Below are 56331 nucleotides of genomic sequence, written 5' to 3'. Positions count from 1 at the left end.
CACTGGCCCCTTGCTACTGACCGGTGGGTCTGATTTCGTACCGCGCTACGAGTGCGTGATCACGTGGACGTGAGGAGAGGCGGGCGGCGTGGAGCGAGGAACACGGACGAGAACGCTGGATTCCCTGCCGGAGGGACTCGGTCAGGCGATACGGCAGACAGCCGGTGAGATCGCCGCGCTCCTGGCCGGCGCGAGGGACACGACCGGTCCCGTACCGGGGCTGGAGTGGACCGTCGGTGAGACGGCCGCCCATCTGGCACTGGCCAACGGCCTGATGGCCGACATCGCGTCCGGCCAGGCACGCCCGTACGGAGACGGCACGCCTCAGGGTCTTGCCGCGGCGAACGCACAGAGTCTCGTCGCGTTCCCCGAACGCACGGCGGAACCGCTGGCCGCGATGATCGTGGAGCAGGCCGACAGGTTCCTGGACGCGGTGGGTCGGACCGTGGCCGGCGGGACCGGCACACAGACGTTCCTGACCCCGCTCGGTCCCATGGATCACGGCACGTTCGCCTCGTACTTGCTCACCCACATGCTGGGACACGGTTACGATCTCGCCCGCGGACTGCGCCGGCCGCACATGATCGACGCGCGCAGGGTCGAGTTGTGCCTGCCGTTCCTGAAGACGGCGATGCCGCGTGTGTCCGCCGCGTCCACACTGACGGCCCGGTACACCCTGCGCCTCCGGGGCGGCGCCACGTTCGGAGTCACGTTCACCGACGGCACGGTCGAGGTGCTTCCTCACGCGCCGGAGCGTTCGGACTGCACCATAGCCACCGAACCGGTCGCCTTCCTCCTCATGGCGCTGGGACGTATGGGCCCGTGGCAGGCCATGGCACGCGGCGACGTACTGGCCTGGGGCCGCAAACCCTGGCTGGCCCCCCGCTTTCCCGCACTGTTCCACGCCCCCTGACCATGACGTTCCGAGCCTGACCCTGAGCGCCGTCATGGTGGCCGGCCGAGCGCCCTGGGGTGCCGGGCGGTTCCCGTACGGAACCACCCACGTGAGTCGCGACGAGTCACGCCCGAGTGCGATCTGGGGCCGGCCGGCATGCCCTTGCACGCCGACTCGCTGGACGACTGGCCGATCAGCTCGGCCGGACGCACCGCCCGCGTCCACCACCCGGCCGGACGCCGACGGCGAGCGTGGCGCGCGTGAGGCACCGAACCGCCGGCCGAGGGCGTCGTACGGACGTCGCCCTCGGCCGGCGGTCCGTCAGGTCACTCGGCCGCGGCCGCCACGCGCTCCCTCGCCGGCTTCCGGCGCGCCACGGGGGCGTCCAGGTGGACGACGACCGTGGTGTAGAAGCGGTGCACGGCGTCGTCGACACTGCGGATGAAACCGGTCTCGGCGTTGCCGCGGCCACTTCCCATGCCCTTGAGGAGGGACAGCCGGAACCCGGTGATCCTGGTCGCGCCGTCCTTGGGGAGCAGGTCCGCCGGTTCGGGACGCAGCCGCTCCAGGGTGCCGCGCGGACCCGGCCCGGTGCTGTCGACGAGGGTCTCGACATGGAGGTCCGCCGGTGCGTCCGCCAGACGCCGGACGAGCCGCTTGGCCCAGCTCAGCGGGTAGCCCTGCTCGGGCGCGGGGACGTCGACGGCGGTGCGCAGCTTGCCGGTGCGCAGGTCCGCGCCGACGGTCAGGACACCGGGAGTGCCGTCGATCCGCAGTTCGGCCTGGAGGCGCCCGTCGAGGCACAGTTGGTCGGCGAGGCGGTCACGGCGTTCCTTCGGGTCCGTTCCGCGCGTGGCCCGCTGGACGGGCAGGACCTTCTGGCCGAGCTCGCCACCCAGCCTGAGACAGACCTGGCGGATGAGCCGTTCCCAGTTCTCGACGACCTCCAACGCCCGGCCGTCCCCCTGACAGAGGGTCTCGTCGTCGATGCCGTTGCGCACGGGGACCCAGGACGGGCCCATGTTCTGGAAGCCGTGGCAGCCGGAGTTCTCGTGCTGGAGGTAGTGCAGCAGTTCCTGCAGCAGCCAGGCGTGCGCGGCGTTGCCCACGCCCTCGTGCCTGATCAGCATCTGGGCCTGGTGGGCCACTTCCGCCCAGGACAGGTGCCACAGGGCGACCTTGTGCTTGCGCCGCCTGTCGATCTTGACGTCGACGAGCGGGCTGCCTTCCAGGGCGACGTCGTTCGTCAGCGTGATCACGGCTTCGTAGCCGCGGCGCGCGGCGATGTCCATGTACGCCTGCACCTGCTCGGCCTTGAGCGCGTTGCCGTTGGTCTTCGTCTCCACCAGGGCGGTCCACAGCTTCCCGGCCCGCTCCACGCGGATGACGCCGTCCGGGCGGCGCGGACTGTCGCCGTGAGGCAGGGTGACCTCCGTGAACGTCTCCATGCGGCCCGCCGGGGCACCGAACGCCGCGGTGAGCCGTCGGCTGAACTCCGGCACCTGCGCCATCACCGACAACAGCACGGAGGTGGCCCGCATCTCACGGTCCCGATCGCTCTTGAGCACCGACACCGGGAACAGCCTCGCGGCCCTCCACGAGTCGTTCTCCGCCAGGGTCTTCCTCACCGTCGCGGGAAGGGTGACTTTCTTCTTCGCGGTACGCGGCCGGGCGGCCGGCTTCTTGGCCTCGTCCGTCCGGACCGCGTCCGCCTGGCCCTTGCCCGACTGGTCGTCGGGCCGGCGGGGGACGGGAACGGCGTCCATCAGCGCCTGCCCGGCGGGCTCCGCGACGGGCACGGACGCCGGCACGCCCCGTTGCCCGCCGGCTCCGGCGCTTCCGCCGACGGCGTCGGGCATCGCTCCCGGCTCTTCTCCCGCCTCCGCCTCCGCCTCAGCGTTCGCTGCCGCCTCCGCGTGCGCCTGTGCTTCGGTGGCCGCGTCGTCCTCGATGTCCACGCCGAAGTCGGTGGCCAGCCCGGCGAGCCCGGTCGCGTATCCCTGCCCGACGGCGCGGAACTTCCACTCTTCGCCCCGCCGGTACAGCTCGCCGAAGATGACCGCCGTCACCGAGTCGGCGTCGTCGACGGCGAACCGCAGCAGACCCTCCCCGGCCGCGTCGGCCAGCGTGATTTTCACGTCCTCCAACTCACCGAAGCTGGCACTCTCGTACCGGCTCGCCGCGACGACGATCCGCTCGACCTCGCCCGGCACCGCGGTCAGGTCGAAGCTGATCCGGTCCTCGCTGCCGTCCGCCGTAGGCGTCTTCCCCAGAAGCTGCACGCTTCCGTCGTCGGCCACCGGATGGTTGTAGAAGTAGAAGTCGCTGTCGCTGCGCACCTTGCCGTTCGTGTCCAGCAGCAGCACCGACACGTCCGCGTCGCCCTCGCCGGTGGGGCTGGCCCAGCCCAGACTGACGATGACCGATCCGACGTCCTCGCTGAGGTCCGCCAGGGCCACGTTCGCACCCTTGACCATTTCCTGCATGAAGCCCCCCACTGCGCACCTCGGGCACACGGAATCAATCCGGCCCATCCATCCCTTGCGCGACAAGATGACCAGTCGCGCAGAGAAGACTGTAATCCGCACGCAACACCGGCCGTGGAGATTCCGTGAAGCTCGTTCCGTGGGGATCAGGGGGCCGGGGCCCGTCGTCGGGGCGTGCGATGCGGCCCGTATGCTGCCTCAGTCCTGGGAAACGCCGTGCTCGGAAAGGGAAAGCGCCCCCATCGTGTTTCAGCCCACCCCTGTCTATGACCGCCTCGTCGCCGAACGCGGGGACATCCCCGTCCAGGTCCGTGGAGAAGCCGACCGGATCCACCGTGACCTGGCCGAGGTCCTGCCCCAGCTGCCCTCGACCCCGCCCGCGTACGACACCGCCGCGGCGCCCCCGGGGCCTGCCGCCCCGCAGCGGCACCCGTGATCCGACCCACAGGTGGACGGCGTGCGGGGCGGCACCGCGGGGCGGCATCACGTCGATGACGCTCCCCGGCCGCGCCGCATGCCAACGGGACGTCGTCATCCGCAGTTGATACGGGCCCCGGTCTCCATGCTGTAGTTGGCCCACACCATCGCGTCCCGCGTGTTGGGGCCGTACTCTCCGTCAGCCTTCACGCCCACCTTCTTCTGCACGGCGACGACCGCGGACTCGGTGCGTTCCCCGTACACGCCGTCCGTCGCCAGCTTGTATCCGTAGCAGGAGTTCAGGTTCTTCTGCAGGGCGGTGACGGCCGAGTTGCTCATCCCCCGGTCCAGCCAGCAACTGCTCGTGTTGGTGGAGGCGTACGGCACGTACTTGTACGAGGTCGGATTGGTGACCTTGTTGTACACGGTCACCCCGCGGGCGCACGGGCCGGTCGCGGCGCTCGCGCCCGGGGCCGCGGCCAACCCGCCGCCGACAAGGCCCGACAGCAGAACCCCCACAGCGATGGCCGACCTGGCACGCATCTTCCGAGATCCATCAGACACTGCTCCACCTCTTACCCTTTGAGTCCGGTACGCGACGTCGTGCGTTGGTGCGGTGCGTGTCACAGTCGCGGCGGAACAGCGTGATCGCTGGTGGCCGCGACGCAGTGGCATCATGCCCCCTGCACCTGCGGAACGACGAAGGTTCTCCGGGGCGTTTCGGCCCGCGAGTTGCCCGGGTGGCGCCCCGAGGCGGGCCACGACGAGCGACTCCACTCCAGAAGGGACCGTGACATGCCCGGCGACCGTCTCATGCGCATCCACAGCGCCGAGTTCCAGGCCATGGCGGAGAGGGTGCTACGCGTCACCGAGCTGACGTCCCGCCTGAACGTCCTGCCGTTCGACGACGAGGAGGGCAAGGGGCGGCTGTTCGAGCAGATCCTCGGCAAGCCGCTGCCGCCGCGGGTCACGATCTATCCGCCCTTCTACACGGACCACGGCCTGAATCTCGACCTGGCCGAACGCGTCTTCATCAACCAGAACTGCACGTTCCTGGACTACGCGGGGATCCGGATCGCGGAGCGCGTGATGATCGGCCCGAAGGTCACGTTCATCACCAGCGGACACCCGGTCGACCCGGAGGAACGGCGGCTGTACCTCACCGGCGCGCCGATCGACGTGGCGGAGAACGTGTGGATCGGCGCCGGCGCCACGATCCTGCCCGGCGTCACCATCGGCCGTGACGCGGTCGTCGCCGCCGGCGCGGTCGTGGCCGAAGACGTGCCGCCGGCCAGCTTGGTGACCGGCGGCAAGGCAACCGTGCACCACCAGTGGTGACGGCGTCTGCGGATTCGTCTCGCACGGAGGATGGTCAGGCGGCGGTGTCAGGGCCGACCTCCCAGGGATCCCCCAACGGTCGCGTCAACTCGACCCCGTCCATCGACCGACGCGACGGCATGGTCTCGTCCAGCTCCCAGTGGTGCAGGCACTCCTCACACCGAACGCCGTCCACGAGGACGTCGGTTTCGCCGTTCGGGCAGGCCGTGCCATCTCCCCGGCCCGCGCACATGCGGTCTGCTGTGGTGTCCCCCATACGTCCGAGCCTGCGCAGCTCTCCCTAACCAGGGGAGGAGCTGTGAGGGGCGCACGGACGCGCAGGGGATCGCACGCCGCCCCAACCGTCAAGCAGCGCCACACAGCACCCGCCCATCGCCGGCAGGCGAGTACGCGGGGACGGCGGGTGCCGCCAAACCATGCCGGCCAAACAGGGCTGAGTGCCAAGGAGGGGCCGGACACGCGGCCCACCGGCTCGGACGGTCGCCGGCCGGGCTGCCGTGGCGTCGTCCGGCGACGATCACGAGATCACGTAAGGGGTGGTCACCGGGAGGAACGCATAGGGCGAAGGGCTCTCGCGGAGGCCCGCCCCCGTGCCGCGGGCCCGGCGCGCGCCCTCGTCGGCGCAGGGCTGCCGACACGTGCCGGCCGCGCCGCCTCCCGCGCCCGCCGTCGTCCCGTCGTGACGTACCACTGGAGGGCGAGTGCGAGGAGGACCTCGACCGCGTCGCCGCCGTAGTACATGAGCTGCGCCCCGGTCCGCAGGTCGGGCGGCGCGAAGGAGGTGCCCGGCGGGCCGGCCGCGTACAGGCTCTTCGCCAGCACCGCGTGGGCCGCCCCCGCCGCCAGCAGCGTCGCGGCCCGCAGCGGAAGCCCCCACCGTCGGCGGACGGGATCGACGGCGCAGACGGCCATGGCGAACAGCAGCCCCGCGAGCAGCATGTGCAGCTCCAGCAGGCCGCCCAGCACGGCGTGACGGTGGGCGGCGGACCACAGGTCCGTGCGGTACAGCGCCCACAGCCCGCCGATGTCGACGACCGCGGCGACCGGCGGGAACAGCAGCCACCCGGCGACAGGGGAGTGTGCCACCCGCAGCAGCCCCCGTCGGAGAGCGCCCGGGGGCAGGAGTCGCAGGACGAGAGTGAGCGGACGGGCCACCGCGAGCAGCGCGGGACCCGCCATGGCCACGAGCAGATGCCGGCCGGTGTGTGCGGTGAACGGCCCGCCCGGCACCGGTCCCGCCAGACCCCAGACGACCGCCGCGCAGCCGCCGGCGAAGACGCAGTCCCGCCACCACGGCCAGGCGTCGCCCCGCCGCCTCAGCCGGACGGCACCCGCCACGTACGCCGCACCCGCGAGGACACACCCGAGGACGGCCGGCGCGCCGAACGCCGTGGACACGGCGGGCGTCATGACGGACGTCGCCCTCCCCGCCCGGACGGCACATGTCCCGCCCGGGCACGTTGCGCCCGGACGAGAAGGGCGCACCCGGCCAGCAACAGCACGAGCCCCGCCGCGATCCACGCCCAGTCGTACGGGGTGACATCGACCCCGTAGCGGATCTGGTGCACGCGCAGCACCTTGTGGTCGACGACACCGTCGAAGACCTGGAACGCGCCCGCGCCCAGCAGGGCCCCGCTCCACGCGTGCGCCGCTGACAGAGCCCGGCGCCGCCGCAGGTCCGCGTAGAGGAAGAACCCGGCGACCAGCGCCAGCAGTTCCGCGGTGTGCAGCAGGCCGTCCGACAGCAGACCCACGCCCGACGTGGAGCGGTCGTAGAAGTGGTGCCAGTGCAGCACCTGGTGGAAGACGATCTCGTCCACGGCCGCCATGACGGCCGCGCCGATCAGCGCGCACACCAGCAACGACCGGCGGGGCTCCGGGCGTGGTGCGGTGTTCGCGTCGGCCCACGGGTCAGAGGTGCTCACGGTGCGGTCCGTCCTTCCGAACGATCGGCTGCCGCTCGCCGTCTACCCCGCACGGCGCCGGCCAGCCCCGCCGGCCGGCGCCCGTCGTGGGGGTTCAGCTCCCGCCCATGGCCTTGCGCACGGTGTCCTTGGTGCGGTCCATGAGGGCGGCCACCGGTCCCAGGGCCATGTTCTTCGCACCGGACTCGACGCCCGGATGGGGCCGGGTGGGTGCCATCGCCTCGGCCGCCTTGATGGCCCTGGCCATCGCGGCGAGATTGGTGACGTCGGAGCTGCGGCGGATGTGGTTGAACTCGTAGCGCTCCTCCGCCCGCGCGTGCGTCTGCACGTCGTGCCGCAGCTGGATCAACTGCGGGAGGAACCGCGGGTCGTCGGGGTTCATCTCGTCCAGGGACGCGAGCATCTCCTTGGCCTCGCGCTCCTCGGTGAGCCGGTCCTCGACGATCTGCTCGCCGCCCGCCACCGCCCGGCGGACGAAGGGGTGGACGACCTCCTCCTCCGCGGTCTCGTGCACCGCCAGCAGCCGTACCAGCCGCCGGAAGGCGTCCCGGCGTTCGTCGCCGGCGGTCGCCTCCACCTCGTCGAAGAGGTTGCGGATGTCGCCGTGCTGGCGCATCAGCAGCGCGACGACGTCGTCGTCCGGGGCGTGGTCGTCCCCGGCCTGCGGAGTCTGCAACTCGGACATCTGGGGCCCCTCCCTACTTCTCGCGCTGGGCAGGGTCGGGGTGCTCACCCTCGGTCTGCACGCGGTACTCGCGGCCGAACATGGCGTCGTGCTCGTGCATCACCCGGTCGCTCGGCGGGGCCTCACCGCCGTGGATCTGCTCCTGCATCTTCTCGAACCGCTCGTGCGCCTCACGCACGTAACCGGCCCCGAGCGTGGTCAGGTCCATCTGGGTGTCGAGCAGCTCGCGCAGGTAGGCCTTGTTCGGCTCGAAGGTGAGCACGTTGGGCAGCTCGGGGGCGAGCACCTCGGCGGGCTCACGCCCGTCGTGCTGACGCATCAGGTCGCAGGCCATGTGCAGGTGCTCCAGCTCCATGTTCAGGTGCAGCTCCCAGATGGCCTTGACCTTCGGGTCGCTCTCCTGCTCCATGAAGGAGTAGTACAGATAGCACTCGTTGTACTCGTGGTTGACGAGCTGCTCCCACCACGTCTCACCCGGGTCCACGAGGGACTCGTAGTGGGTGACGTGCTCCTCCTCGATCAGCCCGATCTCCTGGTACAGCTGACGGGCGATCGGCTCCATGTAGGTGGGGCCGGTGTTCATGTAGAAGTTCATGGTCTGCTGCTCCGTCGACATGATCGTCAACGCGTGCAGCTTGGACAGCGGGCTGGCCTGGTCCTTCGCGTAGGGGTCGCGGACGTTGTCGACCGGGTTGCGGTGGTGGTACCGCGTGGGCCGGCCCGGCATGACCTCCGTGAGGTTGTCGACGATGGACTCCGCCTTGCGGTGCTCGATCATCTCGTACAGGTTGGCGTACCGGTACAGGTGGTCGAAGTCCTCCAGCACGCCGAATTCGTAGGCCTGCTTCAGATAGGGGTCCGGCTCCATACGGGCCACCCAGGCGGTCAGGTCGACGGCCACCTGCTCGTACGCGATGGTCGTCTCCAGCACCGAGGACAGGCCGGGCAGCAGCCAGTTCACCACCTTCTGCTGCTGCGCCTCGATGTACCTGGTGCGGGCCAGCTGCCGTTTGATCTCCGGGTCGGGGGTGTGACGGGCGAGCTGGTGGCTGAACAGGATCGCCTCCACCTCGATCCCGTTCATGGTGATGATCCGGCACCGCGTGTACGGGTCGCACCGGTCCGGGTCGATCGGTTCCACGTTCAGCTCGCGCCAGTTGCGCAGCTGGCGGTCCAGCGGGATACCACGCTGTTCCAGGGGGTTGAAGGTCACGGGCACACTCCTCGTCGAGGGGCCGAGCGGACGGAGTACCCCACGACAGCGGAGGGGGTCCGGTGACCGGCAGGGCACCCCCATGCTCGGCCCGCTCGCACGGGCTCGCCACGCCACACACCCGTCGGGCACGGACGCGCCCCGGATGCCGCATCCGGGTGGCCCAGGGAGCCGGGCCATGAACAATGCGGGGCGTGGCCCGCCTGGGGGGGTGACGGCGCGGGCCCCTCGGCCGAATCGCGGCAGCGGGTGAACGTAGGGGAGGCGCTGATCGAGCAACGCCTGCCGGCGAGGCGGTCCTGGGCATCGCGCGACGGGTCGGCGCCGCGATGTAAGATGTCAGCTGACATCTACTGGGAGGTAGTGAACGATGGGCCGTGTGTCGAAGGCGCAGGCGCAGGAGAACCGGCAGCGGGTCGTGCAGACCGCCTCCCGCCTCTTCCGTGAGCAGGGCACGAACGTCAGCGTCGCGGACTTGATGAAGGCCGTCGGCCTGACCCACGGCGGCTTCTACAAGCAGTTCGCCTCCAAGGAAGCCCTGGTCGACGAGGCCACCGCGTACGCCTTCGAGGAGACCGCCGACGCGTACCCGCCGGAGTACGGCGTCCGTGAGGTGGTCGAGAGCTACCTCTCCGTCGAGCATCGGGACGACGCGGCGGAGGGCTGCCCGATCACCGGCTTCGCCCCCGACAGGGCGCGGGCGGGCAGCGAGTCAGAGGCCCACCGCGTGTACACGGAGGGCGTGCGGAGGTTCGCCGACACCCTCACCGATGACGACCAGGACGGCTTTGTCCGGCTCTGCACCATGGTGGGGGCCCTGACGCTCTCCCGTGCGACGAAGGGCGACCCTGTGTCGGAGCAGATCCTCACCGCCGCCCGCGAGGCGCTGACGGCACAGGCGCAGGCGGGTGCCGCAGATCCGCAGGGCCCGGGCGCGTCCGACTGACCGGGATGCGCACACGCCCGCCCGGTCACGGGGTGGGCGCTCCCGGGCACCTCGCTGTCATCGCGCCGCCCTCCGTCCGCCGTCCGGCCCCTGCCGCTCGCGCCCCCAGGCGGCCAGCGGCGCGAGGGCGTCGTTGAGGCGCTCGCCGTCCTCGGTCAGCGAGTACTCCACGCGGGGCGGCACCTCGTCGTAGGAGACCCGGCGCACCACGCCGTCCGCCTCCATCTCCCGCAGATGGGAGGCCAGCACCTTCTCGGTGACGCCGGGAAGCAGCCGGCGCAGCTCACCGAAGCGGCGACAAGGGTGCTCGTGCAGCGCCCACTGGATGAGCACCTTCCACTTGCCGCCGATCACCTCCATCGCCGTGTCGATGCCGCAGACGTGTCCGTCCGACGCGCCCGGCCGGTTCGACGTCGCCATGTCCCCACCCCTTCGACCTGCTCGCTCACCCCAAGGTAACCACCCACTCGCGAGTGCGTACTTGATCACCACCGCGGGTGCGGCCAGCCTGATCGGTATGTCGCACACCACCGGGACGAAGACTCCCGTCACCCTGCTGGGCCTCGGCGCGATGGGCACGGCGCTGGCCCGCGCCTGGCTGGCCGCCGGCCACCCCCTCACCGTGTGGAACCGCACCCCCTCCCGCGCCGCGGCGCTCGCCGCCGAGGGCGCGCGGGTCGCGGACAGCGCCGCCGCCGCGGTCGCGGCGAACCCCCTCACCGTCGTGTGCCTCCTGGACGACGCCTCGGTCGAGGAGACACTGGACGGCACTGATCTGACGGGCAAGGACCTGGTCAACCTGACCACCGGCACCCCCGCCCAGGCACGCGCCCGCGCCGCGTGGGCCCGCGAGCGCGGCGCCCGCTACCTGGACGGCGGGATCATGGCCGTCCCGCCGATGATCGGCGTCCCGGACGCCGGCGGCCACGTCCTCCTCAGCGGCTCGCGCGAGCTGTTCGATCAGCACCGGCAGACCCTGGCCGTCCCGGCCGCGGCCACCTTCGTCGGCGAGGACGCGGGCTTCGCGGCCCTGTACGACGTGGCCCTGCTCAGCGCCATGTACGGCATGTTCGCCGGGGCGGCGCACGCCTTCGCCCTGATCCGCGGGGAGGACATCGACCCCACGAAGTTCGCCCCGCTGCTCGCCGACTGGCTCGTCGCCATGGCCCCCGCCGTCCATCAGACCGCCGACCAGCTGCGGAGCGGCGACTACACCAAGGGCGTCGTCTCCACGCTCGCCATGCAGGTGGCCGGGACGCCGACCTTCCTGAACACCGCCGAGGAGCAGGGTGTGAGCCCGGAACTGCTCGCTCCCTACTTCGCGTTGATGCGCCGTCGTCTGGCCGAGGGCAGCGGCGAGGAGGACCTGACGGGCGTGATCGACCTCCTCGCGCGCTGACCGGCCCGCGGCGCAAACCCTTCCCCCAAGCGTTGTCCCGGACAACCCTTGGCCTGCGAATCCGCCCAATCCGCCACCGTCATGGATCACTGACGCTCCTCCCGGCCTCCTCACGTGTTCCAACGACTTGACCGAAGGAAGAGGCCCCCCGCAGGTGGCCGCCACGTCCGACGTGGTGGCGACCCGGACGGCGGAGTCCAACGGGGCGAGCCTCCGGTGGGCGTTCTCCACAGCACCCGAAGGAAGGCGCGGGAGCGGCGCGACCACAGCCGCTACTGGGACGGCTGTGCGATGCCGCTCGTCCGCAGGACGGTGGTGCGGAATGAGGTCACCAGGGGCCGCAGGTCGACCCGGTGCCACGCGGCCCACAGCTGGACGCTTGTCTCGTTCCATGGAAGCTCGCGCACTGCGACCTCCTCGGTGGTGGCGCGGACCATGCTTTTCTGTACGAGTGCGAGTCCGAGCCCAGCAGCGACCAGGCCGAGCGCGGTCAGTGGCTCGGCGGCGTCGAAGCGGATGTCTGGCGTGAAGCCGGCTGCGGTGCATGAGGCGACGAAGGTGTCCCGCCAGGCGGGGGCCTGAGCATTCTCGACGGCGATCCACGGCTGGCCGTCGAGGTCCCCGGGGGCCACTTTCTCCTGGTCGGCGAGTGGATGACCCGCAGGCAGGACGAGCAGCAGCGGATCTTGGAGCAGGGGAGCGGCCAGCAGGTCAGGATCATCCGCGGACGGAGGCTCATGGACCAGCGCGATGTCGAGGCTGCGCTGCCGCAGGCCTTCGAACTGCTCGGTCGGCGGAAGGTTGTACAGAGCGATGTGAACGCCGGGGCGTTCACTGTGCACAGCGCGTAGCGCCCCGGGCAGGACGCCGGTGTGCATGGCGTCCGCCACGTAGCCGATACACAGGCCGCCCTCATCCCCACGGCCCAGCCGACGGCCCAGGTTCTCCAGGCGGTCCGCATGCTGCAGCAGCGCGCGGACTTCGGCCAGGAAGACCTTGCCGTCCCGAGTCAGCCGGATTCTTTGCTGGCCGCGCTCGAACAGGGTGAGGCCGAGGTTCTGTTCGAGTTGAGCGATCTGCCGACTGAGCGGCGACTGGGACATATGCAGCCGTTCGGCGGCCTGGCCGACGTGTTCGGTCTCGGCGACGGCTACGAAGTAGCGGAGTTGTCGCAGGTCAAGCATGTAAGACCTCTAAGGACTCAAGTGCGTCCAAGTAAGTCTTGGACAGTCTCAAGTGTAGATCCTAGCCTCGAACACGTCAGCCGACGGACCGCGCAAAAGGCGCGAAGAGAACACATCCGCCGCCGTTCGTACAGCAAGGATCTGCACCATGTCCATCAAGTCCTTCCTGCCCGGCCGCCTGGGCTTCGGCACCGCACCGCTGGGCAACATGTTCCGGGCCATTCCCGACGAGGAAGCCGCGGCCACTGTGGACGCTGCCTGGGACAACGGCATCCGCTACTTCGACACCGCTCCCTTCTACGGCGCGGGGCTGTCCGAGATCCGGCTCGGAGAGGCGCTGGCCCACCGCCCCCGCGAGGAGTTTGTCCTGAGCACGAAGGTCGGCCGCGTCATCCTCGACGAGATCGAAGATCCGTCCGCCCGTGAATTGGGCGAGAAGGGCGGACTGTTCGAGCACGGACGCCCCAACAGGATCATCAACGACTACTCGGCCGACGCCACCCTGCGCTCCGTCGAGGACAGCCTCAAGCGGCTGAGGACGGACCGCCTCGACATTGTGTGGGTACACGACGTCGCGCAGGACTTCTACGGCGACGAGTGGCTCGCCGCCTACGAGACGGCCCGCACCGGCGCATTCCGGGTTCTGCAGAGGCTGCGCGACGAAGGCGTCATCAAGGCCTGGGGGCTTGGTGTCAACCGGGTCGAGCCCCTGGAGCTGACGCTCGACCTCGAGGAGCCCGAGCCGGACGCGTTCCTCCTCGCCGGCCGCTACACGCTGCTTGACCACGAGCGCGCCCTGCAGCGCCTGCTGCCCGACGCGAAGGCGCGAAACGTCGACATCGTCGTCGGTGGACCGTACAGCTCCGGCGTGCTGGCCGGCGGACAGCACTTCGAGTACCAGAAGGCCCCCGCCTCGGTCGTCACCAAGGTGGAGCGCATCAAGGCACTCGCAGGGCAGTACGGCGTGGGCATCAAGGCGGCAGCATTGCAGTTCTCCCTTGCTCACCCCGCGGTCGTCGCGGCCGTCCCCGGCGCCTCCCGGCCCAGCCGCATAGCCGAGGACGTCGCCGCACTCGGCGAGAGGGTCCCGGCGGCCTTCTGGGCACCTCTGCGCACGGAAGGACTGATCGCTCAGGACGCCCCTGTACCCAACGCCTGACCACTACCTCACCCGAACAGGAGACGAGCATGGCGACTACGACCGCAACCACCGACATCCCGGTGCCCGCCGACTGCGTCTGGCAGCTCATTGGAGGCTTCGACTCCCTGCCCGACTGGCTGCCCTACATTCCCGCGAGCACGCTCAGCGAAGGCGGCCGCGTCCGCAGCCTCACGAACGAGGAAGGCGGTGTCATAGTCGAACGCCTCGAAGCGTTCGACAACCAGGCGCGTACCTACAGCTACTCCATTGTGCAGGCCCCCTTCCCTGTCACCGGCTACCGCTCCACCCTCACCGTGCACGAGAAGCCCGGCGGGCAGTGCCGTGTGGAGTGGTCCGGCACCTTCACACCGGCCGGGACCACCGGACAAGAAGCGATCGCTCTGTTCCACGGCATCTACACCGAAGGGCTGGCTGCGCTGAAGAAGACACTCGAGGCGTGAACACGGACACGGGATGCCCGATGGTGCCGGCCGGCTCGGCAACGAGTCTGTCCGGCACCAACGGGCCTCGTGCTGAGGGTTCTTGCGGCTCCTGGCGGCTGCCTGTCGCGCCGGCCCTGGCCAGCTGAGGCTGCGAGTTCCCCCGGGCAACCTGCCGGCCACCGCTTCCGCCGGCCCGATCACCGATCCGCTCGCGCTGCGGCCGAGGCGGCTCGGATCCGCGAAGCCGCACGTCGACGAGAGCCACGACTCATGGCTGCGTGCGGGCGTCGGCCGCGGTCTGGGAACGTCCCTCCACGCCCTGGACGACCAAGGACAACCATCCGTCGCAACGATGACACCTGCAGCGGTGAGCCACGCCGCCCGCGGCGTCGGGCCGAGTTCCTTCGCGACTGCCGCCTGCGCGGAGCCGGGGTGCATCACGCGATGCTGGGCGTCGCACGGCTCCACAACCTTGCGCTCAGCGGATGAGCTGGTCCCGCCGCACCGTGAACCTCTCGTATCCGTCCGGCGTCACGGCTCATCGTCCACCCAGCGGCGGACCGCCTCACATCGCGACTCAAACACGAACGCCCCCCCACAGCACCGACCAGGGCCATCAACGAGCGCCAAGTAGGCCGTGAGACGCCGGGCCCTGTTACGGGCCAACCTTTAGGCTGCGCCGATGGGACACGCGACCGAGAACCCCGAAAGCCCGGCCCGCCCCGCCGACGCGGACGCGGACGCGCACGGAGTGAACGACTACGACCGCTTCGCCGAGGCGTACGTGCGGGAGACCGAGGGCAACCTCGTGAACGCGTACTACGCCCGGCCCGCGATGCTCGCCCTCGCGGGAGACGTGACCGGCCACCGGGTCCTGGACGTCGGCTGCGGGGCCGGGCCGCTGTCCGCCGCACTGCGCGACCGGGGTGCCGCCGTCACCGGGGTCGACGCCAGTGAGCGGATGCTGGCGCTGGCCAGGAAGCGGCTCGGCGACGGCGTGGCCCTGCACCGGGCCGACCTGCGTGACCCCCTGCCGTTCGAGGACGGTGCGTTCGACGACGTCGTCGCCTCGCTGGTGTTGCACTACCTGGAGGACTGGGGTCCGGTGCTCGCCGAGATACGGCGGGTGCTCGCGCCCGGCGGACGGCTGTTCGCGTCGGTGGACCACCCGTTTGTCGCGTACACCTTCCAGGAGCCCCGGCCCGACTACTTCGCCACCACCAGCTACGCCTTCGACTGGACGCTGGAGGGGGAGTCGCACCGCATGCGGTTCTGGCGGAAACCGCTGCGCGCCATGACCGACGCCTTCACGACCGCCGGGTTCCACCGCGTCCTGATCAGCGAGCCGCAGCCCGACCCGGCCGCCCGCGACCTGTTCCCCGACGCCTTCCGGGACCTGTCCACCCCCCCCACGTTCCTGTTCTTCGCCGCCGAGACACCGGCATGACCGAAAGGGCCGCCCGGCGAGATCCGCCGGGCGGGCTCCCCACCTCGCCGCGCGGTCAGCGCTTGAGCGCGAAGGTGAAGTCACCGGAGAGACGGCTGTCCAGCCGGACCACCGAGACCAACTTCCCCTCCGGCACCAGCCGTTCCACCTCGCCCGGCGAGAGACCGAACCCGTCGGCGACCAGACGCACCGGCCGGACCGGGACCCGCGCCGCGAAGCGGACCGAGACGTCGGTCACCTCCTGGTCGAGGTGGTCCGAACCGCCGGTGTCGAGTCGCCAGGCGCCGGCCCAGTCGAGGGCGACCCGGTTGCGGCGCAGCACGCCCGGGTCCTGGAGCAACTCGGCCGTCAGACCGAGGTCGTTGTCGTGCAGCAGGTCCAGCACCTCGGGGCGCACGGAGCGCACATGTACGCGCTCCAGCACCGAGAGCTTCACCGTCTCCCCGCACCCCGTGCAGAGCAGGAGGAGCCAGACGTCGATGAGCTTGTGGTGGGCGTTGACGCGGAACTTGCCGCTCGCCCGGAAACGCCCGGACGCACAGGTGTGGCAGCGGCGCCGGACCAACGGCAGGCAGGTGGGTATGACAGCCCAGGTGTTGAGCACAGAAGTACACCGTTCTCGGTGAGAGATCCGCGAGAGATCCGCAGCAGGAATCAGCACGCCGCCGAGAAGGCGACGCGCGACAGATCAGCGCTTGGGAGGTCTCACAGGGTGTACAACGGCTGTCCTCGGCTGGGCGGTTGGGACGCGGAGCACTGTAGCCACCGACGGAGCCGCCGCTCCACCGGATTTTCGCGCGGGCCCGAGGGTCTTCCGGCGGGCTCGTCCGCGCCGGGTGCTCAGGCCCGCTGCGACGGTTACCTGGGGGGTACGCCGGGGGTGCCGGTGGGGCGGGGCAGGAGGACGCCGTCCACGTACAGGTCGACGTACTCGTTGTAGAACGCCGCCAGTCCCGCGATACCCGACGACTGGACGGTGGGGAAGTCGTACGCCCAGAGAATGTTCTCGTGGGTGCCGGCCTCGCTGTCGAAGGACCAGTGACCGCTCGTCGTCCCCTTGTACGGGCACTGGGTGACGTTGTCGGTGTGGCGCAGCAGCGGCCAGTTGATGTGGGCGGGGTCGAGGTAGTAACGGGTCGGCAGGCCGGTCTCGAACAGCTTCACGCAGTGCGGGGCGGCCGCGAGGACCACGCCGTCCAGTTCCACGCGCACCGCACTGGACGAACGCAGCGCGTCCACACGGGTGTAGGGGCTCCGGGGGTGGACGAAGACCGGTTCGTCCTCCTCCAGCCACCGGTCCAGCGCGTCCCACCGGAAGCGGACGGTGCCGACGACCGCCTCCGGAGCGCCGTCCTGCCAGATCCAGGCGGCGCCCTCGCGGACCGCGTCCCGTACCCGCAGCGAGTGGCGCCGGGCGGGACCCGCGCCGAGCTTCCCGGTCCGGCCGTCGTCGATCAGAGTGCCCTCGACCAGGTCCTCCGGCGGGATGCTGTACTGCGGGTATCCCGGCCACTCCCACACGTACCGGGCGCGGCGGGTGTCGAAGACGACGTGCCCGTCCACCAGGCCGCGAACGCGGCGCGGTACCGGTTCGACGTGCCCGACCGGGACGATCAGGCTGGGGTGCAGGACACTTTCGTCACCCATCGGCGGCCACCTCGATCCACTGGGGTCCCCGGGACCCCTGGGATCCACGCGGCTCCGGTCTCGTCTGCACCGGGCACGCTACCGTGCGTGACCGGCGGAACGCGTCAGCGTCGGCCCACGTGTCATGAGTGCCGTCGGGGGCGGTGTGACCGCCACGGCCACACCGCCCCGCGGGCCTGCCCGGTGCCTAGCCGAGCGTGACGGCGTAGATCTGCACCCGCGGATCGTTCCGCAGGCCGAGCGAGCGGACCGTCTTCGTCGCGTCGAGGGCCACCGAGTCGGCGAACAGACGCACCGGCGGGCCGTCCACGCCCTGACCCCGTTTGATGCGGTGCGGCATCTCCAGCGCGACGGAGGTGCCCGCCGGCGCGGACCCCGCCCAGTCGCCCACGGTGACCGGCAGCTCCGCGGTGGTGCCGTCGGTGTAGCGGACGGTGAGGCCGGTGGTCACCGGGCCGTGGTGAGCCGCGCCGACCAGACGCAGGGTGCCGTACGACCCGGCCGGCAGGAGCATGGCCTGACCACGGGCCTCGACGAGGTTCGCGGCCGTACCGGACGGATCGGGGGCGTCGTAGGTCACGCCGTCCCACACCACGGGTCCCGCCGCGGGCAGCAGGTCACCGTCGTAACTCCACCCCGACCCGTCGAAGTCTCCCTCGCCGGAGGCCGCGACGGTCGCGGTCCCGTCGTGGTTGCGCTCCCTGCCGAGGTCGACAGCGCACTGCTCACCGCCGTCCCCGGCGCAGCGCGCGGCCTCACGCACCTCGACGGTGGCGACCCGTTCCACGCCCTTCACCCCGTTCGCGGCGGCCGTGATCCGCACGGTGTACGTGCCCGGCGCGGTCCCGGCGGGGACGCGCACGTCCACCGTCGCGGTCCGCTGCACCGGGAGCCGCTGGGACGCCAGGGTGAGCGGGCCGGAGGTCTTCACCGTCCACCCCTCGGGCACCTCGGCGCGGACCGACGCGCGGAGCGTGCGGGGGGCCTGCCCCAGTACGTCAAGGTGCAGCCGTACGTTCTGGGCGGTGTCGGACGTCGGCACCACGTCGGCCGAGGTACGGAGGGAGGCGTCGAGGTGGCGCCGGGAGTCGGCGGCCGCGCGGTTCACGGACGGCGGCTCGGCGCCCTTGCCCGTGCCCCACGCCGACGGCCTGTCGCCCATCAGGAAGGAGAGGCGTCCGCCCTTGGCGACGGCGTCCCAGTCCAGCCAGGTGGCGCGCAGGTCCTTGCCCCCGAACTCCGCCCGCTGCACGTACCGTCGGCTGTCGCCGGTGCCCGGCGCCTTCACCGTCAGGGTGCCGCCCTGCCGGTTCCCGTAGGCACCGATGCGGATCACCGCCGAGGGGAACTGCGGGCTGGACACGGCGAGGAAGTCGCCGCCGTTCGTCGTCGGGTACAGGCCCAGGGACGAGAAGACGTACCAGGCGGACATCGTGCCCAGGTCGTCGTTGCCGGTCATGCCGTCGGGACCGTCGGTGAAGAGGGTCGTCGCGGCGCGGACCACGGTGGCGGTCTTGGCGGGTGCGCCGGCCCACAGGTACATGTACGGCGCGTGCAGGTCGGGCTCGTTGTTCGGGTTGTAGGTCGGCTTGCCGTAGTAGTCGTACGGCGCCGAGATCCACTCGTCGCGTGCGGTCCCGGCGGGGTCCTTCAGCAGCTTGTCGTAGGCGAAGAAGGCGTCGAGCCGCTGCTCCGTCTTCCGCTTGCCGCCCATCAGCGCCACGAGGCCGGCCGGGTCCTGCGGGACCAGCCACTGGTACTGGTAGGCGCCGCCCTCGTGGAACTGGTGCCCCGCCTCGACCGGGTCGTACGGCGTCATCCAGGTGCCCTCGGTGGTGCGGGGCCGGAACTGCTGGATCGAGGAGTCCCACAGGTTGCGGTACCACTGGCCGCGCGCCGCGAACAGGCGGGCGTCGGCGCCGTGACCGAGACCCTTCGCCATCAGGGCGAGCGACGCGTCGGCCGCCGCGTACTCCAGGGTCGCCGACGCGGGATGGACGCAGTCGTTGTCACCCCCCTTGTCGGGGCAGTCCTTTCCCAGCTCCAGCCCGCTGGGCACATAGCCGCGCTCCAGGTACGCGGCGATCCCCGCACGGCCGTTGTAGGGGGAGTCGTCCGGCGGCGTCTCCAGGGCGTTCTTTCGGAGCAGCGCGTACGCCTCCTTCTCGTAACCCTTGAGGAGGCCCTTCGACCAGGCCTCGACGAGGAAGGGGGTCACGGGGTCGCCGGTCATGATGTTGGTCTCGCTGTTGGCGAGCGACCAGCGCGGCAGCCAGCCGCCGTCCCGTCCGATCGCGACGACCGACAGCGCGACGTCGCGGGCGACCTTCGGCTCCAGCAACTGCAGCAGCTGGTTCTGCGGACGGTGCGTGTCCCACAACGACAGGTTCTGGTACGGCGTGAACCCGGACGCGGTGTGCACCTTGCCGTCGAAGCCCGCGTACCGGCCGTCGACGTCACCGGCCAGGTTCGGGTGCAACTGGGCGTGGTACAGAGCCGTGTAGAACGCGCGGCGCCGCTCGGCCGACCCTCCGCCGACCGTCACCGCGGCGAGTCGGCGTTCCCACGTGTCCCGCAGCGCGGCCCGCGTGGCGTCGAAGTCGTAGGAGTCGTCCGTCTCCGCCTTCAGGTTCTTCCGGGCCCCCTCGACGCCCGTGTACGAGAGGCCCACCTTGACGACGACGTCACGGTCGTCCTCGGCGTCGAAGGTCACCCAGGCGCCGTTGCCCCCCTCACCGGACGCGTCGCGCTCACCGGGGCTGCGGGTGCTGCCCCGCCAGGTGCCGTGCGAGGCGAACGGCCGGTCGAAGGTGGCCGTGAAGTACACGGTGTGGCGGTCCTTGCCCGCGCAGAAGTTGCCCGCCTCGACCCGGCCCTCGACCGTCCGGTCACCGACGACGTGCACCTCCGAGGTGTACACCCGCTGGTTGGCCTTGCCCGTGTTGAACAGGACGTTGGCGCGGTCGGTGGCGGGGAAGGTGTAGCGCTGCCAGCCCGTGCGCGGGGTGGCCGTCAGCTCGGCGTCGATGCCGTACGTCGTCAACCCGACGCGGTAGTAGCCGGGTTCGGCCTCTTCGTCGTCGTGCGAGTAGGCCGAGCGGTAGGCGTCGGGATCGACGGAGTCGACGGTTCCGGTGGTCGGCATGAGCGGCAGCTCGCCCATCACGGAGCAGCCGACGCCGGACAGGTGGGTCTGGCTGAATCCGTGGATCTTGTCCTGCTGGTAGTCGTAGCCGCCCTGGCCGCCGGTGTCCGGGCTCACCTGGACCATCCCGAACGGGGCGCTCGCCCCGGGGAAGGTGTTGCCGAAGTTCTGGGTGCCGATGAACGGGTTGACGAGCGAGGTGAGGCGCTCACCGGCCGTGGAGGACCGGGCGGCCGAGGAGGGCTGCCCGGCCGAGGGGGACTGGGCTGCAGAGGGGGGCTGGGCGAAGGCCGGTACGGGCGCCAGGCCGGCGCCGGTGACGACGAGGGCGGCGAGGACGGTCGAGGCGCGACGGCGCCATCGACGGAGGGGTCTGTGCATGGAAGCGGTCTCCTGTTCCTCGCCTGCCCCGTGGTGCGGCACGGGGGGCGATCGTCAAGGGACGGGGGGAGTGGGCTCGTTGCTCGCCTGCGGACGGAAGCGGACTAGATCACGGTGCTGACATCGTTGTCAATAGGTCTGACGGCGGCCCGTCGAGCCAACCCCCGCCGCCGCACAGGGCTGTTCAGGGCACGGCGCACCGGCGCAGCACCATGAGTGAGTCCTCCACCGCGGCGATCATGGCGAACGGGAACCGGTCGAGTTCCAGGCAGAGCGCGACGTCCTCCGGGCTGGACCCCCGGCGCACCCCGTGGGTCAGTTCGGCGGCGGCACGCGACGCACCGGCACGGCGCAGGAACTCCGCGGCGTCCGTCCCGGCCCCGCCGGCGCGCGCGGCGATGTACTCGGCGCACGCCAGGTCTTCCTCGGCGCGCCCGTCCTCGCCCGTGACGACGAACGTGACGCTCCCGGAGGCCCGTTCGCGCAGCACCCGGGCGGTGGCCTCAGCGGCCACGAAGCCGGCGCAGAGCACCAGCGAGGCGTCCTTGACCGCGAGCGCGCCGACGGTGCCCGCCGTGGTCTTCTGCACGACGGTGCGCCCGTCGAGGTCGGCGGACCGCAGCAGGGCGGGGGAGTTGACCAGGTCGAAGCCGGGCGCGGGCGGTCCGTCCTTGAGCGCGACCCACGCGGGGTGACGCGCCTTGAGGTGCAGCGCGTCCTCCAAGGACTCGGCCAGGACGATGCGTTCGGCACCGCGAGCGAAGGCCCAGGCGGCGACCGTGTACGCACGCATGACGTCCACCACGACGGCCACGTCCGGGACATCGGTCAACTCGGCGATACCGAGGAAGCGGGCTTGCATCCGGTCATGATGCGGCATGCGACGGCCGGAGCGCTTGGCCTTTTGAGCCGACGAAGGGCGGGCGAGCCTGGCCGGTTCACGTCTCACGCTTTCGTTGAAACTGAAATCACAGTGTGTTTCGAACACTGGCGACCGACCATGACTCACAGATACCGGGAGGCACTTGATGACACGACTCCGCAAGTCGGCGGCTCTGGTGACGGGGGCCGCGGCCGTGCTGCTGACCGTCGCGGCGGCGCCGCAGGCGGGAGCCACGGACTGGCGCCCAGGGGTGACGTTCTACACCGGCGCCCAGCAGGGCGGCGCCGCGATGTCCGCCGACCTCGACGTGGTCGGGGTGTGCCGGGAACTTCCCGCGCCGGCCGCGTCGTACCTGGCCGTGTCGGACCGGAACGTGGACGTCTTCTTCAACCCGGGCTGCCGCACCGGCGCTCCGGGCGGGACCGGCGACCTCGCCTACCGCACCGGGACGCTGAACGCCGGTGACTTCCCTTACCCGGCGGTGAGTTACCGGGTCCGCGCGGACGCGGACTGACCGGGTCCCGCCTTCAGGCGCCGGGAAGCGCGGAGCGGCATGTCGTCCGCGCCCGCGTGGAAGGATGCCGCCTGTGACCGGATTGTCTTCCTCGCCCGTCGCCGAAGAGGCGCACAGCCGCACCGGCCTGGGCCCCAGGGCCGCCGCCGTCCTGGTCTTCGGGGCCTCGGCCGCGGTGCTGGTCGTCGAGATCGTCGCCCTGCGCCTGCTGGCCCCGTACCTCGGCCTCACGCTCGAGACCAGCACCATGGTGATCGGCATCGCCCTCACGGCGATCGCGCTCGGCTCCTGGCTGGGCGGGCGCATCGCCGACCAGGTCGACCCGCTGCGGCTCCTCGGACCCGCACTCGGCATCTCCGGTGTGGTCGTGGCCCTCACTCCGGCCGTGCTCCGCAGCACGGCGGAACGGGCGCCGGCGCTGCTGATCCTCGTCGCGGCGCTGACCGTCCTGGTGCCGGGCGCGCTGCTGTCCGCGGTGACACCCCTGGTGACCAAGGTGCGGCTGACCAGCCTCGCCGAGACCGGCACGGTGGTCGGCCGGCTGTCAGGCATCGGCACCGTGGGGTCGATCGTCGGCACCGTCCTGACCGGCTTCGTCCTCCTGTCGAGGCTGCCGGTCAGCGGCATCCTGATCGGCCTCGGCGCGCTGCTGGTGATCGCCTCGGTGCCGGTCAACCGGGGGACGCGCGGCCGCAACGGCGCATCGGCAGCCCTGGCGCTCGCCCTGGCCGCGGGAGGCCTGGCGGCTTTCGTCGCGCCGGGCGGCTGTGACGTCGAGACGAGGTACCACTGCGCGCGGGTCGTCGCCGACCCCGCCCGGGACGGCGGCCACACGCTCGTCCTGGACGGCGTGCGGCACTCGTACGTCGACGTCGACGACCCGGCCCACCTGGAGTTCACGTACGTCAAGGCCGTCGCGTCGGTGGTCGACGCCGCGTACCCCGGGAATCGGCCGCTCACCGCCCACCACCTGGGCGGCGGCGGACTGACCGTGCCCCGCTACCTCGCGGCCACCCGCCCCGGCACGCGCAGCGTGGTCTCCGAGATCGACGGCGAGGTCGTCCGCATCGACCGCGAACGGTTCGGCCTCGCGCCGGGGACCGGCGTCGACGTGCGCACCGAGGACGGCAGGCTGGGGCTGAAGCGGCTGGACACCGGCAGTCTCGACCTCGTCGTCGGTGACGCGTTCGGGGGTGTCAGCGTCCCGTGGCACCTGACCACCGTGGAGGCGCTGACGGAGGTGCGGCGCGTCCTCGCCGGGGACGGCCTGTACGTCGCCAACCTCATCGACCACGGCGACATGTCGTTCGCGAAGGCCGAACTGGCCACGTTGGGCGAGGTGTTCAACTATGTCGCGCTGCTCGGCGAACCCACCGACATCGGCCTCGCCCGCTCCGAGGCGCCCGTCGGCGGCAACGTCGTGGTGGTCGCCTCCGACCGCACCGTCGACCTGCGCGCGATCCAGCGGGCGCTCGACACCCGCCGTACGGGCTGGAGGATCGCCACGGGCGCCGCACTCACCTCGTGGACCGGCGACGCCCCCGTCCTCACCGACGACCACGCCCCCGTCGACCAGCTCCTCCAGCCCCACGCCTCACCCGGCCGCCGCTGACCCGCGTCACGAGGCCGCTGACCGCAGCCGCTGTCGTTTTCGTCCAAGACGGACGCCCCCGCCGCGCTCTAGCGTGAACGCGGAAGCACAGGGGGACCGAGGAGGCGCGTCATGCGGAAACTGGTGTACACGGGATTCATGTCGCTGGACGGCGTGGTGGACTCGCCCGGCGGAGGGCCGGGGGAGGAGCACCGCAGCGGCGGCTGGGTGGTGAAGGACCTCGACTTCGTCGAGGAGGCCTGGTCGCTGAAGGGCGAGGAACTGGCCGACACGGCGGCGCTGATGTTCGGCCGCCGCAGCTACGAGGCGTTCGCCGCCGTCTGGCCCGGCTCGGAGGACCACGCCGCCTACCGCGACCTGCCGAAGTACGTGGTGTCGACGACGTTGCCCGAGGACGCCCTGGTCGACGGATGGGGCCCGACCACGGTGCTGCGCTCGACCGAGGACGTCGCCGCGCTCAAGGAGGGTGACGGCGGCGCGATCTTCATCCACGGCAGTGCGGAACTCGCCCGGCGGCTGTCGGACGCGGGCCTGATCGACCAGTACAACCTGCTGGTCTTCCCCGTGCTGCTCGGCGCCGGCAAGAGCCTGTTCGGCCGCGCCGACCGGGACAAGCAGATGCTCGCACTGCGGGAGTCGCAGACGTACTCCAACGGCATCCTCAAAATGGTCTACGACGTCAGGCGCTGATCGACGTCGAGGCCGATCGCGCCGCCCGCGCCCTCACGCAACTGCCGTGCGGTGCGCCCGACATACGTCCGCAGGGCCCGGGCCAGATGCGGCTCGTCGAAGTAGTCGAGCTTGACGGCGACGTCGGGCGCCGGATGGCCCGCCGCCAGCAGTTGCGCCGCCGTGCGCGCCCGCTCGATCTGCCGTACCGCGCCCTGGGTCAGCCCCGTCCCGGCGCGGAAACGCCGCTCGACGGTCCGCTGCGAGACGGCGGGCCGATGGCCGCGGAGCAGGTCCGTGACGAAGGGATCGCGGGCCAGCACCCCGGCCCGCACCATCCGCCCGACCAGCGCCTCGGCGTCGTCGGGACCGGGCGTCTCCCAGCGGGCGCCGTCCAGCCGGAACGTCCGGTGTGACGTGTCGGGGAGCGCGACACCGCCGTCGACCAGCTCCGCGGTCGGCACCATCCGCAGCGTGCTGCCCACGGCGAACTCGATCCCGGTGAACGTGGCCCCCTCGGGCACGGGCGCCGTACCCGTACGGGTCTCGGGACCCGTGACCGCCGCGTACGACCGGCCGTCCTGCCGCCAGAACACCAGACCCAGCCGCGTCCCGGCGACGGACGTCATGGTGGCGACCTGCTCACCGGTGCACGTCCACACGCTGTCGACCCACGGCGAGTCGGAGTGACGTGTCTCGAAGTGCAGCCCCACGTCCGCAGAATACGCCTCCGTGGAGTGTGGGAGCGCGGGGAACCGCAGCGGGCGTACCGCGTACCGCGTGCCCGGCCGGTCGCCCACGGTGCCTGGCCGCCGGTCGCCCGTGGTGCCGGCCGGTGGGCTACGGTGCCGGGACCAGGCCGTCGGCCACCAGGCCCTCGAGCACGGCCTGACCGAGCGCCTCCACGGCTGACCGGGGCCGCACCATCACGGTGAACTCCTTGATCCGGCCGTCCGCGGCGAAGTGCAGCAGGTCGATGCCGTGGATCTCCTTGCCGCCCGCCGTGGCGCGGAAGACCAGCACCGAGGACGGCAGCGTCGCCCCGTCCGCGCTGGTCTGCGCGGTGCCGGGGTGATCCCCGACGTAGCGGAAGTCCTCGAAGGTCCGCAGCAGCACTCCGAAGAGCCCCGTCACCATCGGCTTGCCCTCGAACGGCGTGAACTTCACCGGGCTGTAGAGGCGGATGTCGTCGGTGAACAGGTCCTCCAGGGCAGCCAGGTCCCGGTTGTCGACGGCTGCACGGAAACGGTCCGCGGTGTCCACGGGCCACACCACCTTGATAGTCATGGATGTGAGTAGTCAGATTCATGACTATCATGGGGGGCCTGCGACGCGACAGAGGCGGGACAGGAGGAGATCACATGGCACTCAAACACGCGGTGCTGGCGGCGCTGCTCGACGGCGAGCTCAGCGGCTACCAGTTGGCCAAGGCGTTCGACGTGGGCGTGGCCAACTTCTGGTACGCGCAGCCCCAGCAGCTCTACGCCGAGCTGACCCGGCTGGAGCAGCAGGGCCTCGTCGAGGGCCGGGAGGTGGTCCAGGAGAGTCGGCCCAACAAGCGGCTGTTCCATGTGACCGACGCCGGCCTGGCGGAGCTGGAGGCCTTCACGGCGGCCTCCGCCAAGCCCGCCTTCGTCCGGGACGACCTCATGGTCAAGGTGCAGGCGGCGGACCGGGTCGACGCCGCCGTCCTCGTCGAGCAGCTCACGGAACGCGCCGACATCGCCCGCGCCCGGATCGAACTGTTCGAAGCGCTCCTGCGGCGCCTGCGCGGCGGACGCGACGAGGAGGACTTCCTCCGGCACGGCGAACGGATCGGCCCTTACCTGACCTGCCTCCGCGGCGTGGCGTTCGAACAGGAGAACCGCGACTGGTGCCTGCGGACCGTCGCCGTACTCGAAGGAAGGCGGCACAGTCGTGCGCGGAACTGACACCCCCTTCCCGCGCTACGTCGCCCTCGGCGACAGCCAGACCGAGGGCGTCGGCGACGGCGACGACATCAGCGGTCTGCGCGGTTTCGCCGACCGTCTCGCCGAGCACCTCGCCCGCCACGAGCCAGCCCTCCAGTACGCCAACCTGGCCGTACGGGGCCGCCTCGCCGCGCAGATCCACGCCGAGCAGCTCGCCCCGGCCCTCGCGCTGCGGCCCGACCTCGCCACCGTCGTCGCCGGAGTCAACGACCTGCTGCGGCCCCGCTTCGACGCCGACGAGGTGTGCACCCACCTGGACGCCATGTTCGGCGCCCTCACGGCACAGGGCGCCCGGGTCGCCACGATCACCATCCCCGACCTCTCCCGCGTCTGCCCGATCGCGCGCCCCCTGATCCCCCGGGTCAGGGCGCTCAACGAGGGCATCCGCGACACCGCCCGCCGGCACGGGGTGGTCGTCGCCGAGACGGCGCTCCACCCGGTGGCGGGCGACCCCCGGCTGTGGAGCCACGACCGGCTCCACGCGAGTCCTCTGGGCCACCGGCGCATCGCCGCCGCTCTCGCCCAGGCCCTGTCCCTGCCGGACAGCGACGACACCTGGACCCACCCCCTCCCGCCGCGGACCCTGCCCACCGGCCTGCGCGCCGTGGGTACCGAACTGCGGTGGGCCGCGGGCTTCCTCGGACCGTGGCTGCTCCGCCGGCTGAGGGGCCGGTCCTCCGGCGACGGCCGCGGCCCCAAACGCCCGCTGCTCCACCCGGTGCTGGACGCACCGCTCACCGCTCCGGACGAACGGCGTCCCGCACCGGACGAACCGCATCCCGCGCTGGACGATCGGCGTCCCGTGACGGGCGGCTGATCCGGACGCCCGCGTCTCAGGGACCCGTGCGTGCGGCCGGCCGTTCCAGCGATCCGACCAATGACCTGGTGAACGGATGCCGGGGAGCGGTCAGGACCGCCTGCGCCGAGCCCTGTTCGACGACCTCCCCCGCGTCCAGGACGGCGAGGCGGTGCGCGAGGGCCGCTGTCTCGAGGTCGTGGGTGATCAGGACCACGCTCATGTCGGCGCGCTCCCGGACCAGTTCCGTCAGGGTCCGCAGGATGTCCCGGCGGGTGACCGTGTCGAGGCCGGAGGTGATCTCGTCGCACAGCAGCACACGGGGGCGGGCCAGCAGGGCACGGGCCAGGGCGGCGCGCTGGAGTTCGCCACCGGAGAGACCGCCCGGTCGTCGACGGACCAGGTCTTCCGGCAGACCGAGGCGGGCCGTGGTGGCCAGGGCGTCCCGCCGCGCCGTCTCCGCGTCGGCTCCGCGCAGACGTACCGCGCTGCGGGCCACCTGGTGCAGAACGGACCGGTGCTCGTCGAAGGCGGCCTGCGCGTCCTGGAACACGTACTGCACGGCGGCGAGTTGGGCGCGGCCGCGGTCGCGCAGGCTGCGAGGGAGCGGAGTGCCGTCGAGCAGGATCTCGCCGTCGTGGCCGCGGTGCAGGCCGGCGAGACAGCGGGCAAGGGTGGTCTTTCCGCTCCCGGACCGGCCGACCACGGCCAGACACTCCCCGGCCCTCAGATCGAGCTCGGGCACGCGCAGCACGACCGCGGCGGAGGCGGCGGACCGCGCGTCGCGGTGCCGCGCCGTCAGTCCGCGCACGCGCAGTACAGGAGGCCCGACGCGCAGCGCGTCCTCGAAGGAGGGCAACTCCTTGTCCGACCGCAGCAGTTCACGTGTCCACGCGTGGCGCGGAGCCGCCCACACGCGCGGGGAGGGGCCCGACTCGACGACCTTGCCCGCCCGCATGACCACCACGTCGTCGGCGAGCGCCCGGACGACCTCCAGGTCGTGGCTGAGCAGCACCACGGCGACGCCGCGGGCCGCGACGGCCGCGAGCTGCTCGACGACACGGCGCTTGGTGAGGCTGTCCTGTCCCGTCGTGGGTTCGTCGGCGACGACGACCCGCGAGCCGAGCAGCAGGGCCTGGGCGAGCACGACACGTTGCTGCTGACCGCCGGACAACTGATGCGGGTACCGGCGCAACAGAAGTTCCGCGTGCGGGAGTTGCGCGTCGGAGAGTGCGCGCACCACCAGCGCGCGGGCCGCCGCCCGACGCCGCCCGCGCGGCAGATGGCGCACCTGCGGCCGGGCGATGTCGGTGAGCAGGGCGTCGACACGGCGGGCCGGCGCGAGCACGGTCGCCGGATGCTGGGGGATGTGGCCGACCCGCCCCCCGGCGGCCACGCGCACCTCGCCGCTGACCCGGGCGCCGTACGGGTACGCGCCGAGCAGGGCCAGTCCCGTCGTCGTCTTGCCGCTCCCGGAGGCACCCACCAGCGCCGTGACCGCGCCGGGCAGCACCCTGAAGGAAACGCCGTCGACGATCGCCCTGCCGTCGATCTCGACGCGCAGGTCACTCACCTCGGCCACAGGACCCTCGCCGATGCCGCTGTCGCGCCTCACGGACGCGTCTCCTTCCCTGCGTGGCCTGCTGGAATGTGACCGGCCCCCTCCGACACGGACACGGACCCCGACTCGGGCACCGACGCGCGGGCGCGCCCGCGTCCGCCCTTGTCCAGCGCCGCGTCGAACAGCAGGTTGGTCCCCGTGGTGAGGGCGACGATCAGCAGCGCGGGCACGACCACGGCCCAGGGCTGCAGGAACAGCCCGGTCCGGTTCCGGTCGACCATGACCGCCCAGTCGGCGGCGTCGGGCGCCGCGCCGACACCGAGGAACGCCGCCGTGGCGACCAGGTACAGCACACCCGTGAGCCGGGTACCGGCGTCGGCGGCCAACGTGCGCACCATGGAACGGCCGACGTGGCCGACGGCGACGCGCCACCACGTCTCCCCCTGCATCCGCAGGGCCTCCACCGCCGGGCGTGCCGCGATGTCCGTAGCCGTCGCCCGTACCAGCCGGGCCGCGTCGGGCACGTTGACGACCGCGACCAGCAGCGCGAGCCCCGCGGCCCCGGGCGAGAACACGGTGGCGACCAGCAGGATCATCAGCAGTGACGGCACGGCGAGCAGGACGTCCAGCGGCCGCATCAGCAGTTCCTCCAGCCACCGCCGGCGGGTGAGCGCACCGGCCAGGCCGAGCGGCAGCGCCACGAGGTAGGCCAGGGCGCTGGCGGCGAGCGCGGTCAGCACGACCGGCCGCCCGCCGTGCAGCACCTGGTACCAGACGTCACGGCCGACGAAGTCGGTACCGAACAGGTGCCCGCCGCCCTCGGCGAACGACGCGGCCCGCGAGCCGGGTTCGCCCGCGAGGACGGGCCCCAGCAGGGCGAGCACCACCGGCACGGTGACGACCGTGACCCCCAGCACGACGCGGCCCGTCCGCGCATGTCGAACACTGTTCACGCCGCCACCCCCGCACGCGGGACGAGCCGGTGCGCCACCAGGTCGGCCCCCAGGTTCAGCACGACGGTCACCACACCGAACACCACTGCCAGCCCCTGCACGACAGGAATGTCGCGCTCACCCACGGCGCCGAGGAGAACGGTGCCGAGCCCCGGGATCACGAACAGCGTCTCCACGACCACGACCCCGCACAGCAGCCAGTCGATCGTCCGGGCCAGCTGCTGGACCGCGGGCACCAGCGCGTGCGGCAGCGCGTGCAGGAAGCGCACGCGGACACCCGGGACGCCGTACCGGAGGGCCTGCGCCACGTACGGGGAGGCCAGCGCGTCGATCATGCCGGCGCGCACCAGCCGGACCAGGGAGCACACGGGCCGGGCGAGCAGTACGAGGACGGGCAGGACGAGCACCCCCGGCCGGCCGAGCAGGTCCGTGCCGTGGCCGACCGCCGTCGGTGGCAGCCAGCCGAGCCGCAGCGCGAACACCGTGACCAGCAGCACCCCCAGGGCGAACTCGGGCACCGCGTACACCGCGAGCGTCACCGAGCTGATGAGCCGGTCGACCACGCGGCCTTCGTACCGGGCGGCGAGCACCCCCAGACCCAGCCCGGCCGGCACCAGCAGCACCACGGTGAGCGCGGCCAGCAGCAGGGTGGGACCGAAGCCGTCGGCGAGATACCGGCCGACCGGACGCCCCGAGGTCAGGGAGGTGCCGAAGTCCCCGTGGAGCAGGCCCACCGTCCAGTCCGCCAGCCGCTCCCACGCGGGCCGGTCCAGTTCCATGGCCGTGCGGATCGCCTCGATGCGGGCCGGGTCCGGCTGGTCACCGGCGAGGGCGACGGCGGCGTCGCCCGGCAGCGCCTCGGTGAGCGCGAAGACCAGCAGCACCACGGCCACGATCTGCAGCACACCGAGGAGCAGCCGCCGGGCGACGAAGGAGCGCAGTCCGCTCACGCGAGCCACACCGTGTCGAAGCGCGCCCAGTCGAGGGTGTTGGCCGGCGCGTCCGTCGCGACCCCCCGTACCGTGCGCGCGGTTCCGATGATCCAGTCGGCGAACCCCCAGACGAGGAACCCGCCCTCGGAGTACAGGCGGCGCTGCATGCGCTCGTAGACGGCGCCGCGTTCCCGCCGGTCGCGGGTGGACTGCGCCTGCCGGTACAACGCGTCGAAGTCCCGGTGCCGCCACCGGGTGGCGTTGGTGGTGGAGTCGGTGAGCAGGCGCTGCGAGAAGTGGGACTCGATCGGCATGGCGCCGGAGCGGTAGCAGCAGAGTGTGCCGCGGTCGAGGATGTCGCTCCAGTACGTGTCCTTGCCGCCCATCCGCACGTCGACCGTGACCCCCGCCTGCTTCGCCTGGTCGCGGAAGACGCTCGCGGCCTCGGTGAAACCGGCGGCGACGGCCGAGGTGTCAAGGGTGACCCGCAGATCCTCGGCACCGGCCTGCTTGAGCAGGAACCTGGCCTTGTCCACGTCCTGTTCGCGCTGCGGCAGACCGTCCGCGTAGTACTCGTAGCCCTTGCCGAACAGGTCGTTGCCCGTCTCGCCCGCACCGGACAGCGCGGCGTCGACGAGTTCCCGCCGGTCGGCGATCAGGAAGAACGCCCGGCGCACCCGTACGTCGTCGAAGGGCGGCCGGTCGGTCTTCATGCAGAACGCCTGCATGGCGCTGTTCCGCAGCCGCACGATCCTGATCCGGCCCTGGTCCTCGTGGGCGCGGGCGGTCGCCGGGGCGAGCTCGTGGGCGTACTCGACCTGTCCGCCGAGCAGGGCGTTGACGCGGGCCGACTCGTCGTTGGCGACGACGAACTCGACCTCGTCCAGGTACGGGGCGCCGTCCCAGTGGTCGTCGTAGCGGCGGAAGACGGCCGAACGGCCCGGGGTGAACGACACGAAGCGGAAGGGGCCGGAGCCGACCGGGTCCCGGTCGAAGTCGGACGCGTGCGCGGGCACGACGTACGCGCCGAACGAGGCCAGGACGTTGGGGAATTCGGCGGTGGGCCGCTTGAGGACGAACTCGATGGCCCGCCGGCCCGTGGCACGGCTCGCGTCCAGGTCGATGGGTTCGAGGGAGGCCCGGGCCCGGAACGACTCCCCGGGATCCGCGATACGGCGGTAACTGTGGAGGACGTCTTCGGAGGTGACCGGTCTGCCGTCGTGGAAGGTCGCCTCCCGCAGCGTGACCTGCCAGCGGTCCAGGGTGGTGTTGGGTTCCCACCGCTCGGCGAGGCGCGGCCGGGCGGACAGATCGGGGCCGTAGTCGGCGAGTTTGTCGTAGAGCGCCTTGGCGCGGGCCGCGTCGGCGAACAGGTTGGCCCGGTGCGGGTCGAGCGTCTCGCTCGCGCCGCCGCCCGCGAACGCGGCGCGCAGCCGGCCGCCGCGCTTCGGCCTGCCGCCCGGTTCGGGGTCACTGTCGTCTCCGGGGCCGCCGCAGCCGGCCAGGGAGAGCGCGCCGAGGGAGGCGGCGCCGGTGGCGGTGAGGAAGCCGCGTCGTCGCAGGCCCGCGAAGCGGTCCTGGGGCAGCGGGTGAGATGTTCCTTCGTGCATGGGGATGTCCTTGCGAGTGTGTGGTCGATGGTTCGGTGGTGCCTGGACGCGGAGGCGGCTGTCAGGGCCGGGTGAGTCGGGCCACGACGTGCAGCCGGTCGGCGTCGGCGGTGCGGCCGGGGAGCAGTCCCTCGCGCCAGGGCGGTTCGGTGCGCGGGCCCGGTCCGTCGTGCAGTTCCAGGACCTCGAAGCCGTGGGAGGTCAGGAGGTGGCGCAGCTCCTGCGGGAACAGCAGCCGCCACGCCGTACGCTCTTCGACGGGCTCGGAGCCGTCGTCCGCGCGCCACACGCGGACCCGGCGCAGGAGCTGGGCCGTACGGTCCACGGTGAGCGTGGTGACGGACCGGTGGACGGTGCCCCGCCAGTCCAACGCGGCGACGGCGGGGGTGCCGAGCAGATCCGAACGCCCCAGGAAGTAGGCGCCGTTGCGCATCTCCGCCACCAACAGGCCGCCGGGGCCCAGCGCCCGTCGGCTGGAGGACAGGAAGCGGTCGAGCTGCTCGTTGGTGTGGCAGTACAGCAGAGCGCTGTCGAGGCACACCACGGCGTCGAACGCGCCCCGCCCGACGTCGAATCCGTGCAGATCGGCGCGCACGTAACGGGGCCCCGGGTGGTGGGCGCGCGCGTGGGCGAGCATCGGCTCGGACAGGTCCGCCGCGGTCACCAGGCGTCCCGCACCGTGCAGGTGGGCGGCGTCGCGCCCGGTGCCGCAGCCCATGTCCAGCACACGCGGCCCCGCGTCGTGCCGTCGCAGGCAGTCCTCCGCCCACCGCCCGGCCAGCCGGCCGGGATCGGGGAAGCGGGCCTCGTACAACTCGGGACGGTCCGTGAGCAGATTGCGGGAGCGCCCGTCGGACGGGAAAGTCATGCCGGTTCCCCCCTCAGACTGTCGCGGGCACGGCCGGCTCCGGTGACGCGGGCAGCGCCCCCGTCCGGCGCAGCCGGGCCACGGCCAGGGCGGACGCCAGGCCGAACAGCGCACAGCACGCCCACGGCAGCCATGTGGCGCCGCTGTGCCCGGCCGTGTCCATGGCCCAGCCCACGACGGTGTTGCCCACGGCCGCCGCCACACCCGAGACGACGTAGAAGACACCGAAGTACGTGCCCGTCAGCCCCGCGCGGCCGAAGGCGGGAATCAGCTCCATCACGAACGGCTGCGCCACCATCACCCCGAGGCTCAGCAGCAGCGCCCCCGTCAGCACGGGCAGCACACGCACCACCCCGTTCGCCACGCCGTCCGGCCCACCGGAGGCGCCCGAGGCCAGGGCCGGCGGCAGGAACGCCAGCGCCATCAGGGCGAGGCCCGCGACGACCCAGAGCCCCCGGTGCCCCCGCCGCTTCAGGGCGCGGGTGACCCGCAGTTGCAGGGACAGATGGGCGACGGTGCCCACGAGGAGCACGAGCCCGGCGGAGCCGTCCCAGTCGGTCGCCCGCCGCGCGCCGTCGGGCAGCAGCAGATACAGCTGGCTCTCCAGGGTGAACATGCCGACCATGGCGAGCGCGAAGGCGAGGAATGCCCGGTTGCCGAGGACCTCACGCCAGTCCGCCGACACCGTGCCGGCACGCGGCCCGGCCGCGCGGGCGGGCAGCACCATGACCTGCGCGACGGTGAGGACGGCGAAGATGGCTGCGGCGGTCAGGGCCGAGGTGCGGAAGTCCACCAGCAGCAACGCACTGCCCAGCAGGGGCCCTACCAGCGCACCAGTGGCGGCGAACACGTTGAACAAGGCGAACGCCTCCGCCGTACGCCCGTCCGCCTCATGCGCGAGGTAGGCGCGCACGGCGGGGTTGAACAACGCCCCGGCGAAGCCGCTGAGCACGGACGCGGACAGCAGCACCGCCAGGCCGTCCCCGAGCGCGAACAGGGCGAACCCGAGGGTGCGCAGCGCGCAGCCGGCGATGATCACACCCCGGGCGCCGAGCCGGTCGGCGGCGGACCCGCCCACGACGAACAGGCCCTGCTGGCTGAGGGTGCGGACACCGAGGACCATGCCGACGGCGGCGGCCGACATGCCGAGGTCCTCGGTGAGGTGGGTGGCGAGGTAGGGGATCAGCAGGTAGAAGCCGGTGTTCACGCCGAACTGGTTGACCAGCAGGAGCTGGACCGCGAGCGGGAAGCGGCGTATCTCGTGCCAGGTCCTCACGACACACCCACCGGCGCCCCGATGCGGTGGCGCTCGCCTCGTGGTTCGACGCCCAGCCCCGGCAGGCCACTTGGCCGTACGTACCCGTCCTCGCCGCCGATGCCGGTCCACGGGTCGTGGGCCAGCAGCAGATGTCCGTCGAGGTCGGTCCAGTGGGCCCGTCCGGCCAGATGCACCGCGGGCGCGATGCCGAGGCTGCTGGCCGTCAGACACCCCAGCATCAGCTCGGTACCGCTTCCGGCGACGGTCTCGGCGATACGCAGGGCCGCGTGCACACCGCCGCACTTGGCCAGCTTGACGTTCACTCCGTGGACGCGTCCGGCGAGCCGGCGTACGTCCTCCAGACCGACGGCGTCCTCGTCGGCGACGACGGGCAGCGGTGAGCGTTCGGCGAGTGCGGCGAGCGCCTCGGGATCGCCGGGGGTGACGGGCTGTTCGACGGCCTCGACGCCGAGGTCGGCGAAGCGGGGCAGCAGCGAGGCGGCCTGACCGGCCGTCCAGGCGCCGTTGGGGTCGAGGAGCAGCCGGGCGCGGGGCGCGGCGTCCCGGACGACCCGCAGGCGCTCGACGTCGTCCTCCGGGTCGGGGCAGCCCGCCTTGACCTTCAGGATCTCGAAACCGCCGGCCGTCAGTGACCTCGCCTGCGCCGCCGCGTCGAGCGGCGAGGTGATGCCGATGGTGCGGGCGGTGGCGGCCACCGGAACCCGGGGGAAGCCCAGAAGCCGGTGCACCGGCAGGCCCGCGAGAGTCCCGGCGAGGTCGAGCAGTGCGGCCTCCACGGCGGCGCGCACCGCCGGGGGAGTGGCTCCGCCGGCCAGCTCACCGGCGCGCAGCGACTCCAGGGCGCTCACCGGATCGGCGTAACGCGTCAGATCCCCGACGACGTCGGTGAAGCACCGTCGCAGGCGCGCGGTGTCCAGGCCGTAGTAGACGCTGGTGACGGCCTCGCCGTGACCGGTGGCCCCGTCGTGTTCGACGCTCAGCCACACGGCGTCGCGGGCGGACATCGTCGAACGGGATATGCGCAGCGGCTCGGTGAGTTCGAGCCGCACGGTGCGCGTCGCGGCCTTCACGGGGTCCTCCCTGCGGGGGGTGCGGTCTTCAAGGGGTCGGTGACACGGGTGCAGCGCGCCCAGCCGATGGCCTCGGCGGCGCGGGGGTACGGGATCTCCACGGGGCGGGTGGCCGCGGTGGCGGGGTCGAGGCCGTGGGCGGTCGTGAAGTCGTCGTCGTAGACGGTGCCGAGGTAACGGTGCGGGCCGTCGGGGAAGATGGTGGCGACGACCGCGCCCGGGTGGACGCGGGCCGCCCAGGCGGCGACCCGGGCGACGGCGCCGGTGCTCCAGCCGCCGGTGACGAAACTGCCGGAGGCGAGCCGCCGGCAACTGTCCACGGCTTCCGCCGGGCCGATCCAGTGCACCTCGTCGAACGCGTCGTAGGCGACGTTGCGCGGGTGGATGCTGCTGCCCAGCCCGCGCATCAGCCGCGGCCGGGCGGGCTGCCCGAAGATCGCGGAGCCGGTGGAGTCCACGCCGATCAGCCGCAGCGCGGGCCAGTGACGTCGTAACGGACCGATGAGACCCGCGCTGTGCCCGCCGGTGCCGACGCTGCACACGAGGATGTCCAGATGGTCGAGCTGTACGGCCAGTTCGGCGGCGAGCGAGGCGTAACCGGCGCTGTTGCCCGGGTTGTTGTACTGATCGGGCCAGTACGCCCCCGGCAGCTCGGCCAGCAGCTCCCGGAGCCGGGCCAGCCGGGCCGCCTGCCAGCCGCCCCGTGCGGCGGGACGGTCCACGATCTCCAGCCGCACCCCGTGGGCCCGCAGCAACTGCCGCATGGAAGGCTCCAGTTCACTGTCCCCCACCAGGACGACGGGATGCCCGAGGGCCTGCCCGGCGAAGGCGAGGCCGAGCCCGAGCGTGCCGGACGTCGACTCCACGACCGGTGCGCCAGGACGCAGTTCGCCGCGTTCGCGGGCGTCCAGCAGCATCGACACGGCGGGCCGTGCCTTCATCCCGCCGGCCGACAGCCCTTCGAGCTTCGCCCAGAAGCCCGGGTGCGCATGCGGCAGACCGGTGGTGACGCGGACGACGGGGGTACGGCCGAGGAGGGTCAGCAGTTCCGGGCGGGCGGTGGGGCGGGCCGCCGGAGCGACGGTGGCGGTCACCCGACGCCTCCCGGAGGGTCGGCGCGGTAGTGGTGGAGCGTGCTCGGACCGCCGTCCAGCCAGAAGAAGGGGTACGGCTCCGCGCACACCGCGCTCACCCCGTGGCCCAGGAAGCGGGGCAGCACGGCGCTGCCCGTCTGCGCGAACGCGACCAGTTGCTTGCCGTGCTCCAGCGCGTGCCGCCGCAGCGGCTCGAACGTCTCGTTGCCCAGGGTCATCCCGGACACCAGCAGCGCGTCACAGCGGTCCGCCCCGGCGAACGCGTCGGTGACGACGGGCTCACCCCATTCGGTGACCCCGCCCTTGAGATCGCAGGGCACATACGCCAGGTGCCGGTCCCGCAGGGCCTCCAGCAGGGAGTTGACCACGCCGACCACGAGCACCATGGATCCCGGCGGCAGGTCGAGCAGCCCGACGACCGCGCGCGCCCGGGCCCGTGACTTCTCCAGCGAGCTGCCGGCCGGCACCGGTACCGGCAGCGCCCCGTGGGCCGGCGAGTGCGGGGTGACGTGCATCAGGTAGGCGTCCAGGGCGGCCACGCGCACCGGGGCCAGCGGATGCGCGAGCAGCTGGTCCACGCCCGCGCCGGCACACTCCTCGACCACGGTGTCAACGAGCGTGCCCGGTTCCACCGCGCAACTGCCGACGGCTCCGCCGAGACGCAGCCCGAGCACCTCGTTGCGGTAGCCGGTGCCCCGTCCGTCGTGCCGCACGGCCTGTCGCGTCGTGAACGCCACGGCGACGCGCAGCGCCGCCGGATCCGGCCCGAGCGCTCCGGCCCGGACCCGCGCCAGGAGCGTCTCGTACGTCGGCGCGCCGGCGGACGCCGGGCGGCCGGTGATCGTCGGAGGGACCGGGGTCGTCCGCTCGGCCGGAGCCGCCCGGCGGACCGTGGCCGCCGCGTCGACGGCGGCCGTCGGACCGACGGTGGTCATCGGATCACCAGCCCGGACCGCAGCTCGCCGAGCAGGTCCTCGGCCCTGGCCCGGGCGCCGGTTCCCTCCGGGTCGCCGACCATGACGTGCCCGAGGTACTCGTTGTTGCTGCCCGCAGCCCTCACCTGCCTTCCCGGCGCGGCGAGCTCCACCTCCAGCACGTCCGGCAGCGACCGGAGCCCGTTCCCGTCAACAGCCGTGAGCGTGCCGGTGGCCTCCGGCACCAGGAAGCCGACGGCGGCGGACCGCAGTCCCGTGTCGGTGCGCCGCAGATCCGGCGCGCGGCCCAGCGAGACGTCCACGAAGGCCGCGACGAGGTCGACACCGGTGACATGGCGGACGAGTTCGGTGATGCGGTTGCCGGCGGGCCGAGGGTTGACCTCGACCACGCGCGGTCCCGCCGAGGTCAGCTTGATCTCGGTGTGCGCGACGACGCCCTCGGTGAGACCCAGCGCCTTGAGCGCGTCCAGCGCGGTCCGCACCGCGTCGTCGGCCTCGGCGGCCGTCAGGGCGGCGGGGAACATGTGGCCGGTCTCGATGAACCCGGGCGCGCCGCCGATGCTCTTGTCGGTCACCCCCACCACGTGGACCGCGCCCGCGTGCGACACGGTCTCGACACTCACCTCCGGCCCGTCCAGCAGCTCCTCCAGCAGCACCGCCGGAGCCCGCCGCTGACCGCGCGCGTTGACCGGGAAGTCGGCCAGCGCAGCGACCGCGGCGGCGAGTTGGGTCTCGTCGTCCACCCGGCGTACGTACATCCCCGCACACAGGTCGACGGGCTTGACGACCAATGGGTAACCGATGTCCCGCGCCGCCGAGGCGATCCGCGCCCACTCCTCGTGCACCGCGAACCGAGGACCGGGCACCCCCGCCTCCTCCAGCACGCGCCGCGTCGTGTCCTTGCGGCAGGCGTCCCGCACCGCCGCGGCGTCCGGTGCGGGCAGTCCGAGCCGCTCGGCCGCGAGCGCCGCCGTCGGCAGGTAGTAGTCGCAGGACGTGAGCACGCCGTCGAACCCGAGCACCTCGTGCAGCCGCGCGACGAGGGGCAGCAGGGCGTCCGGGTCGTTGGTGTCCGCCGTGATCACGTTGCGGGCCCCGAGCAGCGGGTGCGCCGCGCCCTCGGGCGCCGTACGCAGGTAGTGGTGCAGGTCGCGGGTGAGGAACGTGAACGCGTGTCCACCCTCCTGTATCGCCCGTGGCAGCAGCCTGCTCATCGATCCGACCCAGCTCTCGACCACCAGCAGATGAGCCACAACTCCCCTTTTCATGCCATGTCCTGAGGCGCGGTCGCCATGTCGCGGCAGCCCGATCGGACCCCTACGGGAGGAGTCGGGCCGCCGTACTGGACACGATAACGGTAATCATTTTCAATGTCAGCCGTCGAGGGGGTGCGGTTGTCCTGACGATGTGTCGGGCCACCGGGCGGTCGCGTCCGAAGGTTCGCCGGCCGGTCGCGCACGGAGACGGAACGGCGGACGGCCGGGTCGGGCGTGTGCCCCGACCTGGCCGTCCGCCGTCCGGTGTGTCAGTCCCCGTGCCGGCGCAGCAGCGTCAACTCCTGGTTCAGCTCGCCGAGGAACCGGATGACCACGCGCAGCTCGTCGCTCGTGAAGCGCTCACGGGCCGCGTCGGTGCTCCGCGCGAGCGGCTGGAAGTACTCCCGGGCCAGCCCTTTGGCGCGCTCCGCGTACTCCAGGTGCACCACGCGACGGTCGTCGACCGCCCGGACACGCCGGATGTGACCCGCTCGCTCCAGCCGGTCCAGGCATGCTGTCATCGCACCGGAGGTGAGGTTGAGCTGCTTGCGCAGGCGACCCGGCGTCATGGGCTCGTCCGGCCCGCCGGCGTCGAGGATCGCGATCAGGGCCTGCATGTCCGTGTGGTGCAGACCGTGCTCCTGTGCGAACTCCTGGACGATGCGATTGAACTCGGCGGTCATCCGACGCAGTTGCACCGCGAATGACTGCAGCCCTGTCGGGCACTCCTCCGGCGGAGGAGATGCGGGGGTTTCGGAGCCGCTCATAGCGGCCAGTATAGGATCACTCGATCATTGACATAATCGACCATTGACATAATCTCTCGCGTCAGTAGGAACTCACATGACAACCGGACCACGCCGTGCCCGCTGGCTCGTTCCGCTCGCTCTGCTGATCGTCTGGCTCGGCGTGGGCGGGATGCTCGGCCCGTACGCGGGCAAGCTCGGCGAGGTGGCCACCAACGACCAGGCCTCCTTCCTGCCGCAGAGCGCCGAGTCCACGCGGGTGCTCGACGAGCGTAAGGCGTTCGACCAGCAGGCGACGCTCCCGGCCATCGTCGTGTGGACGGCGGACGGGACGGCGGACGCAGACCGCGTCACCGACGCCCAGCGCACCGACGCCACCCGCGCGGTCGCCGCACTCGCCGGCAAGCCCGGCGTCGTCGGAACACCGTCACCGGCCTTCCCCTCGAAGGACGGAGAGGCGCTGCAGGCGGTCGTGCAGCTCAAGACCGACCTCGGCGACGGCCTGGCGGACGTGGTCGACGAGGTACGCGACGCCGCGGAAGGCGTTCCCGGCACGAAGGCCCAGGTGGCGGGCCCCGCGGCCAGTCAGGTCGACCTGTCGGACGCGTTCGCCGGCATCGACGGACTGCTGCTCGGTGTGGCACTCGCCGCCGTACTGGTGATCCTCCTGCTGGTCTACCGCAGCGTCCTGCTGCCCTTCGTCATCATCCTCGGTTCCGTCTTCGCGCTCGGCCTCGCCTGCGCGGTCGTCTACGTCCTGGCCGACCACGACGTGGTGCGGGTCGACGGCCAGGTGCAGGGCATCCTGTCGATCCTCGTCATCGGCGCGGCCACCGACTACGCCCTGCTGCTCGCCGCCCGCTTCCGGGAGGAACTCGCCGTGCACGGCGACCGGTTCACGGCCGCCCTGGCCGCCGTCCGCAGGTCGTTCGGCGCCATCACCGCCAGCGCGGCCACCGTGGCCCTCGGTCTGCTGACGCTGCTCGCCAGCGACCTCACCAACAACCGCGCCCTCGGGCCGGTCGGCGCCATCGGCATCGTGTGCGCCGTGGTCTCGGCACTCACCTTCCTGCCGGCCGCCCTCGCCCTGCTGGGCCGCAGCGCGTACTGGCCCGCCAAGCCCAAGGAGTCGGACGCCTCCGTCGAGGGGCACAAGGTGTGGCGCCGTGTCGCCGCGACCGTCGACCGCAAGCCGCGCCGCGTGTGGGCGCTGACCGCGCTGGTCCTCGCCGTCTTCGCGGCCTTCTCCCCGTCCCTGTCCGCCAAGGGCACCCCGCTCGACGAGATCTTCGTGAACGACGCACCGTCGGTCGCCGCCCAGCAGACGCTCGGGGAGCACTTCCCCGGCGGGTCGGGCAACCCGGCCGTCGTCATCGCCGACGCCGACCGCCTCGACGAGGTGACGGCCGCCGCCCGCAAGACCGAAGGCGTCGCCACCGCCGACCCGGTCTCCGCCTCCGGACGGCCCGGCGGCGGTGAGCCCCTCGTCGTCGACGGGCGGGCACGCGTCGACGCCACGCTGGAGGCCGCCGCCGACAGCGACGCCGCGAAGAAGACCGTCCAGCGGCTGCGCGACAACCTGCACGAGATCTCCGGGGCCGACGCGCTCGTCGGCGGCTACACCGCCCAGCAGGTCGACACCCAGCAGACCGCCTCCGACGACCGCACCCTGATCGTCCCGATCATCCTCGTCGTGATCCTGCTGATCCTCGCGCTGCTGCTGCGGTCCGTGCTCGTGCCCGTGCTGCTGGTGGCGACCGTGGGCCTCAACTTCCTCGCCACCCTCGGCATCTCCGCGCTGGTCTTCGAGCACCTCTTCGGCTTCAGCGGCACCGACGCGTCGGTCCCGCTGTACGGCTTCGTGTTCCTGGTGGCCCTGGGCGTCGACTACAACATCTTCCTGATGTCCCGGGTCCGCGAGGAGGCCCTGACGCACGGCACCCGGCAGGGCGTACTGCGCGGACTGACCACGACCGGCGGCGTCATCACCTCGGCCGGCGTGGTCCTCGCGGCGACCTTCGCCGCGCTGATGGTCATTCCGCTGGCCTTCCTGGTGCAGATCGCCTTCATCGTCGCCTTCGGAGTGCTGCTGGACACGCTCGTGGTCCGCTCGCTCCTGGTGCCCGCGCTGGTGATCGACATCGGCCCCAAGGCGTGGTGGCCCGGCGCGCTGTCCCGCGACGACGGCAAGGACCCCGCGGACGGCAAAGAGACGTCGGCGGCCGACCGCGGCTGACGGACCCGACGGACGGGGGTGGGGCGGGCAGCCGTACGGCTGCCCGCCCCTCCGTGGTGCGAGAACTTCGCCTGCTGCCGCAACTGCGGCGACACCGAGATCGGCGGCGTGGGAGAGCCGACGCCCGCGGCTTCGTCCACTTCCACACCCAGTGCACGGACAGCGCCGCGGCCGGCTACGGACTGACCCTGCTGTACTGCGGCTTCGACGGCTCACCCGAGACCACGGTGGCCGTCGGCCACGAGGTCGTGGCCGCCCTCGAAGCGGTGGGCCTCCGCACTGCCTGGAACCAGGAGCCCGGACACGCCATCACCGTCACCCCCTTGGACTGGCGCCGCCTGGTCGGCTAGGCAACGGCCGCCCTCCGTCGCGGCTCCGGGGCCGGTCGGCGGAGGAAACAACGCGCCCCCGGGCGGCCAGGGGTCGGCCCGGGGGCGGTGAGGTCGCCGGTCGGTGGGTCAGGCCGACGGGTCCTGGGGACAGGCCGCCGTCGGCGTCTTCCCGGGCGCGCGGTGGGTGTCGGCGCCCGGGGACGCGAGGACGACCTTCGAGGCGCGGGAGCCCCGGTCGAGGTAGCCGCCGGTCGCGGCGAGGGCCAGGCCCACCAGGGCCAGGGCGGCGCCGACCAGGGTGGGGGAGGACCAGCCCCAGCCGGCCGCGATGACCAGGCCGCCGAGCCAGGCACCGCCCGCGTTGGCCAGGTTGAACGCGGAGTGGTTGGACGCGGCCGCCATCGTCGGCGCCTCGTGCGCTTTCGTCATCAACAGCATCTGCACCGGCGTGGTGATCAGCGCACTCAGGCCCCCGGTCACCGTGATGACGATCAGCGCGGGCACCAGGTGACCGATGACGAAGTGAAGCGTCACCAGCGCCGCCGCCAGCAGCGCGAAACCGCCGTAGAGGGTCGGGCGCAGCGCCCGGTCGGTGAGCGGGCCGGCGACGAGGGTGCCGAGCGTCATGCCGACGCCGAACAGCGCGAGCACCAGCGTGGTCGAGGAGTCCGAGATGCCGGTCAGGTGGGTCAGCATCGGCACGAGATAGCTGTACATGGCGAAGTAGCCGCCGAAGCCGACGACCGCCGTGACGATGCCGAGCAGCACCTGCTTGTTCTTCATCGCGCGCAGCTCGTGCAGGACACCAGCCTGCTCGCCGCGCGGCTGGTGGGGCACGAGCCGTACCAGGGCGGCCAGCGCCAGCACGCCGATGACGGCCACCGCCGCGTACGCCCAGCGCCAGCCGAACTGCTGCCCGAGCGCGGTCCCGGCGGGGACACCGACGATGTTGGCGACCGTCAGGCCGAGGAACATCATCGACACCGCGCGTGCGGCCCGGTCGGGCGCGACCAGCTTGGAGGCGACGACCGCGCCGACGCCGAACAGCGCACCGTGGGGGAGGCCCGCCAGGATGCGCGCGGCGAACAGCAGTCCGTAGTTCGGGGCGAGTGCGGAGGCCACGTTACCGACGACGAACAGGCCCGTGAGCATCAGCAGCAGCCGCTTGTGCGGCACACGGGCACCCATCGCGGTCAGCAGCGGCGCTCCGACGACCACGCCCAGGGCGTAGGCGGAGACAACGTTGCCCGCGTCCGGCACGGACACCGCCACGCCGTCGGCGATCTGCGGGAGGAGGCCCATCGTGACGAACTCGGTCGTGCCGATGCCGAACGCGACGACGGCCAGGGCGAACAAAGCCAAGGGCATGGCAGGGAGGAGCCTTCCGAAGTGGGAGCCGGGTGTGGGCACACACCGCTCGGCACCGCGTCACCGGTGTACGTCCGGTGGCAGCGGTGCCTGGTCGGTGGGGGCGGTCCGGCGCCGGTCCTCGTCGTCCGTGCGTGGTTGCCGCAGGACCAGCCTGCCAGATGCCCCGAGGGGCGCTCCAACCGGGCGAGCCTCACAACGTCATGATCAAAGGTACTCCGGGCGACATATGCCACCCTTCACCCTGCCGAACGCCCACCACCCCCGTTCTCAGGGGGACCGACGCCCCACTAATGTCGCGTACATGCAGTCACCACAGTCGTCGCAGCCGCCCCAGGCGCCCGTCCCGCCCGCCCCCGCCCGCGGCCGAGGTCCGCTGGTGGCCGCGCTCCTCCTCGGTCTGCTGGTGGGCGGCGCCGGTGTGGGCGCGGCCTGGGCACTGACCGGAGGCGACAGCACGCCTCAGGGGAAGGCGGGCGCGGGCAGTGACGCCCACGGCGCCTGCGCCGCCCTCGTCGGCCTGGACGAGTCCAAGATCCTCGCCAAGGGGAAGCAGGGCGAGCAGGCGCTCTACCGCTTCGCGGGGGCCGTCGATCTGGCGACGGCCGCCGCCGCGGGCGACTCCGCCTACGACCTGCTCGCGGAGACGCTCACCCGGGCCCGCAACCGCTATCAGCAGGTCTTCGGCGTCGATGCCGACGTGAAGAAGGACCTGGCGGAAGCGCGCTCCCTCTGCGAGGGCCTCTGATCCGCCGGTACCTCACTCCTCCCCGCTGTGCAGCACCTTCAACAGGTGTGACACCGCGCCCGCCACCGCGTCCCGGGCCGGGCCGAGGTACGTGCGGGGGTCGACGGCCGACGGGTGGGCGTGCAGGTAGGTACGGGCGGCCCGGGTGAACTCCTTGTTCAGGTGGGTGGACACGTTGACCTTCGTCATGCCCGCCCCCACGGCCCGAGCGAGCTCGGTGTCGGCCACCCCGGACGAGCCGTGCAGCACCAGCGGCACGCCCACGGTGTCGCGCAGGGCGGTGATGAGCGCGAAGTCGAGCACCGCGTCCCTGGTGGTCATGGCGTGGGAGCTGCCCACCGCCACCGCCAGGGCGTCGACCCCGGTGGCGGCGACGAAGTCCCGTGCCTCCACCGGATCGGTGCGCACCCCCGGGGCGTGCGCGCCGTCCTTGCCGCCGACCTCCCCGAGCTCCGCCTCCACCCACACGTCCCGTGCGTGGCAGTACTCGGTGATCTCCCGGGTCGCCTTCAGGTTCTCCCCGTAGGGGAGGCGGGAGGCGTCGAACATGACGGAGGAGAAGCCGAGCCGCACGGCCTCGTGCACCAGGTCGACGGTCTCCGCGTGGTCGAGGTGCACGGCGACGGGTATGAGCGCCGCCCGCGCGACGGCGAGGGTCGCGAGTCCCACCGGCGCGAGCGCACCGTGGTAGCGGGCGGTGTTCTCGCTGATCTGGAGGATCACGGGCCGCCCGGCGGCCTCGGCGCCGCTCACGATGGCCTCGGCGTGCTCGAGCTGCACCACGTTGAACGCCCCGACACCGACGCCGGCGTGGGAGGCGGGGCCGACGATGTCGTCAGTGGGACTGAGGGGCATGGAGTTCCTCCACGATCACGGCGGTACCAAAACGTCGGTGGACGGCCGCGTCGACGTCACCGGCCACGGGGCAGGCGACGGCGGCGGCCGACAGGGCCACGGCCTCACGCAGGACGGCCGGCCAGCCCGCGCCGCCGGGGAGCCCGGCCGCGAGCGCGGCGACACAGGCGTCGCCCGCCCCGGTGGGATTGCCGGCCAGCCGTTCGGGCGGTGCGGCGCGCAGGCGGCCGTCAGGGGTGTCGGCGAGGAGGCCGTCGGGGCCGGACGACACCACGACGGAGCGGGCGCCGAGGGCACGCAGCCGCGCCGCCCCCTCTCCGGCGTCCTCGCAGCCGGTGGCGGCCGCGAGTTCGGCGGCATTGGGTTTGACGACGTCGGGACCGGCACCCAGCGCGTCGAGGAGCGGGGGACCGCTCGTGTCCAGCACGGTGAGCGCCCCCGCCCCGGCGGCGGTGCGCACCAAGTGGGCGTACGCGTCGGACGGCAGCCCCGGCGGCAGGCTGCCGCAGAGCGTGACCACCGACGCCTCGCGCGCCAGCACCGCGAAACGGTCGGCGAAGGCCCGCCATTCCCGCGAACTCACCTCCGGCCCTTGCTCGTTGAACACGGTGGCGTCGCCGTCGTCGCCGGACACGACGGTGACGGTCTGCCGCGCCTCGCCCGCCACCGGGACGAGTTCGTCACGCAGCCCCGCCACGGCGCGCAGGTCCGCGCGGAGCAGGGCTCCGGTGGGGCCGCCGGCCAGCCCGGTGACGGTGACGTCGTGCCCCAGGGCGGCGAGGACCCGGGCCACGTTGACGCCCTTGCCCCCGGCCCGCCGGTGGGCGGCGCCCACGCGGTGCGAGGTGCGCGGACGCAGGCTGTCGACCCCGTAGGTGACGTCGAGGGCGGCGTTCAGGGTGACGGTGAGGATCACGGGTGACGGCCCCCCGTCGGCGTACCGGCGGCCGACAGGAGCCCGCCCGCCCGGTCCCTGGTACCGCGCGCCACCCGCCCCGGCGCGGACTCAGGCATGACCGTCCTGAAGGACGACGGACCGCGTGAGGTTGCGGGGCCGGTCGGGGTCGTAGCCGCGCGCCTCGGCGCAGGCCACGGCGAGCCGCTGGGCGCGGATCAGGTCGGCCAGCGGGTCCAGGCTCCCGGCCGTACCGGTGGAGTCGGCCACCAGGGTGCCGCCCACCCGGGCCACGTCGTCGTCCAGCCCCTCCGGAAGCCGGCCGAACGCCCAGGTGACCCGTCCCGGACCGGTGACGCTGATCGGCCCGTGACGGTACTCCATCGCCGGGTAGGCCTCCGTCCACGCGCCCGCCGCCTCCCGCATCTTCAACGCGGCCTCCAGCGCCAGCCCGCACGTCCAGCCGGTGCCGAGGAACGTGAACTGCTCGGCGCCGACGACGGCCGCGTCGAGGCTCTCGTACACGGCCCGTTCGGCGTCCCGGACGGCGGCGTCCAGCGGCAGGACACCGGCGGGCAGCGCACCCTCCGCCTCCAGATGGGCGCGCAGCAGCGCCAGGTTGGCGGTGGCGAACCGGGTCTGGACGACCGACTCCTCGTCGGCGAAGTCCAGTACGGCGACGGCGTCGGCCGCCTGCATGACCGGGGTCTCCGGGTCGGCGGTGATCGCGCCGGTCGCCACGGTGCCCTTGACCCGGCGCAGCAGGTCGAGCACCTCGGTGGTGGTGCCCGACCGGGTGATGGCGAGGACGCGGTCGTACTGCCGGCCGACGGGGAACTCCGAGGCGGCGAAGGCGTCCGTCTCGCCGTGGCCGCCCGTCTCACGCAGGATCGCGTACGACTGGGCCATGAACCAGGAGGTGCCGCAGCCGACGACGGCGACGCGCTCGCCCCGCCTCGGCAGGGCCCAGGCCTGGCGCGGCAGGGAGGCGGCGGCCTGACGCCACACGGCGGGCTGGGAGGCGATCTCGGCCGAGGTGCGGGAGGAAGTGGACAAGGCGATGTGCTCCTTCAGGAACGGGGGAGTGGGGGATGCGGCGCGGCGGGCCGTCTACTTCACCGAGCCGGCGGTGAGCCCGGACACCACATGGCGTTCGATGAAGGCGAAGAGCACCACGACGGGCACAATCGCGATCACGGACGCGGCGAACAGGTAGTTCCACTGGACGGTGTAGTTGCCGATGAAGCTGTTGATGCCGACCGTCAGCGGCTGGCTCTCCGGGACGGTGGACAGGGTCAGGCCCATGACGAACTCGTTCCACGCGGCGATGAAGGTGAAGATGACCGCCGTGACGACGCCGGGCATGGCCAGCGGCAGCGTCACCCGCAGCAGCGCACCGCCCCGGCCGAGACCGTCGATCATCGCTGCCTCCTCCAACTGCACGGGTATGGCGGAGAAATAGGCGGTGAGGATCCAGATCGCGAACGCCAGGTTGAACGCGGCGTTGCACAGCACCAGGGTCCACACCGAGTTGAGCATGCCCAGTTGGTAGAACTCGCGGTAGAGGCCCACCAGCAGCGAGGTCGGCTGGAACATCTGCGTGACCAGCACGAGCAGCAGGAACACCTTGCGCCCGCGGTACTTGACACGGGCCGTGTAGTAGGCGGCCGGAATGGCGACCAGCAGGACCAGCAGGGTGGAGCCGCCGGCCACGAGAAGGGTGACGCGGAGGTTGCTGCCGAGGTTCGACTCCCGCCAGACGTCGACGAAGTTCGACCAGGCGAATTCGTCGGGCAGGTAGGTGGCGTCCCGCAGTTCGCCGGCCGGGCGCAGCGCGGTGATCACCATCTGCAGGTACGGCAGCAGGAACACCACGGCGACCAGCCAGGCGACGGCGGCGACGAGCACCGTACGGGGCCGCAGCGCGCGCCGGGGGCGGGCCGGCCGGCGGTCCTTCGCGTCCGCCGACACGGTCTTCGCGAGGGGGGCCGGGATCGTCTGCTGGGCCATCACGCCTCCTCCTGGTTCCAGCGGCTGACCTTCAGGAAGACCGCCACCATCACGACGACCAGGGAGAAGTTGACGACGGACATGGCCGCGGACTCCCCGATGTCGGAGCTCTTGAGCTGGTACATGAACACGGTGGTGGTCGCCGTGTCGCTGTCCGGGCCGCCCCGGGTCATGCCCCAGATGACGGGGAACGAGTTGAAGACGTTGATCAGGTTGATGACGACGCCGACCAGGAACGCCGGGCGCAGCAGGGGCAGGGTGATGCGGACGTAGGTCTGCCACACGCCGGCGCCGTCGACGCGGGCGGCCTCGTACACCTCGCCGGGCACGGTCTGCAGTCCCGCGAGGAGCGTGTACGTGGTGAAGGGCAGGGAGACGAAGACCGCCACGAACATCATCCAGGGCCAGGCGGTCCACGGGTCGCCCAGCCAGTCCTTGGGGGAGTCGATGACGCCGAGGTCGGTCATCACGGTGTTCAGCACACCGGCGGTCCGGTCCAGCATCCACTTGAAGCCGATGGCGGTCATCAGCACGGACGCCGCCCAGGGGGCGATGAGCGCCCACCGGGTCAGGCGGCGACCGGGGAACTGCTGGTTGAACAGCTGGGCCAGGGCCAGGGAGATCAGCATGGTCAGCGCGACCACCCCGACGGTCCACACCACGGTGGCGGTGACGACGGAGCCGAGGCCCGGCTCGTCGAACAGCTGCCGGTACTTGTCCAGGCCGGCCCAGCCCCGGACGAAGCCGCTGACGCTGATCTTCAGAAACGAGGTGCGGACCATCTCGTAGACGGGCCACAGCACGACGACCACGATGAGCAGGACGGCGGGCCCGATCCAGGGCAGCGGTCCGAGCCGGCCGAGGCCGCGGCGGGCGCCGCTCCGGCCCGTGCGGGGCGGCCTGCGGCCGCCGGAGGTGACATTGCTGGACACGGGGGTGCCTTCCGTGTGTCGGTGCCTGCGGATCTACTGGTTCGCGAGGGCCTGTTCGGCCTTCTTCTGCAGGTCGCCGAGCACCTTGGCCGGGTCCTCCCCGACAGCCGTGCCACCGCTCTTCTTGATCTCGGCGGAGACGGCGTCCCAGGTGGTGTCGCCGAGCGGGTAGAAGGACGCCTTCGGCAGCAGCTCGAAGAACGGCTCGAGGTCCTTGTGCTTGCCGCTGGAGGTCATCTCCCGCAGCGTGTCCTCGGTGACGGGCATCAGGTTGTACATCTCGTCGAACTTCAGCGTGTTCTCCTTGGAGTACGCGAAGTCGAGGAACTTCTTGATCTCTTCCTGGTGACCGCGGTCCTTGAACGCCATCACCCAGTCGGCCACGCCGAGGGTGGAGTCGAGGGCGCCGTCCTTGCCGGGAATCGGTGCGACGCCGTAGTCGACGTCGCCGTCCTTGGACATCTGGATCAGCGACGGGTGGCCGTTGAGCATGCCCGCCTTGCCCGCGGCGAAGTCGGCGAAGGCCGTCTTGCGGTCGGTGGCGGCGGGATTGCTGTAGGTGAGGCCGGGCTTCACGAGGTTGTCGCGCAGCCACTCGAAGGTCTCGACGTTGGCCTCGCTGTCCAGGGTGTACGTGCCGTCGGCGCCGGTGTAGCCGCCGCCGTTGCCGAGCTCCCAGATGAGGCTCTCGCCCTGCGCCTCCTCAGGGCCGAGGGGCAGCGCGTACGGGACGACGTCGGGGTTCTTCCTCTTGATCCGCTCGGCGGCCGACTTGACGTCGGCCCAGCTCTTCGGCGCCTCGGTGATGCCGGCGTCGGCGAAGACCTTCTTGTTGTAGAACAGGGCTCGGGCGGAGGACACGAACGGTATGCCGTACTGCACGCCGTCCACCTCGCCCGCCTCGGCGAAGGAGTCGATCAGGTTGTCGCGGGTGGCCGGGGACAGCACCTCCTCGGCCTTGTACAGGAGGTCGTCGGCGACCTTGTCGGCGTAGCCGCCGGTCTGCAGGACGTCCGGCAGGTTGCCGCTCTGGATCATCGTCTTGACCTGCGTGTCGATGTCGTTCCAGTTGACGACCTGCACATCGATCTTGATCTTCGGATTGGCGGCCTGGAAACGCTTGGCCACGTCCTCCCAGTAGACCGTGGAACTGTTGGACGCCTTGTCGCCGTAGTCGGCGGCGACCAGCTTCAGGGTCACCGTTCCGTCCGCGGACTCCCCGCTGCCGCCGCCCCCGCACGCGGTCAGCACCAGGGCACCGGCCGCACAGGCCGCCGAGAGGACGAGCATTCTCTTCTTCACTGCCGTCTACCGCCTTGTCTCCACAAGCAATGCGTGAACATGCTCAATCGATAAGCTTTCCGAGCAGTAATGAACACCTGTCGTGTCGGGCAGTATTCAGGCAAGCCGCAGGTCAGGTCCATACGTCGTTACCCGACCGTTGCGAAAACGGGCGAACAGGTTGCATGCCGATGCGAGGAGTGACGATGTTCCGAGCAACATCACGCACGGTGGTTCCCTGGGGCTCCGCCGCCCACGGCGTCCCTTACGGTGTCCGGAGCGCAGTACCGAGGCCGAGGGAGTCCGACACATGTCCAAGCACGATCGGTGGAGCAAACTGCTGGAACTGCTGGCCGGCGAGGGCAGGATCGAAGTCGACGACGCGGCCGCCGCACTCGACGTCTCGCCCGCCACGATCCGCCGCGACCTCGACGAGCTCGCGGAACAGCAGATGCTCGTCCGCACCCGTGGCGGAGCCATCGCACACGGCGTCTCCTACGAGCTCCCCCTGCGCTACAAGTCCTCCCGGCACGCCCCCGAGAAACAGCGCATCGCCACCGCCGTCGCCGGGATGATCGCCGACGGGGACGTGGTGGGCCTGAACGGCGGCACCACCACGACCGAGGTGGCCCGGGCCCTCGCCCTGCGTGCGGGCGGCAGCCGCGAGGGACGGGGGCGGCGCGAAGCGGCCGAGACGTCGGCGCCCGCGTTCACGGTCGTCACCAACGCGCTCAACATCGCCGGCGAGCTCGCGGTCCGCCCCCAGGTGAAGATCGTGGTCACCGGCGGAGTGGCCCGCCCGCAGACGTACGAGCTCGTCGGACCGCTCACCGTCGGAGTGCTGAACGAGGTCGTCCTCGACGTGGCCGTCCTCGGTGTCGACGGCGTGGACCCGCAGTTGGGGCTGATGACCCATCAGGAGGACGAGGCCAGTGTCAGCCGGCTGTTCGCCGAGCGGGCCCGCCGCGTCATCGTGGTCACCGACTCCTCGAAGATGGGGCGGCGCGCCTTCGCGCGGATCTGCGGGCTGGACCGCGTCGACGTGCTGGTGACCGACGCCGGGCTGCCCTCCGAGACGGCGGCCCGGCTCACCGAGGCGGGCATCAAGGTCCACGCCGTCTGAACCGCCGCACCGACGGCCGCCACGAGGCGCGGCGGACCGTCGGCGTGCGGTCGACGGCCCTTCCCCTAGGGTGCGACGGCCATCGCGAAGACGTGGACGTTGCCGTTGGACGGCAGCACCACGAACCGCACCTGCTTCGTCGCGTCCAGGGGCACGGAGTGGGCGAAGATCCGGTAGTCGATCCCCGCGTTGCCGTACCCGTCCGGCCGGTTGCGGCCGTCGCTGGACGCCACCAGCGTGGCACCGTGCGCGTCGGCCGGGTCGAACGACCAGTTGGGGAAGCCGAACGAGCCCCGGCTGCTGGTTCCGTCGGTGTAGTACACGGTCGCCGTACCGGTTGCTCCGCCGGTGACTCCGGAGCCGAGGAGGACGAGTCTGCTCCCCTGCCCGCTCAGGGTGATCGCCTGGCCCTGGGAGGACACGTTGTCCTTGGTGCCCGGTTCGACGGCCGGCCAGGTCAGGTCGGCGCCGAGGGCCCGCACCGTGCTGCCCGGCGTCAGTCCGGCCGCCGCCAGCTTCTGCGCGGAGAAGCTGTTGCCGTCCCCGTCGTAGTTGCCCGGCGCGGGGTCGCTCTCGTCGGTGACTCCCACGTTGTTGTAGGCGGCGGCGAGATCGGGCAGCGGACTGCCGACGGTCTCGGTGCGGGTGCCGGTCGCCGAACCCGCCCCGTCACCACCGGTGTAGGTGGCGGTGGCGCTGAAGGTGCGCAGCGTGAACCCGCTCCTCTTCTCCGGCACCTGGATGCGGAACTCGGCCGACGCGGTCGCGCCCGCGGCGAACGAACCGGAGACGGTGGTGGCGGACGGCTGGACCGCCCAGCCGACCGGGCCCGCGAACGCCACCTTCAATGACCGCATCCGCTGCGGCCCGGCGTTCTTCACGGTCACCTCGACGGTCTCGATGGCCGGACCGTCCAGGTCCACCGGCGAGATCGACACCTCGGTCCGTGCCGCGGGTGACTCCCCCGGGGACTCCGCGGCGGTGGCGGCGGGCACGGCGGCCAGCGTCATCGCCGCCGCCACCGCCAGGGCTCTCAGGGAACTGACCCATCGGGTCGCCTTCATACGTCCTGCTCCTCAGCTCGGTCGTCCGGTACGACGGTCACGCGACGGGAGGCATGGCCGACTCACGGGAGTCCAGGCCCATGCGGAGGTTGACCCAGGAGCCACGCGTGAAGTCCGGGATGTCCACCGGACGCCCGCCCGCGGCCAGGGACTTGACGCTCAGCGGCACGGGGGCGCACCAGGAGGCCGAGTCGTAGACGTCGATGTCCGGCACCAGCCCGGCACGCATCAACTGGACGGTCCGCCACTGCAGTACGTAGTCCATGCCGCCGTGGCCGCCGTTGTTCGCCGCGTCGTCGCCTATCTTCTTCCACAGCCAGTGGTCGAACTCCTTGCGGTAGGCGTCGAAGTCGCGCCAGGAGTGCCCGCTGTGGTCCGGCTCGACGTAGATCCGTCCCCCGGTCGCCGAGGTGCCCGCGTAGTCCTCGAAGATCCCGCGGCTGCCGGCCAGGCTGTTGATCCTGCTGTACGGACGGGGTGAACTGACGTCGTGCTCCGCCCTGATGACCCGCCCCTTGGCGGTGTCGATGAGACAGGTGACGAGGTCACCGTTGATGTAGGTCTCCTTCCACGAGGGATGGGACCTGTCGATGAAGCGTTCCCGGTAGTCGGCGAGGCCCTTGGGCTCGGTGGCGGTCGCCCGCAGCACCGTCATGCGGTCGCCGCGGTTGATGTCCATCGCGGCGGCGATCGGCGCCAGCCCGTGCATCGGGTAGAACGACGCGGTGCTGCGGGTGTGCCACCGCCGCCGCCATGCGTCGGTGTAGTACGTGTCGGAGAACAGCAGGTCACGCAGGTCGTGCAGGTAGCCGCCGTGGCCGTTGGTGACGTCGCCGAACAGCCCGTCGTGCGCCATCTTCAGCATGGCCAGCTCGTTGCGGCCGTAGGAGCAGTTCTCCGACAGCATCAGGTGGCGGCGCGTTCGCTCGGAGGTGTCGACGAGGTCCCACAGCTCGTCGAGCTCGGTGGCGACGGGCAGTTCGACGATCGCGTGCTTGCCCGCTTCCAGCGCGGCCTTGCCCTGGCGGTGGTGGAACTCCCAGGGCGTGGCGATGTACACGAGGTCGATGTCGTCGCGCTGCAGCATCTGCGCGTAGGCGTCCTCGGAGCCGCCGTACTCGGCGGGACGGGGTTTGCCCAGGGCGACGAGGCGGTTCGCCAAGGACGCGGCGCGGTTGGCGCGGATGTCGCAGACGGCGGTCACCCTGCACCCGGGGACGGCGGCCCAGCCCTCGGCCATGCCGGACCCCCGGTTGCCGAGACCGATCAGTCCGACGCGGACGGTCTCGTGGGCGTCGAAGGGGACGTCGATCATCGATCTCTGACCGGGACGGCGCGGCGGTGTCCGTACCGGCACGGCCGCGCCGGCACCGGCTGCCGGTGCCGCGTGCGCCGCACCCGCACCGGCGGCCGCCACCCCGGTGGCCAGCGCACCTCCCAGAAGCAATCGGCGGGAGACAGCGGGAAGTTCGGGCATGAGTGAACGCTCCTTCGATCCATGACCGGGCATCACTGGCGGCAACGACTCTGACGGGAGCGACGGAGACATGTCAATAGGTGCTCGAAGAGGCGTGTCTTCGAGCAGAAACGTGCAACTGCTTTGCGTGGGAGAGGGGGGAGGTGGCGAATCCGTCATAACTGGACAAGCCGGTAGCGGAGTTGACGCGAGAGCCCTCTGCGTCCCTCGGCGACCGTCCATTCAGGTGAATGGGAATTCATTGCTAAGGTGAATCACCATTCACCGCACTTTCCGTCGCTGGAGTCCTCATGGCGTCGCCCGTCCCGACACCCGACCCGACCGGCGGCGCCGGACTGCGGGCCCGGCTCACGATCCCGGTCCTCGCCTACGGCGGCATCCTCATGGCGGTCGTGCAGACCGTCGTCGTCCCCCTGCTGCCCGACCTGCCCCGGCTGACCGGGGCGTCGGCATCCGCGGTCTCCTGGATGGTGACCGCCTCCCTGCTGTCCGGCGCCGTCCTCACCCCCGTCCTCGGCCGGGCCGGCGACATGTACGGCAAGCGCCGGGTGCTGCTGCTGTCCCTCGCCCTCATGACCGCCGGGTCGGTCGTCTGCGCGCTCACCACCGACATCGCGCTCCTGATCACCGCCCGGGCCCTCCAGGGTGCCGCGGTCTCCGTGGTGCCGCTGTCGATCAGCATCCTGCGCGACGAACTGCCTCCGGAGCGCCGGGGTTCCGCCATCGCGCTGATGAGCTCCACCGTCGGCATCGGCGCCGCACTCGGACTGCCCGCCGCGGCCCTGATCATCCAGTACGCGAACTGGCACGCCATGTTCTGGGTCACCGCCGGCCTCGGCGTCGCCGGTGTCGCGCTGATCCGCTGGGCGGTGCCCGAGTCACCGGTGCGTGAGTCCGGCCGGTTCGACGTCACCGGCGCCCTCGGACTGGCCGCCGGCCTCGTCTGCCTGCTGCTCGCGGTCTCGCAGGGCGGCCAGTGGGGCTGGGGGAGCGCCCCGGTCGTGAGCCTGTTCGCCGCGGCCGTCCTCGTCCTCGCCGTGTGGTGGCTGCACCAACTGCGCGCCGCACGCCCGCTGGTGGACCTACGGCTGGTGTCCAGCCCGCGCGTCGGCCTCTCCCACGTGGCCGCCCTCCTGACGGGCTTCGCCTTCTACGCGAACACACTCGTCACCGCGCAGCTCGTCCAGGCCCCCGAGGCCGGCGACTACGGCCTGGGGCTGTCCATCGTCCAGACGGGACTGGTGCTGCTGCCCAGCGGCGTGGTCATGCTGCTGCTGTCCCCGCTCTCCGCCCGCATATCGGCGGCGCGCGGACCGCGGATCACTCTCGCCCTCGGCGCCGCGGTCATCGCCGCCGGTTACGGCGTGCGCATCGCCGACAGCCGCTCCCTGGTGATGATCATGGCCGGTGCGACGGTCGTCTCGATCGGCACCACCCTCGCCTACTCGGCGCTCCCCGCCCTGATCCTGCGCGCCGTCCCCGCCACGCAGACCGCCTCCGCCAACGGCGTCAACGTCCTGATGCGCACCGTGGGGCAGGCCGTCTCCAGCGCCGCCGTCGCCGCCGTCCTGGTGCACCACACCAGCCCGGTCGGCGGCCTCCCGTTGCCCACGCTCCACGGCTACCTCATGGCCTTCGGCATCGCCGGCACGATCGCCCTCGTCGCCTGCGCGGTGGCCCTGCTCATCCCCGGGGACCCGGCCCCCGAGACCGGGCCCGCCCGCGAGAAGGACGCTCGGCCCGTCGCCGACGGCAGCAAGATGGAGGAAGCATGAGCACCGACACCCCGCCGCCCGACGCGGCACCTCGCACCGGCCGGCGGGACGCCGAGGCCACCAAGGCGGCCATCCTGCGCGCCGCCCGCCACCTCCTCGCCCGCCACGCCCACGCCGACATCACCCTCAAGGCCGTCGCGGAGCGCGCCGGCGTCAGCCCGCCGCTGGTCCTCAAATACTTCGGCAACAAGGACGCCGTCTTCGCACGCGTGATGTCCTTCGACGAGGACGCCGCCGCGCTCCTCGACGCGCCCTTGGACGACCTGGGCCGGCACATGGTCCGGCACGTCCTGGTCAGCCAGCGCGAACGCGGGTCCGACCCCCTGCTGCGGATCGCGTTCGCGCCGCTGCAGGGAGACCACGGCGACATCCTGCGCGCCAACTTCCGGGCCCAGGTCACCGGTCGGCTCGCCGCCCGCCTGCCCGGCCGCGACGCGGGTCTGCGCGCGGAACTGGCCCTGGCCGCGCTGGTCGGCCTCGGCGTGATGTTCGGCATCGCCCGGGGAACGGACCTCAGGTCCACGCCGGTCGAGGAGGCCGTCGAACGCTACGGCCCCCTCGTCCAGGCCCAGTTGACGCCCACGCCACCGGCCGACGCGTAGGGCCGGTCTCGGTCCCGTCCGCGCCGCCCGGCGAGGCGTAGGCCGGCCCGCCTTGTCCGTGCGCCGCCCTTCGACGCGTAAGACCGCCCGCCTCGTCGGCGCCGGCCGCCGAACACGCAAGGCCGGTCTGTCGCGTCCGCGCCGGCCGCCGAACACGCAAGGCCGGTCTGTCGCGTCCGCGCCGGCCGCCGAA

General features: G+C 71.9%; 52 protein-coding genes and 2 pseudogenes. 20 read left to right on the top strand and 34 right to left on the bottom strand.

Translation table 11 applies throughout. From position 1 onward, the window contains the following. The first annotated feature begins 88 nt into the window (after window positions 1–88). Window positions 89–913: a maleylpyruvate isomerase family mycothiol-dependent enzyme gene (locus B100_RS0124240; protein ID WP_024887003.1), complete on the top strand. Its 825-nt coding sequence runs from the start codon at window positions 89–91 to the stop codon at window positions 911–913. A gap of 308 nt (window positions 914–1221) precedes the next feature. On the opposite strand, the gene B100_RS0124235 is transcribed toward B100_RS0124240, so the two are convergent. Next, window positions 1222–3381: a TerD family protein gene (locus tag B100_RS0124235; protein WP_024887002.1), complete on the bottom strand. Its 2160-nt coding sequence runs from the start codon at window positions 3379–3381 to the stop codon at window positions 1222–1224. A 244-nt stretch (window positions 3382–3625) separates the two neighbouring features. On the opposite strand from B100_RS0124235, the gene B100_RS0124230 reads away from it, so the two are divergent. Then, window positions 3626–3817: a hypothetical protein gene (locus tag B100_RS0124230; RefSeq protein ID WP_024887001.1), complete on the top strand. Its 192-nt coding sequence runs from the start codon at window positions 3626–3628 to the stop codon at window positions 3815–3817. A 95-nt stretch (window positions 3818–3912) separates the two neighbouring features. On the opposite strand, the gene B100_RS34920 is transcribed toward B100_RS0124230, so the two are convergent. Further along, on the bottom strand, window positions 3913–4341 hold the full coding sequence (locus B100_RS34920; protein WP_158686747.1) for a peptidoglycan-binding domain-containing protein: 429 nt from the start codon (window positions 4339–4341) through the stop codon (window positions 3913–3915). Between the two features lie 252 nt (window positions 4342–4593). Here B100_RS34920 and B100_RS0124220 point away from each other — a divergent pair, with 252 nt between their 5' ends. Continuing rightward, complete coding sequence (locus B100_RS0124220) at window positions 4594–5136, top strand: DapH/DapD/GlmU-related protein (protein ID WP_024886999.1); 543 nt, start codon at window positions 4594–4596, stop codon at window positions 5134–5136. A gap of 540 nt (window positions 5137–5676) precedes the next feature. On the opposite strand, the gene B100_RS0124210 is transcribed toward B100_RS0124220, so the two are convergent. From B100_RS0124210 to B100_RS0124195, 4 genes are all read right to left on the bottom strand, one after another. After that, the gene (locus tag B100_RS0124210; RefSeq protein ID WP_024886997.1) at window positions 5677–6546 is read right to left on the bottom strand and encodes a cytochrome c oxidase assembly protein; all 870 of its coding nucleotides are present in this window, start codon (window positions 6544–6546) and stop codon (window positions 5677–5679) included. After that, the gene (locus tag B100_RS0124205) at window positions 6543–7061 is read right to left on the bottom strand and encodes a DUF2243 domain-containing protein (protein ID WP_024886996.1); all 519 of its coding nucleotides are present in this window, start codon (window positions 7059–7061) and stop codon (window positions 6543–6545) included. The genes B100_RS0124210 and B100_RS0124205 overlap by 4 nt, the downstream gene beginning before the upstream one ends. Before the next feature lie 94 nt (window positions 7062–7155). Next, window positions 7156–7746 (bottom strand): hemerythrin domain-containing protein, encoded by a 591-nt coding sequence (locus tag B100_RS0124200; protein ID WP_024886995.1) that lies wholly within the window; start codon window positions 7744–7746, stop codon window positions 7156–7158. Between the two features lie 13 nt (window positions 7747–7759). Continuing rightward, on the bottom strand, window positions 7760–8959 hold the full coding sequence (locus B100_RS0124195) for a hypothetical protein (protein WP_024886994.1): 1200 nt from the start codon (window positions 8957–8959) through the stop codon (window positions 7760–7762). Window positions 8960–9329: 370 nt separating this feature from the next. Between B100_RS0124195 and B100_RS0124190 the strand changes: the two genes are divergently transcribed. After that, entirely contained in the window at window positions 9330–9905 is a 576-nt protein-coding gene (locus tag B100_RS0124190) for a TetR family transcriptional regulator (RefSeq protein WP_024886993.1), read from the top strand. Between the two features lie 57 nt (window positions 9906–9962). Here the strand turns inward: B100_RS0124190 and B100_RS0124185 are convergent, their stop codons facing one another. After that, a complete protein-coding gene (locus B100_RS0124185) occupies window positions 9963–10325 on the bottom strand; it encodes a winged helix-turn-helix transcriptional regulator (RefSeq protein ID WP_024886992.1) in 363 nt (120 codons plus the stop codon). Window positions 10326–10422: 97 nt separating this feature from the next. Here B100_RS0124185 and B100_RS0124180 point away from each other — a divergent pair, with 97 nt between their 5' ends. Beyond that, the gene (locus tag B100_RS0124180; protein ID WP_024886991.1) at window positions 10423–11304 is read left to right on the top strand and encodes an imine reductase family protein; all 882 of its coding nucleotides are present in this window, start codon (window positions 10423–10425) and stop codon (window positions 11302–11304) included. Window positions 11305–11576: 272 nt separating this feature from the next. Here B100_RS0124180 and B100_RS0124175 read toward each other — a convergent pair whose 3' ends face one another. Beyond that, complete coding sequence (locus B100_RS0124175) at window positions 11577–12488, bottom strand: LysR substrate-binding domain-containing protein (protein ID WP_024886990.1); 912 nt, start codon at window positions 12486–12488, stop codon at window positions 11577–11579. Window positions 12489–12636: 148 nt separating this feature from the next. On the opposite strand from B100_RS0124175, the gene B100_RS0124170 reads away from it, so the two are divergent. From B100_RS0124170 to B100_RS0124160, 4 genes and pseudogenes are all read left to right on the top strand, one after another. Next, window positions 12637–13647 (top strand): aldo/keto reductase, encoded by a 1011-nt coding sequence (locus B100_RS0124170; RefSeq protein ID WP_024886989.1) that lies wholly within the window; start codon window positions 12637–12639, stop codon window positions 13645–13647. 29 nt (window positions 13648–13676) lie between these two features. Further along, a complete protein-coding gene (locus B100_RS0124165; RefSeq protein ID WP_024886988.1) occupies window positions 13677–14090 on the top strand; it encodes an SRPBCC family protein in 414 nt (137 codons plus the stop codon). A 378-nt stretch (window positions 14091–14468) separates the two neighbouring features. Next, window positions 14469–14561: pseudogene (locus tag B100_RS36590) on the top strand (IS5/IS1182 family transposase); the annotation flags it as partial. Window positions 14562–14754: 193 nt separating this feature from the next. Next, window positions 14755–15519 carry a class I SAM-dependent methyltransferase gene (locus tag B100_RS0124160; protein WP_024886987.1) on the top strand — a complete coding sequence of 255 codons (765 nt, stop codon included), beginning with the start codon at window positions 14755–14757 and terminating at the stop codon, window positions 15517–15519. A gap of 55 nt (window positions 15520–15574) precedes the next feature. Here the strand turns inward: B100_RS0124160 and B100_RS0124155 are convergent, their stop codons facing one another. From B100_RS0124155 to B100_RS0124140, 4 genes are all read right to left on the bottom strand, one after another. Beyond that, window positions 15575–16123, bottom strand: coding sequence for a DUF1062 domain-containing protein (locus B100_RS0124155; protein WP_024886986.1), 549 nt, complete (start codon window positions 16121–16123; stop codon window positions 15575–15577). Window positions 16124–16377: 254 nt separating this feature from the next. Next, a complete protein-coding gene (locus B100_RS0124150) occupies window positions 16378–17166 on the bottom strand; it encodes a DUF427 domain-containing protein (RefSeq protein ID WP_024886985.1) in 789 nt (262 codons plus the stop codon). A gap of 187 nt (window positions 17167–17353) precedes the next feature. Further along, window positions 17354–20692 carry a GH92 family glycosyl hydrolase gene (locus B100_RS0124145; RefSeq protein WP_024886984.1) on the bottom strand — a complete coding sequence of 1113 codons (3339 nt, stop codon included), beginning with the start codon at window positions 20690–20692 and terminating at the stop codon, window positions 17354–17356. Between the two features lie 184 nt (window positions 20693–20876). Next, on the bottom strand, window positions 20877–21554 hold the full coding sequence (locus B100_RS0124140; protein ID WP_024886983.1) for a 2-phosphosulfolactate phosphatase: 678 nt from the start codon (window positions 21552–21554) through the stop codon (window positions 20877–20879). A 166-nt stretch (window positions 21555–21720) separates the two neighbouring features. Between B100_RS0124140 and B100_RS0124135 the strand changes: the two genes are divergently transcribed. From B100_RS0124135 to B100_RS0124125, 3 genes are all read left to right on the top strand, one after another. Further along, on the top strand, window positions 21721–22089 hold the full coding sequence (locus B100_RS0124135; protein WP_051490051.1) for a hypothetical protein: 369 nt from the start codon (window positions 21721–21723) through the stop codon (window positions 22087–22089). Window positions 22090–22162: 73 nt separating this feature from the next. Further along, window positions 22163–23701, top strand: a complete 1539-nt coding sequence (locus B100_RS0124130) for a fused MFS/spermidine synthase (RefSeq protein WP_024886981.1) — start codon at window positions 22163–22165, stop codon at window positions 23699–23701. Window positions 23702–23812: 111 nt separating this feature from the next. Next, window positions 23813–24391, top strand: a complete 579-nt coding sequence (locus B100_RS0124125) for a dihydrofolate reductase family protein (RefSeq protein ID WP_024886980.1) — start codon at window positions 23813–23815, stop codon at window positions 24389–24391. Here B100_RS0124125 and B100_RS0124120 read toward each other — a convergent pair. Both B100_RS0124120 and B100_RS0124115 read right to left on the bottom strand, forming a co-directional pair. After that, the gene (locus tag B100_RS0124120; protein ID WP_024886979.1) at window positions 24373–25083 is read right to left on the bottom strand and encodes a helix-turn-helix domain-containing protein; all 711 of its coding nucleotides are present in this window, start codon (window positions 25081–25083) and stop codon (window positions 24373–24375) included. The two genes, B100_RS0124125 and B100_RS0124120, sit on opposite strands and share 19 nt — an antisense overlap. A gap of 127 nt (window positions 25084–25210) precedes the next feature. Continuing rightward, window positions 25211–25657, bottom strand: coding sequence for a nuclear transport factor 2 family protein (locus B100_RS0124115; RefSeq protein WP_051490049.1), 447 nt, complete (start codon window positions 25655–25657; stop codon window positions 25211–25213). Window positions 25658–25731: 74 nt separating this feature from the next. On the opposite strand from B100_RS0124115, the gene B100_RS0124110 reads away from it, so the two are divergent. Both B100_RS0124110 and B100_RS0124105 read left to right on the top strand, forming a co-directional pair. Then, on the top strand, window positions 25732–26301 hold the full coding sequence (locus B100_RS0124110; RefSeq protein WP_024886977.1) for a PadR family transcriptional regulator: 570 nt from the start codon (window positions 25732–25734) through the stop codon (window positions 26299–26301). After that, entirely contained in the window at window positions 26288–27157 is an 870-nt protein-coding gene (locus tag B100_RS0124105; RefSeq protein ID WP_024886976.1) for an SGNH/GDSL hydrolase family protein, read from the top strand. Before B100_RS0124110 ends, B100_RS0124105 begins: the two co-directional genes overlap by 14 nt. 16 nt (window positions 27158–27173) lie before the next feature. Here the strand turns inward: B100_RS0124105 and B100_RS0124100 are convergent, their stop codons facing one another. The 11 genes from B100_RS0124100 to B100_RS0124050 all read right to left on the bottom strand — a co-directional run bounded on the left by B100_RS0124100 (window position 27174) and on the right by B100_RS0124050 (window position 39461). After that, the gene (locus tag B100_RS0124100; RefSeq protein ID WP_024886975.1) at window positions 27174–28751 is read right to left on the bottom strand and encodes an ABC transporter ATP-binding protein; all 1578 of its coding nucleotides are present in this window, start codon (window positions 28749–28751) and stop codon (window positions 27174–27176) included. Continuing rightward, window positions 28748–29650, bottom strand: a complete 903-nt coding sequence (locus tag B100_RS0124095) for an ABC transporter permease (RefSeq protein ID WP_078541155.1) — start codon at window positions 29648–29650, stop codon at window positions 28748–28750. The genes B100_RS0124100 and B100_RS0124095 overlap by 4 nt, the downstream gene beginning before the upstream one ends. Further along, window positions 29647–30600 carry an ABC transporter permease gene (locus tag B100_RS0124090; RefSeq protein ID WP_024886973.1) on the bottom strand — a complete coding sequence of 318 codons (954 nt, stop codon included), beginning with the start codon at window positions 30598–30600 and terminating at the stop codon, window positions 29647–29649. The genes B100_RS0124095 and B100_RS0124090 overlap by 4 nt, the downstream gene beginning before the upstream one ends. Continuing rightward, window positions 30597–32192: an ABC transporter substrate-binding protein gene (locus B100_RS0124085; protein WP_024886972.1), complete on the bottom strand. Its 1596-nt coding sequence runs from the start codon at window positions 32190–32192 to the stop codon at window positions 30597–30599. Before B100_RS0124085 ends, B100_RS0124090 begins: the two co-directional genes overlap by 4 nt. A 61-nt stretch (window positions 32193–32253) precedes the next feature. Then, window positions 32254–33060 carry a class I SAM-dependent methyltransferase gene (locus B100_RS0124080; protein ID WP_024886971.1) on the bottom strand — a complete coding sequence of 269 codons (807 nt, stop codon included), beginning with the start codon at window positions 33058–33060 and terminating at the stop codon, window positions 32254–32256. 13 nt (window positions 33061–33073) lie between these two features. Continuing rightward, window positions 33074–34336: an MFS transporter gene (locus B100_RS0124075; protein WP_024886970.1), complete on the bottom strand. Its 1263-nt coding sequence runs from the start codon at window positions 34334–34336 to the stop codon at window positions 33074–33076. Further along, window positions 34333–35409 (bottom strand): dipeptide epimerase, encoded by a 1077-nt coding sequence (locus tag B100_RS0124070; protein ID WP_024886969.1) that lies wholly within the window; start codon window positions 35407–35409, stop codon window positions 34333–34335. Before B100_RS0124070 ends, B100_RS0124075 begins: the two co-directional genes overlap by 4 nt. Then, entirely contained in the window at window positions 35406–36503 is a 1098-nt protein-coding gene (locus B100_RS0124065) for a cysteine synthase family protein (RefSeq protein ID WP_024886968.1), read from the bottom strand. The genes B100_RS0124070 and B100_RS0124065 overlap by 4 nt, the downstream gene beginning before the upstream one ends. Further along, window positions 36500–37345: a hypothetical protein gene (locus B100_RS0124060; protein ID WP_024886967.1), complete on the bottom strand. Its 846-nt coding sequence runs from the start codon at window positions 37343–37345 to the stop codon at window positions 36500–36502. The genes B100_RS0124065 and B100_RS0124060 overlap by 4 nt, the downstream gene beginning before the upstream one ends. An 89-nt stretch (window positions 37346–37434) precedes the next feature. Further along, a complete protein-coding gene (locus B100_RS0124055; RefSeq protein WP_024886966.1) occupies window positions 37435–38691 on the bottom strand; it encodes an ATP-grasp domain-containing protein in 1257 nt (418 codons plus the stop codon). A 272-nt stretch (window positions 38692–38963) separates the two neighbouring features. Further along, the gene (locus B100_RS0124050) at window positions 38964–39461 is read right to left on the bottom strand and encodes a MarR family winged helix-turn-helix transcriptional regulator (protein ID WP_024886965.1); all 498 of its coding nucleotides are present in this window, start codon (window positions 39459–39461) and stop codon (window positions 38964–38966) included. Between the two features lie 76 nt (window positions 39462–39537). On the opposite strand from B100_RS0124050, the gene B100_RS0124045 reads away from it, so the two are divergent. After that, window positions 39538–41676 carry an MMPL family transporter gene (locus tag B100_RS0124045; protein WP_024886964.1) on the top strand — a complete coding sequence of 713 codons (2139 nt, stop codon included), beginning with the start codon at window positions 39538–39540 and terminating at the stop codon, window positions 41674–41676. A gap of 60 nt (window positions 41677–41736) precedes the next feature. Further along, a pseudogene (locus B100_RS0124040) lies at window positions 41737–42026 on the top strand (DUF6891 domain-containing protein); the annotation flags it as partial. A 108-nt stretch (window positions 42027–42134) separates the two neighbouring features. On the opposite strand, the gene B100_RS0124035 reads toward B100_RS0124040, so the two are convergent. Next, window positions 42135–43376 (bottom strand): MFS transporter, encoded by a 1242-nt coding sequence (locus tag B100_RS0124035; protein WP_024886962.1) that lies wholly within the window; start codon window positions 43374–43376, stop codon window positions 42135–42137. A gap of 304 nt (window positions 43377–43680) precedes the next feature. Between B100_RS0124035 and B100_RS37710 the strand changes: the two genes are divergently transcribed. After that, complete coding sequence (locus B100_RS37710) at window positions 43681–44124, top strand: hypothetical protein (RefSeq protein WP_486585696.1); 444 nt, start codon at window positions 43681–43683, stop codon at window positions 44122–44124. Between the two features lie 12 nt (window positions 44125–44136). Here the strand turns inward: B100_RS37710 and B100_RS0124025 are convergent, their stop codons facing one another. From B100_RS0124025 to B100_RS0124000, 6 genes are all read right to left on the bottom strand, one after another. Next, window positions 44137–44979 (bottom strand): class II fructose-bisphosphate aldolase, encoded by an 843-nt coding sequence (locus B100_RS0124025; RefSeq protein WP_024886960.1) that lies wholly within the window; start codon window positions 44977–44979, stop codon window positions 44137–44139. Next, the gene (locus B100_RS0124020; protein ID WP_024886959.1) at window positions 44960–45895 is read right to left on the bottom strand and encodes a 1-phosphofructokinase; all 936 of its coding nucleotides are present in this window, start codon (window positions 45893–45895) and stop codon (window positions 44960–44962) included. Before B100_RS0124020 ends, B100_RS0124025 begins: the two co-directional genes overlap by 20 nt. 90 nt (window positions 45896–45985) lie before the next feature. After that, on the bottom strand, window positions 45986–46930 hold the full coding sequence (locus tag B100_RS0124015) for an SIS domain-containing protein (protein ID WP_486585695.1): 945 nt from the start codon (window positions 46928–46930) through the stop codon (window positions 45986–45988). Window positions 46931–46984: 54 nt separating this feature from the next. Then, on the bottom strand, window positions 46985–47884 hold the full coding sequence (locus tag B100_RS0124010) for a carbohydrate ABC transporter permease (RefSeq protein WP_024886957.1): 900 nt from the start codon (window positions 47882–47884) through the stop codon (window positions 46985–46987). Beyond that, window positions 47884–48816 carry a carbohydrate ABC transporter permease gene (locus tag B100_RS0124005; RefSeq protein ID WP_024886956.1) on the bottom strand — a complete coding sequence of 311 codons (933 nt, stop codon included), beginning with the start codon at window positions 48814–48816 and terminating at the stop codon, window positions 47884–47886. Before B100_RS0124005 ends, B100_RS0124010 begins: the two co-directional genes overlap by 1 nt. A gap of 33 nt (window positions 48817–48849) precedes the next feature. Continuing rightward, window positions 48850–50118, bottom strand: coding sequence for an extracellular solute-binding protein (locus B100_RS0124000; RefSeq protein WP_024886955.1), 1269 nt, complete (start codon window positions 50116–50118; stop codon window positions 48850–48852). Window positions 50119–50407: 289 nt separating this feature from the next. Here B100_RS0124000 and B100_RS0123995 point away from each other — a divergent pair, with 289 nt between their 5' ends. Beyond that, on the top strand, window positions 50408–51220 hold the full coding sequence (locus B100_RS0123995) for a DeoR/GlpR family DNA-binding transcription regulator (protein WP_024886954.1): 813 nt from the start codon (window positions 50408–50410) through the stop codon (window positions 51218–51220). Window positions 51221–51285: 65 nt separating this feature from the next. Here B100_RS0123995 and B100_RS0123990 read toward each other — a convergent pair whose 3' ends face one another. Continuing rightward, complete coding sequence (locus B100_RS0123990) at window positions 51286–52284, bottom strand: NEW3 domain-containing protein (RefSeq protein ID WP_024886953.1); 999 nt, start codon at window positions 52282–52284, stop codon at window positions 51286–51288. A gap of 37 nt (window positions 52285–52321) precedes the next feature. Then, entirely contained in the window at window positions 52322–53761 is a 1440-nt protein-coding gene (locus B100_RS0123985) for a Gfo/Idh/MocA family protein (RefSeq protein ID WP_024886952.1), read from the bottom strand. A 290-nt stretch (window positions 53762–54051) separates the two neighbouring features. Between B100_RS0123985 and B100_RS0123980 the strand changes: the two genes are divergently transcribed. Further along, entirely contained in the window at window positions 54052–55536 is a 1485-nt protein-coding gene (locus B100_RS0123980; protein ID WP_024886951.1) for an MFS transporter, read from the top strand. Beyond that, a complete protein-coding gene (locus tag B100_RS0123975; RefSeq protein WP_024886950.1) occupies window positions 55533–56138 on the top strand; it encodes a TetR/AcrR family transcriptional regulator in 606 nt (201 codons plus the stop codon). Before B100_RS0123980 ends, B100_RS0123975 begins: the two co-directional genes overlap by 4 nt. Window positions 56139–56331 lie beyond the last annotated feature (193 nt).

Source organism: Streptomyces sp. CNH189 (assembly GCF_000527195.1).
Note: the sequence above shows the minus strand (reverse complement) of the source record. Positions and strands in the feature narration are given on the sequence as shown.

Excerpts from the sequence above, each read along its gene's own strand:
- B100_RS0124235 (WP_024887002.1), bottom strand. The coding sequence starts at position 3,381 with ATGCAGGAAATGGTCAAGGGTGCGAACGTGGCCCTGGCGGACCTCAGC.
- B100_RS34920 (WP_158686747.1), bottom strand. The coding sequence starts at position 4,341 with ATGCGTGCCAGGTCGGCCATCGCTGTGGGGGTTCTGCTGTCGGGCCTT.
- B100_RS0124220 (WP_024886999.1), top strand. The coding sequence starts at position 4,594 with ATGCCCGGCGACCGTCTCATGCGCATCCACAGCGCCGAGTTCCAGGCC.
- B100_RS0124210 (WP_024886997.1), bottom strand. The coding sequence starts at position 6,546 with ATGACGCCCGCCGTGTCCACGGCGTTCGGCGCGCCGGCCGTCCTCGGG.
- B100_RS0124200 (WP_024886995.1), bottom strand. The coding sequence starts at position 7,746 with ATGTCCGAGTTGCAGACTCCGCAGGCCGGGGACGACCACGCCCCGGAC.
- B100_RS0124190 (WP_024886993.1), top strand. The coding sequence starts at position 9,330 with ATGGGCCGTGTGTCGAAGGCGCAGGCGCAGGAGAACCGGCAGCGGGTC.
- B100_RS0124185 (WP_024886992.1), bottom strand. The coding sequence starts at position 10,325 with ATGGCGACGTCGAACCGGCCGGGCGCGTCGGACGGACACGTCTGCGGC.
- B100_RS0124180 (WP_024886991.1), top strand. The coding sequence starts at position 10,423 with ATGTCGCACACCACCGGGACGAAGACTCCCGTCACCCTGCTGGGCCTC.
- B100_RS0124175 (WP_024886990.1), bottom strand. The coding sequence starts at position 12,488 with ATGCTTGACCTGCGACAACTCCGCTACTTCGTAGCCGTCGCCGAGACC.
- B100_RS0124170 (WP_024886989.1), top strand. The coding sequence starts at position 12,637 with ATGTCCATCAAGTCCTTCCTGCCCGGCCGCCTGGGCTTCGGCACCGCA.
- B100_RS0124165 (WP_024886988.1), top strand. The coding sequence starts at position 13,677 with ATGGCGACTACGACCGCAACCACCGACATCCCGGTGCCCGCCGACTGC.
- B100_RS0124160 (WP_024886987.1), top strand. The coding sequence starts at position 14,755 with ATGGGACACGCGACCGAGAACCCCGAAAGCCCGGCCCGCCCCGCCGAC.
- B100_RS0124150 (WP_024886985.1), bottom strand. The coding sequence starts at position 17,166 with ATGGGTGACGAAAGTGTCCTGCACCCCAGCCTGATCGTCCCGGTCGGG.
- B100_RS0124145 (WP_024886984.1), bottom strand. The coding sequence starts at position 20,692 with ATGCACAGACCCCTCCGTCGATGGCGCCGTCGCGCCTCGACCGTCCTC.
- B100_RS0124140 (WP_024886983.1), bottom strand. The coding sequence starts at position 21,554 with ATGCAAGCCCGCTTCCTCGGTATCGCCGAGTTGACCGATGTCCCGGAC.
- B100_RS0124135 (WP_051490051.1), top strand. The coding sequence starts at position 21,721 with ATGACACGACTCCGCAAGTCGGCGGCTCTGGTGACGGGGGCCGCGGCC.
- B100_RS0124125 (WP_024886980.1), top strand. The coding sequence starts at position 23,813 with ATGCGGAAACTGGTGTACACGGGATTCATGTCGCTGGACGGCGTGGTG.
- B100_RS0124115 (WP_051490049.1), bottom strand. The coding sequence starts at position 25,657 with ATGACTATCAAGGTGGTGTGGCCCGTGGACACCGCGGACCGTTTCCGT.
- B100_RS0124110 (WP_024886977.1), top strand. The coding sequence starts at position 25,732 with ATGGCACTCAAACACGCGGTGCTGGCGGCGCTGCTCGACGGCGAGCTC.
- B100_RS0124085 (WP_024886972.1), bottom strand. The coding sequence starts at position 32,192 with ATGCACGAAGGAACATCTCACCCGCTGCCCCAGGACCGCTTCGCGGGC.
- B100_RS0124080 (WP_024886971.1), bottom strand. The coding sequence starts at position 33,060 with ATGACTTTCCCGTCCGACGGGCGCTCCCGCAATCTGCTCACGGACCGT.
- B100_RS0124050 (WP_024886965.1), bottom strand. The coding sequence starts at position 39,461 with ATGAGCGGCTCCGAAACCCCCGCATCTCCTCCGCCGGAGGAGTGCCCG.
- B100_RS0124045 (WP_024886964.1), top strand. The coding sequence starts at position 39,538 with ATGACAACCGGACCACGCCGTGCCCGCTGGCTCGTTCCGCTCGCTCTG.
- B100_RS0124035 (WP_024886962.1), bottom strand. The coding sequence starts at position 43,376 with ATGCCCTTGGCTTTGTTCGCCCTGGCCGTCGTCGCGTTCGGCATCGGC.
- B100_RS37710 (WP_486585696.1), top strand. The coding sequence starts at position 43,681 with ATGCAGTCACCACAGTCGTCGCAGCCGCCCCAGGCGCCCGTCCCGCCC.
- B100_RS0124025 (WP_024886960.1), bottom strand. The coding sequence starts at position 44,979 with ATGCCCCTCAGTCCCACTGACGACATCGTCGGCCCCGCCTCCCACGCC.
- B100_RS0124010 (WP_024886957.1), bottom strand. The coding sequence starts at position 47,884 with ATGGCCCAGCAGACGATCCCGGCCCCCCTCGCGAAGACCGTGTCGGCG.
- B100_RS0123995 (WP_024886954.1), top strand. The coding sequence starts at position 50,408 with ATGTCCAAGCACGATCGGTGGAGCAAACTGCTGGAACTGCTGGCCGGC.
- B100_RS0123990 (WP_024886953.1), bottom strand. The coding sequence starts at position 52,284 with ATGAAGGCGACCCGATGGGTCAGTTCCCTGAGAGCCCTGGCGGTGGCG.
- B100_RS0123985 (WP_024886952.1), bottom strand. The coding sequence starts at position 53,761 with ATGCCCGAACTTCCCGCTGTCTCCCGCCGATTGCTTCTGGGAGGTGCG.
- B100_RS0123980 (WP_024886951.1), top strand. The coding sequence starts at position 54,052 with ATGGCGTCGCCCGTCCCGACACCCGACCCGACCGGCGGCGCCGGACTG.
- B100_RS0123975 (WP_024886950.1), top strand. The coding sequence starts at position 55,533 with ATGAGCACCGACACCCCGCCGCCCGACGCGGCACCTCGCACCGGCCGG.